Origin of the sequence: Liquorilactobacillus satsumensis DSM 16230 = JCM 12392, from assembly GCF_001435195.1 — a bacterium.
GTDB classification, from domain to species: Bacteria; Bacillota; Bacilli; order Lactobacillales; family Lactobacillaceae; genus Liquorilactobacillus; species Liquorilactobacillus satsumensis.
Map to the genome: position 1 here is coordinate 1 of NZ_AZFQ01000049.1, position 57,671 is coordinate 57,671.

The 57,671-nt window shown below is 40.9% G+C and carries 45 protein-coding genes (1 of these 45 running past the window's edge); 13 read left to right on the forward strand and 32 right to left on the reverse strand.

Features of this window, described 5'->3' with window-relative positions:
- Positions 1-153 precede the first annotated feature (153 nt).
- The 6 genes from FD50_RS07865 to FD50_RS07890 all read right to left on the reverse strand — a co-directional run bounded on the left by FD50_RS07865 (position 154) and on the right by FD50_RS07890 (position 6,694).
- Positions 154-645, reverse strand: coding sequence for a QueT transporter family protein (locus tag FD50_RS07865; protein WP_054756978.1), 492 nt, complete (start codon positions 643-645; stop codon positions 154-156).
- Between the two features lie 159 nt (positions 646-804).
- On the reverse strand, positions 805-3,357 hold the full coding sequence (locus FD50_RS07870) for a GH25 family lysozyme (protein WP_056961044.1): 2,553 nt from the start codon (positions 3,355-3,357) through the stop codon (positions 805-807).
- Positions 3,358-3,560: 203 nt separating this feature from the next.
- Positions 3,561-4,550, reverse strand: coding sequence for an aldo/keto reductase (locus FD50_RS07875; protein ID WP_056961045.1), 990 nt, complete (start codon positions 4,548-4,550; stop codon positions 3,561-3,563).
- Between the two features lie 73 nt (positions 4,551-4,623).
- Complete coding sequence (locus FD50_RS07880; protein WP_056961046.1) at positions 4,624-5,451, reverse strand: Cof-type HAD-IIB family hydrolase; 828 nt, start codon at positions 5,449-5,451, stop codon at positions 4,624-4,626.
- Between the two features lie 19 nt (positions 5,452-5,470).
- Positions 5,471-6,193: a TerC family protein gene (locus tag FD50_RS07885; RefSeq protein WP_056961047.1), complete on the reverse strand. Its 723-nt coding sequence runs from the start codon at positions 6,191-6,193 to the stop codon at positions 5,471-5,473.
- A gap of 87 nt (positions 6,194-6,280) precedes the next feature.
- Positions 6,281-6,694: a helix-turn-helix domain-containing protein gene (locus FD50_RS07890; RefSeq protein ID WP_056961048.1), complete on the reverse strand. Its 414-nt coding sequence runs from the start codon at positions 6,692-6,694 to the stop codon at positions 6,281-6,283.
- 117 nt (positions 6,695-6,811) lie between these two features.
- Between FD50_RS07890 and FD50_RS07895 the strand changes: the two genes are divergently transcribed.
- Entirely contained in the window at positions 6,812-7,642 is an 831-nt protein-coding gene (locus FD50_RS07895; RefSeq protein ID WP_056961049.1) for an alpha/beta hydrolase, read from the forward strand.
- Here the strand turns inward: FD50_RS07895 and addA are convergent.
- The 10 genes from addA to dhaS all read right to left on the reverse strand — a co-directional run bounded on the left by addA (position 7,639) and on the right by dhaS (position 23,917).
- Positions 7,639-11,367: a helicase-exonuclease AddAB subunit AddA gene (gene addA, locus FD50_RS07900; protein ID WP_056961050.1), complete on the reverse strand. Its 3,729-nt coding sequence runs from the start codon at positions 11,365-11,367 to the stop codon at positions 7,639-7,641. The two genes, FD50_RS07895 and addA, sit on opposite strands and share 4 nt — an antisense overlap.
- On the reverse strand, positions 11,354-14,935 hold the full coding sequence (locus FD50_RS07905; protein ID WP_056961051.1) for a PD-(D/E)XK nuclease family protein: 3,582 nt from the start codon (positions 14,933-14,935) through the stop codon (positions 11,354-11,356). Before FD50_RS07905 ends, addA begins: the two co-directional genes overlap by 14 nt.
- Before the next feature lie 65 nt (positions 14,936-15,000).
- Positions 15,001-16,317, reverse strand: coding sequence for a C1 family peptidase (locus FD50_RS07910; RefSeq protein WP_056961052.1), 1,317 nt, complete (start codon positions 16,315-16,317; stop codon positions 15,001-15,003).
- A 46-nt stretch (positions 16,318-16,363) separates the two neighbouring features.
- Positions 16,364-17,026 carry a carbonic anhydrase family protein gene (locus FD50_RS07915; protein ID WP_056961053.1) on the reverse strand — a complete coding sequence of 221 codons (663 nt, stop codon included), beginning with the start codon at positions 17,024-17,026 and terminating at the stop codon, positions 16,364-16,366.
- Between the two features lie 471 nt (positions 17,027-17,497).
- Positions 17,498-18,469: a ribose-phosphate diphosphokinase gene (locus FD50_RS07920; RefSeq protein WP_056961054.1), complete on the reverse strand. Its 972-nt coding sequence runs from the start codon at positions 18,467-18,469 to the stop codon at positions 17,498-17,500.
- Between the two features lie 89 nt (positions 18,470-18,558).
- A complete protein-coding gene (locus FD50_RS07925) occupies positions 18,559-19,806 on the reverse strand; it encodes a glutamate-5-semialdehyde dehydrogenase (RefSeq protein WP_056961055.1) in 1,248 nt (415 codons plus the stop codon).
- Positions 19,807-19,827: 21 nt separating this feature from the next.
- A complete protein-coding gene (proB, locus tag FD50_RS07930; RefSeq protein WP_056961056.1) occupies positions 19,828-20,625 on the reverse strand; it encodes a glutamate 5-kinase in 798 nt (265 codons plus the stop codon).
- A gap of 95 nt (positions 20,626-20,720) precedes the next feature.
- Positions 20,721-22,097 (reverse strand): hemolysin family protein, encoded by a 1,377-nt coding sequence (locus FD50_RS07935; RefSeq protein WP_056961057.1) that lies wholly within the window; start codon positions 22,095-22,097, stop codon positions 20,721-20,723.
- A gap of 190 nt (positions 22,098-22,287) precedes the next feature.
- Positions 22,288-23,112 (reverse strand): homoserine O-acetyltransferase/O-succinyltransferase family protein, encoded by an 825-nt coding sequence (locus FD50_RS07940; RefSeq protein WP_082610485.1) that lies wholly within the window; start codon positions 23,110-23,112, stop codon positions 22,288-22,290.
- Positions 23,113-23,356: 244 nt separating this feature from the next.
- On the reverse strand, positions 23,357-23,917 hold the full coding sequence (dhaS, locus tag FD50_RS07945) for a dihydroxyacetone kinase transcriptional activator DhaS (RefSeq protein ID WP_054756965.1): 561 nt from the start codon (positions 23,915-23,917) through the stop codon (positions 23,357-23,359).
- Positions 23,918-24,233: 316 nt separating this feature from the next.
- Here dhaS and FD50_RS07950 point away from each other — a divergent pair, with 316 nt between their 5' ends.
- Positions 24,234-25,409 carry a glycerol dehydrogenase gene (locus tag FD50_RS07950; protein ID WP_056961058.1) on the forward strand — a complete coding sequence of 392 codons (1,176 nt, stop codon included), beginning with the start codon at positions 24,234-24,236 and terminating at the stop codon, positions 25,407-25,409.
- A 223-nt stretch (positions 25,410-25,632) separates the two neighbouring features.
- Here FD50_RS07950 and mmuM read toward each other — a convergent pair whose 3' ends face one another.
- Positions 25,633-26,589: a homocysteine S-methyltransferase gene (gene mmuM, locus FD50_RS07955; RefSeq protein ID WP_056961059.1), complete on the reverse strand. Its 957-nt coding sequence runs from the start codon at positions 26,587-26,589 to the stop codon at positions 25,633-25,635.
- A gap of 133 nt (positions 26,590-26,722) precedes the next feature.
- On the opposite strand from mmuM, the gene FD50_RS07960 reads away from it, so the two are divergent.
- Both FD50_RS07960 and FD50_RS07965 read left to right on the forward strand, forming a co-directional pair.
- The gene (locus FD50_RS07960; protein ID WP_056961060.1) at positions 26,723-28,156 is read left to right on the forward strand and encodes an amino acid permease; all 1,434 of its coding nucleotides are present in this window, start codon (positions 26,723-26,725) and stop codon (positions 28,154-28,156) included.
- 191 nt (positions 28,157-28,347) lie between these two features.
- Entirely contained in the window at positions 28,348-28,968 is a 621-nt protein-coding gene (locus FD50_RS07965; protein ID WP_056961061.1) for a LexA family protein, read from the forward strand.
- A gap of 116 nt (positions 28,969-29,084) precedes the next feature.
- Here FD50_RS07965 and FD50_RS07970 read toward each other — a convergent pair whose 3' ends face one another.
- From FD50_RS07970 to mscL, 9 genes are all read right to left on the reverse strand, one after another.
- Positions 29,085-29,564 carry a hypothetical protein gene (locus FD50_RS07970; protein WP_054756956.1) on the reverse strand — a complete coding sequence of 160 codons (480 nt, stop codon included), beginning with the start codon at positions 29,562-29,564 and terminating at the stop codon, positions 29,085-29,087.
- A gap of 38 nt (positions 29,565-29,602) precedes the next feature.
- Positions 29,603-31,021, reverse strand: a complete 1,419-nt coding sequence (locus tag FD50_RS07975) for a C69 family dipeptidase (RefSeq protein ID WP_056961062.1) — start codon at positions 31,019-31,021, stop codon at positions 29,603-29,605.
- Positions 31,022-31,089: 68 nt separating this feature from the next.
- On the reverse strand, positions 31,090-31,722 hold the full coding sequence (locus tag FD50_RS07980; protein WP_056961063.1) for an NAD-dependent epimerase/dehydratase family protein: 633 nt from the start codon (positions 31,720-31,722) through the stop codon (positions 31,090-31,092).
- A 152-nt stretch (positions 31,723-31,874) separates the two neighbouring features.
- Positions 31,875-33,611 (reverse strand): pyruvate oxidase, encoded by a 1,737-nt coding sequence (locus FD50_RS07985; protein ID WP_056961064.1) that lies wholly within the window; start codon positions 33,609-33,611, stop codon positions 31,875-31,877.
- A 296-nt stretch (positions 33,612-33,907) separates the two neighbouring features.
- Positions 33,908-34,543, reverse strand: coding sequence for a L,D-transpeptidase (locus FD50_RS07990; protein ID WP_056961065.1), 636 nt, complete (start codon positions 34,541-34,543; stop codon positions 33,908-33,910).
- Positions 34,544-34,555: 12 nt separating this feature from the next.
- Positions 34,556-36,103, reverse strand: a complete 1,548-nt coding sequence (locus tag FD50_RS07995; protein WP_056961066.1) for an ABC-F family ATP-binding cassette domain-containing protein — start codon at positions 36,101-36,103, stop codon at positions 34,556-34,558.
- 134 nt (positions 36,104-36,237) lie between these two features.
- On the reverse strand, positions 36,238-36,378 hold the full coding sequence (locus tag FD50_RS12845) for a hypothetical protein (protein ID WP_164478094.1): 141 nt from the start codon (positions 36,376-36,378) through the stop codon (positions 36,238-36,240).
- A gap of 76 nt (positions 36,379-36,454) precedes the next feature.
- Positions 36,455-37,357 (reverse strand): helix-turn-helix domain-containing protein, encoded by a 903-nt coding sequence (locus tag FD50_RS08000; protein ID WP_056961067.1) that lies wholly within the window; start codon positions 37,355-37,357, stop codon positions 36,455-36,457.
- 858 nt (positions 37,358-38,215) lie between these two features.
- Complete coding sequence (gene mscL / locus FD50_RS08005; protein WP_056961068.1) at positions 38,216-38,578, reverse strand: large-conductance mechanosensitive channel protein MscL; 363 nt, start codon at positions 38,576-38,578, stop codon at positions 38,216-38,218.
- A gap of 177 nt (positions 38,579-38,755) precedes the next feature.
- On the opposite strand from mscL, the gene FD50_RS08010 reads away from it, so the two are divergent.
- A complete protein-coding gene (locus FD50_RS08010; RefSeq protein ID WP_056961069.1) occupies positions 38,756-41,404 on the forward strand; it encodes a cation-translocating P-type ATPase in 2,649 nt (882 codons plus the stop codon).
- Positions 41,405-41,823: 419 nt separating this feature from the next.
- Here FD50_RS08010 and FD50_RS08015 read toward each other — a convergent pair whose 3' ends face one another.
- Together FD50_RS08015 and FD50_RS08020 are read right to left on the reverse strand one after the other, a co-directional pair.
- Positions 41,824-42,750: an aldo/keto reductase gene (locus FD50_RS08015; RefSeq protein ID WP_056961070.1), complete on the reverse strand. Its 927-nt coding sequence runs from the start codon at positions 42,748-42,750 to the stop codon at positions 41,824-41,826.
- Between the two features lie 73 nt (positions 42,751-42,823).
- Positions 42,824-43,705 carry a diacylglycerol/lipid kinase family protein gene (locus tag FD50_RS08020; RefSeq protein ID WP_056961071.1) on the reverse strand — a complete coding sequence of 294 codons (882 nt, stop codon included), beginning with the start codon at positions 43,703-43,705 and terminating at the stop codon, positions 42,824-42,826.
- 245 nt (positions 43,706-43,950) lie between these two features.
- Between FD50_RS08020 and FD50_RS08025 the strand changes: the two genes are divergently transcribed.
- The 3 genes from FD50_RS08025 (at position 43,951) to FD50_RS08035 (ending at position 48,137) form a co-directional block, all read left to right on the forward strand.
- Positions 43,951-45,534, forward strand: a complete 1,584-nt coding sequence (locus FD50_RS08025) for an Nramp family divalent metal transporter (RefSeq protein ID WP_156653519.1) — start codon at positions 43,951-43,953, stop codon at positions 45,532-45,534.
- 41 nt (positions 45,535-45,575) lie between these two features.
- Positions 45,576-46,004 carry a universal stress protein gene (locus tag FD50_RS08030; RefSeq protein ID WP_056961073.1) on the forward strand — a complete coding sequence of 143 codons (429 nt, stop codon included), beginning with the start codon at positions 45,576-45,578 and terminating at the stop codon, positions 46,002-46,004.
- A gap of 147 nt (positions 46,005-46,151) precedes the next feature.
- A complete protein-coding gene (locus FD50_RS08035) occupies positions 46,152-48,137 on the forward strand; it encodes an ABC transporter ATP-binding protein/permease (protein ID WP_056961074.1) in 1,986 nt (661 codons plus the stop codon).
- A 390-nt stretch (positions 48,138-48,527) separates the two neighbouring features.
- Here FD50_RS08035 and FD50_RS08040 read toward each other — a convergent pair whose 3' ends face one another.
- The 4 genes from FD50_RS08040 to FD50_RS08060 all read right to left on the reverse strand — a co-directional run bounded on the left by FD50_RS08040 (position 48,528) and on the right by FD50_RS08060 (position 52,945).
- Positions 48,528-48,773: a GlsB/YeaQ/YmgE family stress response membrane protein gene (locus FD50_RS08040; RefSeq protein ID WP_056961075.1), complete on the reverse strand. Its 246-nt coding sequence runs from the start codon at positions 48,771-48,773 to the stop codon at positions 48,528-48,530.
- Between the two features lie 94 nt (positions 48,774-48,867).
- On the reverse strand, positions 48,868-49,077 hold the full coding sequence (locus tag FD50_RS08045) for a CsbD family protein (RefSeq protein WP_054758046.1): 210 nt from the start codon (positions 49,075-49,077) through the stop codon (positions 48,868-48,870).
- A gap of 121 nt (positions 49,078-49,198) precedes the next feature.
- Positions 49,199-49,873, reverse strand: a complete 675-nt coding sequence (locus tag FD50_RS08050; RefSeq protein WP_054758045.1) for a class A sortase — start codon at positions 49,871-49,873, stop codon at positions 49,199-49,201.
- Between the two features lie 366 nt (positions 49,874-50,239).
- A complete protein-coding gene (locus tag FD50_RS08060) occupies positions 50,240-52,945 on the reverse strand; it encodes an HAD-IC family P-type ATPase (RefSeq protein ID WP_056961094.1) in 2,706 nt (901 codons plus the stop codon).
- 293 nt (positions 52,946-53,238) lie between these two features.
- Between FD50_RS08060 and FD50_RS08065 the strand changes: the two genes are divergently transcribed.
- The 5 genes in view from FD50_RS08065 to FD50_RS08085 are tightly spaced (at most 33 nt apart) and all read left to right on the forward strand, a layout consistent with a single transcriptional unit that may run on beyond the window.
- Positions 53,239-54,360, forward strand: coding sequence for an ABC transporter ATP-binding protein (locus tag FD50_RS08065; RefSeq protein WP_056961077.1), 1,122 nt, complete (start codon positions 53,239-53,241; stop codon positions 54,358-54,360).
- Positions 54,317-55,276, forward strand: coding sequence for a carbohydrate ABC transporter permease (locus FD50_RS08070; protein ID WP_082610488.1), 960 nt, complete (start codon positions 54,317-54,319; stop codon positions 55,274-55,276). Before FD50_RS08065 ends, FD50_RS08070 begins: the two co-directional genes overlap by 44 nt.
- Positions 55,276-56,106: a carbohydrate ABC transporter permease gene (locus FD50_RS08075; protein WP_054758044.1), complete on the forward strand. Its 831-nt coding sequence runs from the start codon at positions 55,276-55,278 to the stop codon at positions 56,104-56,106. Before FD50_RS08070 ends, FD50_RS08075 begins: the two co-directional genes overlap by 1 nt.
- Complete coding sequence (locus FD50_RS08080; protein WP_056961078.1) at positions 56,106-57,452, forward strand: ABC transporter substrate-binding protein; 1,347 nt, start codon at positions 56,106-56,108, stop codon at positions 57,450-57,452. Before FD50_RS08075 ends, FD50_RS08080 begins: the two co-directional genes overlap by 1 nt.
- Before the next feature lie 33 nt (positions 57,453-57,485).
- On the forward strand, positions 57,486-57,671 hold the 5' end (the start) of the coding sequence (locus FD50_RS08085; RefSeq protein ID WP_054758043.1) for a glycerophosphodiester phosphodiesterase family protein. The gene runs 516 nt beyond the window's last position; the window shows 186 of its 702 coding nt (coding positions 1-186); the start codon lies at positions 57,486-57,488; its stop codon lies off the right edge, out of view.

The following is a 57,671-nucleotide window of genomic DNA, read 5'->3' on the forward strand; positions in this document are numbered from 1 at the left end:
TTTGCTATGAGTAATTCGAAGTTAGACGGAACATTTTGACTTATGGAACACGTTTACCCGGAATAAAAGAGGGGCTGTGACAAAATTTAACTTTTGTCACAGCCCCTAATTGTTCTTTCTCAATTATTTCACAGGAAAATTTTGTTTACATGCCTATTTTTCAAGATCAATTCTCTTACTAATGGCCCAAATAATTAACGCACCGGCAAGTACTGAAATAAACTCTCCAATTCCAACAGTCAAATACGTAGCCCAAAATGGTGCTTTACTGATGAAATAAAGCTCAAGTGCAACACTCCAAGAAGAAAAAGCACAAACTAATACGCTAATTGCTAATCTTCCAATACGGGAGTTTACATACCGACTAAGCAGATAACTAATACCTGTCATCATTAAAGTTCCCAAAGAACCAAAAATTACGTCCATTGCGCCTAGGCTTGACCACAGATTAGCAATCACACATCCAATTGTCAGTGCCCAAATATAGCGTTTGTTAAAAACGGCTAGGTTGTTCAGCATCTCCGATAACCGCAGCTGAATCGGACCATAGCTCCAAGAAGAAAAAGCAACTGTTAAAACAACATAAAGTGCCGCAACCAATCCGGACTTAACCAAACCGGCTGTTTTTTGATGAGTATTCTCCAAGTTGAAGACCTCTTTCTAGTTTTTTATTATGGTGGGATTTTCGCGAACCACCATTACACATCGCATTTGATTATATCAGATCCTAGAAAGAAGTGCGACACACTTGGAAAGCAATCCACACTACACCGCATTTTAACTTTGGTTCAATTGAGCTTAATGCTAATTACTTTTACTCAAAAGTGCTCCATTAAATGCATCAAACGTATAAGTTACGCCTTGGAGCTTCAGTTGACCATACTGCATCTGACCATTTTCATTGTAATAAACTGTTTTATGTTGATCAGCAATGTAAAAGAAGCCCGTCTGCATAGCACCATTATAGGTGTTAAAGTAATACCAGTGCCCGTTAATTTTTTGTTGCCCATATTGCATCTGACCATTTGAATTATAATAAACGGTCTTTTGCTGTGCTGGAATCTGCTGGAAACCCGTCTGCATGGCGCCATTGTAAGTATCAAAGTTATACCAGTGTCCATTAATCAGTTGCTGCCCATACTGCATCTGACCACCATTACCGTAATAAACTATTTTTTGTTGATCTGGTAAGTATTGCAGACCGAACTTTTGTGACCCAGTATAGGTATCAAAATAATACCAATGACCGTTAATTTTTTGTTGCCCATATTGCATCTGACCATTGCTTGCATAATAAACTAACTTATTTTGCGCCGCGAGGTATTGCCATCCCGTCTGCATGGCACCATTATAAGTATCGAAATAATACCACTTGCCGTTAATTTTTTGCTGGCCATACTGCATTTGACCATTGTCATTGTAATAGACTGTCTTGTTTTGCTCCGGAATCTTTTGGAAGCCAGTCTGCATGGCACCATCGTAAGTGTCAAAGTAGTACCACTTACCGTTGATGCGTTGCTGACCATACTGCATTTGACCATCTGAGTTATAGTAAACCGTCTTTTTTTGTGCTGCAATGTACTGGAAACCAGTCTGCATGGCACCATCATAAGTATCAAAGTAGTACCATTTTCCATTGATGCGTTGCTGACCGTATTGCATTTGACCGTTTGCGCTGTAGTAAACGGTTTTCTTTTGTGCTGGAATAAATTGGATCCCCGTTTTCATTGCACCATTGCTGGGATCAAAATAATACCATTGATTGTTAATCTTTTGCTGACCGTATTCCATGTTCCCTTGACTGTCATAATAGACAACCTTATTTTGAGCCGCAATAGTTACAAATGAGTTCTTGGCCTGCGCACCAGTTGTAGGATCAAAGTAGGTCCACTTGCCATTAATCAGCTGCTGGCCATAAACCATTCTTCCTTGGCTATCGTAATAAACGACCTTATTTTGCGCCGCAATCCACTTATATCCTGTTGCAGCTTTCCCGGTAGTCTCATCGTAATAGTACCAATGCCCATTAACTTCCTTTTGGCCGCTCAACTTGACCTGGTTGCCTGAAAGAATCGCCGCACCGGCGCTGTTATTTAAAAATCCGCTATATGAAATAGTCGCATCTAGATAACCATTATAGCCCGCAAGCTTAGTCTGTGAGCTATCTTGCCACGCACCATAAGACGTGTTCCTCAAATCACTTGCCTCAGGATGATATACATACTGTGCAATCCAGGTATGGTCTTTACCGACTGTCTCTGAAACTTCACTTAATTCAGGATATTCAAGACTCGCGTAAACACCATGATTAGTATAGCCAGCCTTGCTTAAAATATTCCAAAATGACTGCAATGATGTCCCTACACCTGCGTACTTAGTGGTGTCTTTTTCCATATCTGCAATAATCAACGTTAAATCTGAAAAGTTGTTGGCCGTCAAAACACTCTTTAAATAATCGGCTTCGGCCACCGCCTGAGCTGTAGAAGAAAAACGTGCAAAATGATAGACATCGACATTCAACCCTGCATTCACAGCTGCTTTAATCTGTTTAATTGCATAGGGGTTAGTGTAGTCATTGCCCTCAGTCAACTTAACAATTACTGTTGTGACACCTTTTTCTTTCAGTGTATTAAAGTTGGCTTGAGACATTTCACTTTGCCACGATGAAACATCAACCGCATCTACTCGTGGACGACTGGAATCTCCAATATTCCAACTATCAATCTCATTATCAGCAGCTAAAACTTTTAGTTTAGCGGACGTCGCTGCCTGATCCTTACTGGTTGTGTCACTAGTCTCAGTTGAAGTACTTTTATTTGTTACAGTATTAGCAGGCGTTTTCTGAGCAGCAGTCTGTTCAGTTGACGAAGAAGCTGCCACTTCGCTTTTAACAGCTGCAGGCGTTTTTTCAGCTGAACTGGAGACTGCAGGTGTATTATCTTGGACAGCTGTTGCTGAACTCGAGCTAGCGCTGGTTTTTTGCGTTACATCTGCAGCAGTCGTTTCACTTTGAGTTTGAGCTTCAACTTTAACCGCACTCGTTGTCGCTGTTGTTCCAGTTGCTGTTGTCTTGGAAGCAGCACTCGTGTCAGCGGTACTGCTACTACTGCTGCTTGTGCTATTACTTGCGCTGCTTTGGTCTGCTTGCGCACTTGTTGTCGCTTCGGCAGTTGAGCTGCTGCTGTTTGAACTTTGTGTGACGGTCGCAGCCGGTGCTGTTTGATCTGCTTGCACTGGTTGGGCGAACAATGCACCTGAAGTAAGTGCTAATGCAGTTACCCCCGAAACAACATAGCTTTTCTTACTTTTACGTGCCTTTTGTTCCCGCAGTAAGCGCTTCATCTGTTTAACTTTCAATTCTCTTCTCCCCTACCCTGTAATTTTTGAACTTTCCCTCTAGCTTGAAAGAATACCCTATAATAACTATCGGAATTTTTTTCTGTTTTTTAAGACTAAAAAAACGCCGAGTTGGATTCCCCCGACGTAATTTTAACAAAAATCAGTATAATATTTAAGCGCTTTTTAATTTTTTTATCAAGATTACACTATTTTTTTTAGAATTACTGCAAAATTTCTGTTAATTGCTGTAATTCCGCTTTCGAAAATGCTAAATTCTTAACAGCGCCTAAATCATCCTCTAGATGTTTAAGACTTGTTGTCCCAATAATCACACTCGCTACAACCTCATTGCGCAACAACCATGCCAGCGCCAATTGGGACAAGTTCTGCCCCCGTGCACTTGCAATCTTATTCAAAGCGTGCAGCTTCTGTTCGACTGCAGCAGTTCCGTTATCAAATACTGCTTGACTCGTACGATGAATCTTGAAGTCTTCAGGAATTCTCTTCAAATAGCGTGCACTTAAAAGTCCTTCAGCCAAAGGACCATACGCAACTAAGCCTTTTTTTGCCTCTTTCAAGGTCGCTAACAAGCCATCCTTTTCAACACTCTGATTTAACATATTATAAGAAACCTGGTTCACGGTAAAAGGAGTCCCTAAGTCTTTAAAGATCTCAACTGCACGTTTAGTTTGGGCACTATCAAAATTCGAAATTCCAATATAGAGCGCCTTGCCTTCACGGACAACCTGGTCAAGTGCCTGTAGCGATTCGAAAAGATCAGTCTGCGGATCAAAACGATGTGCATAGTAAATATCGACATAATCTGTTCCCAAACGTTGCAGGCTATGTTCGACTGACTGTAGAATTGATTTACGTGAGAGAAATTCCCCAAAGGGTCCGGGACCTGTCCGAAACCCTACTTTGGTAGTAATCACCAATTCATCACGATAGGGTTTCAATTCAGCTCGCAGCAAGTTACCCAATAAGGACTCAGCTGACCCCACTTCAGGTGAACCATAACGATCAGCGCAATCAAAGCTAAAGATGCCCCTGTCAAACGCCTGTAAAATTAAGTTCTTGCGCTCATAGTAAGGACTGCTACTGTCAAAATGATGCCATAACCCTAACGAAACAACTGGTAAGACTAATCCAGTATTTCCTACGCGACGTACTGGCAAATTGGAATATCTTTTCTCATTAGCTAAATACATACACTCATTCCCTTTCTGCAATTTTCAATTCAAACCATTTGGCTACTTGATACCCCTTCACTACTTGAAATGCTTAGCTAGTATGTTTTAAAACAAATTTTTCAATCACTTCAGCCACTGCACTATGATTATTGTCGCGTTTGGCAATATAATCAGCCACATCTTTAACAAACTGGCGTCCGTTTTGCACTGACACACCTAACCCTGCTTGCTGAATCATTGCAAGGTCATTGCTATTATCTCCGATTGCAATAATTTCTGCAGGTTTAATGCCTAGGCGTGTCCCCAATGCCAAGCTTGCCTTACCCTTATCAGCAGTCACAGGGTTAAATTCTATATAACGGTCCGAAGAAAAAGTAACGTTCAGCGGGAATGAAAATTGTTCATGCACAACCTGCTCGACTTTTTTTCTTTCTGCTCGCGTAGGAACACTGAAAAGAATCTTTACCAGCCTTTGTCCTCTCAATTGCGAAATATCCGGTTTATCCAGATCGATCCAACCGTTAATTCTACCTGCCAAGTAATCGATTTCATCTTGTTGCATATTCCAAATATAGAGCTTGTCCAAGGTGTAAACATGAACACAGTACTGTGCCTGTACCCCTAACTTGAATAAAGCCTCTACTTGAGCAAAAGGCATCTCATTGACCAGCAAAATGCGATTTTGATAATTTTCTACAACCGCACCGCCATTAAAAGAAATGACGTACGCATCCTTTTTCTGATACAAGCCAAGCTGTTGCAAATTATCCTGAACTGTCAGAAAGTTACGTCCTGTATTGGGGACAAAATAAACCCCTTGTTCAACCGCCGCCTTAATTGCTGCTGTATTTTCTGCAGTAATCTGCTTACTGTCGGTCAATAAAGTCTCGTCCATGTCGCACACTATCATTTTATACATTTCTTACCGCCATTCTTCTCTAATGTCTAAGCCGATTAACAATAAAAGTTACTAAAATTGCTAGAAAAACCACACCTGCAAACAAGGGTGCCGGAATCTCAATTCCAATCATTGGAATCGACAAGAAAAGTTTAAATGCAATCAATGCAATCAACGCATATGCCATAACTTCCAATTCAGGAATAATCTCCATTAACCTGATAATGATTTCGGCAATTCCACGCATACACAAAATTCCAATCATGCCTCCAATTAAAACAATGACCGGGTTGTTAGAGATCGCCAGTGAAGCTAGCACTGAATCGATTGAAAAAACAATATCCATTAACTCAATCGAGATAACTACTGACCAAAATAAAGGTAAAATCCGCTTGCGCCGAACCTTCTTTTTGGCAGCTGCTGGATATGCCATGTGATAGAAATGCATCACCGCCAAATACAGGAGATACCCTGCTCCTAAAACTTTAATCTCCCAGAAGTTGATTAAATACGTGCCAATTCCGATAATTAAAAACCGAAAAACATATGCTCCCCAAAGACCATAAAAAAGAGATTTTTCCTGCTCCTTTTTATTTGGCAACGCTTTGGTTTGAGCTGCCAGAACAATTGCATTATCCACGGAAAGCAGACATTCGATTAGTGCCAAGGACAAGATAACGATCCAGTCACTGCCAGATTCGATCACCGTTGCCCAATTGTGAACGTCAAAAAAAGGCCCGTATAGTTTTGAAATGATACCCAAAAAAGTATCTCCCCTCTAAATCAGTTAGTTAACACTTAAATTTTAGCATACAAAATTTCGTGGTGGAACAGCTTTATTTATGAATTTTCAGTTTAACGGCAAAGTAACATCTTCATCCGTATCCGCAGCTGCGGCTGGCTGCTTTTGGGGATATTTTCCTTGCAAATATCCTTTGATCAATCCATAAATTGCAGCGCGTTCCTTCCCAGATAGCAAATGCCCTTCAAGCACAAGCTGATTATTAAGTGCAAAAACATCCGATAAATCAAGAACTTGCGAATTTCGCCCCACCATAAAATCAAGTGAGACACCAAAAAAACGAGCTAACCGATAAACATCTAAATACGAGGGTGTATTAATTCCACGCTCCCAACTACCGATCTGTGGTCCAGTATTAGGCCGCTGACTTATTTTATCGTCCATCGTGTTCAACTTTGCGGCTAACTCCGCAAGTGTTAACCCGCGGCCAGTCCGTAATGCTTTTAATTGTTCTGGAAACATTTAGGTTCCCCCTTTACTTACATTAATATCTTATATCAATTATCATACTCTGTTTGACTTTTCACACCAAAGAAACAACATGTTATAATGATGGAAAAAAGAAGGATCGATAATTTTATGACAATTAAAGAACTTAAAATTCCACTAAATAATAATACTGTGGCAACTGTGACCGCTTATTTGCGCCCGCAGCTTTACGCGGGACAGACTTTTCCTGGATTAATTATTTGTGCAGGTGGGAGTTTCACACAGCTCTCTGAACGTGAAACAGTCGCAGGCGCACTGGCATACTATGCGCGCGGTTTCAATGTTTTCGCGCTCCACTATTCATTACTCGCAGACTATACCCCGCTTTATCCGCAGCCGCTTTATGAACTCGCCGCCACAATCGCCTATTTACGCAAAAATGCTGCTAAATTCAAGCAGCAACCGCATGCAATTGCAATGCTGGGGCTGTCTGCCGGGGGCCATCTTGTTTCCGCACTTGCCGGAACCTGGGCAACTGTTAAACTTGCTGAAGAAACACAACTAGACAACGAAGCAATTCGACCCAATGCACAGTTGCTCGCTTATCCTGTCACTGACCTTACGAGTGGCTGGCCAAAAGATTTTGCAGAAGTTAAAAAAATCACTCAAACTCCTGAACTAATTAACACCCAAAAATTAGTCAATCAAGCCACCCCGCCAACCTTCATCTGGAATTCACAAACTGATGCAGCCGTAGCACCTTCTAATACGCTTAACTATGTTGCAGCACTTGCCAAAAATAAAATTTCTTTTGAAGCGCATACCTTCTCATCCGGTCTTCATGGAACAGTCTTAGCAAATGAATTGACTGCCAGACCGCAAAAAGGCGCTGCTGATATTGATCCGCATGTTGCCACTTGGTTCGAATTATCACTCCAATGGCTTGCCCAAGTACTCCCAGCCGCAAAAGAACAAGACTAAAGCGCAACTGTCTCACCAGTTGCCAGCAGATAAAGATAACGTTTAGTAACCTTTTGACCCAAGATGCTTTCAAGCGCAAGGGCATAGAGATTGAGCTGGCCGCGATAGCGTTTCACAAGGGCTGCTTTTTTGGTTTCATCACCTGCTTGCAAGAAGTCAGTCTTATAGTCAAAAACCACAATTTCCGTGGGTGTACGCGCATAGCCATCAATAATCCCATGCAGTAAAATAGCATCTTTGGTAGCCGTTACTGGAAATAATTGTTCTGCTGAAATTAGGGCTGCAAACGGGACTTCTCGCTTTACTACCGTCTGCGGTTGCAAAAGCAGTTGCCCTAATGTTGTAGTAAAGAAATGCTGGACATTTTGCAAATTTACTTTCTGTGCAACGCTTTTGGTAATATTTCCTTGCGTGACCAGTTGTCTAAGTAGCTTTTTCAGCTCTGCTGCAGTCGGAGCATGTTCAAGCGCGACCCGGCGCAAGAGTTCATGGGTCGCTGTCCCTACCTGGGCACTCGTTACAGTCTCTTTTTGCTCCATGAATTCAGGAAGTGCAAACTCACGTTGGACAATTCTGTGACCACGTGTAGGTGTCTGCAACGCCCCAAAATCGTCCAAGTGCTGCAACTGGTCTTCATCTGGATCACCAAACAGCTGTTTAATATCAGAAACAGATTGGTAGGCGGTTGTTCTGGTCAATTCGAGCTGGGGATAATTATACTCTAACAGCTGCTTAGCCTTTTCAAAGGTCGCATTTGCTTGTGCAGAAAGGACCGGTTCCTGTTTTTGGGCTAATTTTTTAAACCAATCATGGTCAGCTGCTTGACTAGTCGATTGCAGCTCATCTGCCGCAACAAAGCTAATTTTAAAGCGGGCTGTATTCTTTTCTAAAGCCGGGACTGCTTTTTGGGTAAGACTAAACTGCTCTAGGCTCTGCTGGCGGCGAATCAAACACATCCCAATCCAATCCATAAAACTCTTTGCACCTTGACGTAAACTGCTATTCAAAGTCACAGTACTACTCTGAAAAGCTTTTTGCCACTTTGAAAGTGCTTCATCCCGGCTTTGATATGCTCCCACAAGGTAAAGCTGCTGTTCAGCGCGCGTCAAAGCCACATATAGCAACCGCATCTGTTCAGCTGCATTCTTTCTTTGCTGTCGTTCGTTGATTACCAGTTTGGGCAAAGTTTCCACCTTAACGCGTTCTGTGGGAGAAAGCCACGTAATGCCAATCCCCTCAGTATCATCAAGCAGGTAATCTTCACGCAAAGCCCGTTCGTTGAATTGGTGCGTTGTATCAAGTAAAAAAACAACTGGGAATTCAAGCCCCTTACTGCCATGAATTGTCATCACTTGCACCGCATTTTGTGTAACTTTCGAATTTGCTGCTGCAAGGTCCTTTTCTCTTTTTTGCAGTTTATCAATAAAGCGAATAAATTGAAAAAGTCCCCTAAAACTCATCTTTTCATATGCACTCGCCCGTTCATAAAGTGCATGCAAATTTGCCTGTCGTTGCGCGCCCCCAGGCATGCCGCCTACATAATCCAAAAATCCTGTGTCATCGTAGATTTTCCAAATCAAATCAGCCAGTTGATTCTGGTGTGCAAGCTTTCTTAACTCTGTCAGCATCTCCAAAAAACGGCTAATTTTTTCATAAACTGCATGCCCAAAGGGACCTTCTTTTTGCGGATCAAAATTAAGCCAAAAATGTTTAACTGCCTGATAATAATCACCGGTTTTTTCGTTAATTCGCAGGTAGGCTAACGCATTTTCTTTCAAACCAACGATTGGCGAGCGTAAAACACTTACTAATGGGATATCTTGATATGGATTATCAATGATCTTTAAGAAGGAAAGCATGATTTGAATTTCAGTTGTTTGAAAATAATTTTGTGCATCCTTAACATCAATCGGAATTCCAGCCTGCTGAAATTCACTCATAATTAATAAGTTATTATTACGCGTTGGTACTAGGAGCACAATATCGCTATATTGCATCAATCGTTCCTGACCCTGTTGCCGATCATAGATTGTTCTTTTTTGTGCTAACAGCTGTTTAATCTGCTGTGCTGTCAGCCTTATTTGCCCAGCCGCGGCACTCTCGGCCACAAAATGCTCGTCAAACGGCTCTAGCTCGTGGGTCGTCGTCTTCTCCTGAGTTCCTGATTCGTACAGTAAGATCTGCGTGGTCGTATTGAGTTCAGGGTAATAGGTTGCCCCATAGCGTAATTGTGCATTCTGATCGTAATCCAACCCACCGACCTGTTTGTCCATCAACTGCATAAAAATCAGGTTAGTAAATGCTGTTACATCTTTGACTGAACGGAAATTTTCTGCCAGCACAATTCGTTTTCCCTGACTATCATCATGAGCATACGCATGATATTTTTGCAAAAAGAGCGCTGGATCTGCCAACCGGAAGCCATAAATTGACTGTTTAACATCGCCCACCATGAACAGATTTCCTTTATCCGACTTAGTTAACAACTGCAGCAAGGTCTCTTGCAGCTGATTAGTATCTTGGTATTCATCAACTAGGATTTCTGAGAATTTTTGCTGTAAATCTGCACGTACTTGGCGTGCTTCTTGTGTATTAGTCTGTAAAATCTTTAGTGCCAGATGCTCAAGATCATTGAAATCCAACAAATGTCGCTGCTTCTTTTCAGCTGCAAAGGCGCGCGCAAATGTGTGCACTACCTGACCTAGTTTAGCAATCAATTTTTTAGAATCGAGCAAGATTGCCTTAAGCTGTTCTTCTTCTAATAAAAAGTAACGCTCGCTAAGTTCACTAACGATATTTTTAGCATGTTGACGCTGCGCCAACACTTCATCTTTAGCGGCTTTTTGAACTGGCTCTAGCTTTCTTAGAACGGGTGCCCGCTTAAAAGTAAACCCTTGGAAAGCAGCGCGTAATGTATTCCACGAACTCGTTGTTAATTGAGACTGTAACTGTCCCAGCTGTTTTTGATCTGCTTCTAAAATTTCCGTGAATTTTGGCAAAGCCGCTTGTGTGACAATTTCCTGAGCAGTTTGCAGCTCTGCTACGGCCTGTTCCAATTGTTCTTTGAACACCGGCAGCAGCTTTTTTTGATACAGCTCTCCAGTTGTTAGTGCTCCTTCAGTCTGATAATCAACCGCTAATTGTTTCAGCCATTTAGACGGAGCCGCTTTGGCATTGGAAAAATCAAAGGTGCGAAAAACCAATGCAGTCAGCCCTTCATCACTACGGTCATTGGAAAAGTTCTGCGTTAGCTGTTCGAAGACAGGATCATTTTGGCTATAGAATTCCTCACGAACTGTGTCCCAAACATCCTCACGCAATAACTCACGTTCTGTTTCATCACTTAGCAAACGAAAAACAGGATCAAGCCCAATTAGATAATAGTAACTCTGAATCAAGTGCAGACAAAAAGCATGCAACGTACTAATATTAGCTGTGTTCAGTTTTGTCAGTTGTGTGACAAACCACTGTTTCTTTGCACTTGAAGCAGTGGCAATCTCTTTTTGAAGTGCTCCTTGAATGCGCTCACGCATCTCAACCGCTGCAGCATCCGTAAACGTTACAATCAGCATCCGATCAATCTCAATCCCGGTTTGAAGATGATGCAAGACCCGCTCCACCAGCACCCGTGTTTTACCTGAACCCGCTGAAGCTGAGACAAGAATGTTCGCACCCTTTTCCTGAATAGCGCTTTTTTGTGCAGGAGTAAAATTAATCTTTGCCATTTGTTCGTCCCTCTCTTTCTGCCTTCAATGCCCTTAGAATTTCCTGAGGTGTTGCTGTTGGGAGCAGCCGATAATTATTTTCCGGTAACATTGCATCGAATTGAAAAATTGATTTAAAAGGCGAATATTGCAGTGCTGTCCGTTTGTCAGGCCATTGAACAGGATTGAGTGCATTTTCCCCGGCAAAAATCCGTGCAGCTGCATGCTGAATCAAGGTTTCATTATGCTGCAACAAAAGCAGCAGCTCATCCATTGTTACCAACTGATGTCGCTGGCTGCTACTGGAGTTAAAGGCCCCCTGCTTGTTTTTCTTGAATGGATATATTTTAGAATGACCGCTGTTATCCCCATCCAAGTCTTGGTCTAATTGCTCCAAAAGTTCCGGCTGTGCTACAAGTAACCCATCATACTTATTCGCTTTTAGCCAAGCATCTGCTTGCGATTGTTTAAGCAACTGCTTCATTTGCAATTTAGGATTATACAGATGCATATAAAGTGCACCTGCGGGTTTAACATTCTGATCAGCTGCAATTAAATCAAGATTTTTCAATAAAGCATCGAGGTAGGTCAACATCTGCAGCGAAACCCCATAGAACGCATCCCGAAAATCAAATTTATGTGTACTCGACTTGTAATCAACGATTCCCAAATATAAGCCGTCTTTTGTCTTGATTTGATCAATTCGGTCTATCTTCCCACGCACGTTGACTTTCCGTGCATGCGGTAAGTCAAATTGCAACGCCCTTAAACCCTCTTCAGAACCCACGTGTCCAAATAAAACTTCAGTTTGCTGTGGCCTCATTTGACTACGCGTACTTTGTTGGCGCAGCGCCCAACTAATCTGACGCACTGTCTTTTCTAATTGGCGGCTTAAATACTGCATGCGCTTTGAACTATTAAGAATCTGAAATTGCGGCAACTTTAACATCTGTTCTACAATTCCTTTAAGCTGTGTGTTCAATTCTGTTGCCGAAAGTTCTGCTAGATCAAGCTTCTTTTGATTTACTGCTTTAACTAGCGAATCGAGTGCTAAGTGAAAAAATTCGCCTGTATTGGCCGGTGACAACTCAAAAACATCACGTTCTTGCAGCTTTAATCCATACTTTAAGAAATATGCATACTCATTGGCATAAAATTCTTCCAACTTCGAAATTGAGGTGTTAATCGTCTTTCCATATAACAATTCAACCGTCTCTGGCCGCAATTTTTCGGGAACATTGCGATAATCCAAGCTGGCAAACAATTTTTTGGTCAACAGTGCACTCTGTGTGTCTGTACTTAAAAATTGATATAATTTCTGCCAAAAAGCCGGAAGAAGCTGCTGCTCTTCTTTGGCTTGGCGGCTAATATCCAATAGATAAGAGAGCGTTGTCCGTTTAGTTCCAACGTATTGCTTTAAGATTGCACTGTCTTGTTCGCTGAGCTGCGGCGGTGCTCCTAAGTGTTCATAGGATAATGCAAAATACTGCCGCAATCTTTCAAGATAGGGTGATGGTTTTAATGCACCACTACCATCGCTACTAAGCGGATAAGAAATAAAAAGCACATCGGAACTGCTCATAAACGCCAGATATGCCAAAAAAGGTTCGGCTGCTAATTGCTGTTCAGCTTCCTCATTTAAAAATTGGTCTGCTGCAAGTACCGGTGCTAGAAAAAGCCGTTCATCATCAGATAGAACTGTAGTTGCACTAACTCGGTCCGGCATAACCGTATCGGTCGCTCCAATCAGAAAGGTCACCTTCCGATCATTCATTTGAACCATTCCTGTTTCAGAAACAATTACCTGATCCAAGGTCGAAGGAACTTGCCGATATTCAGCACCTTCAAAACCGCTTTGAAGCAATTCACTGAAAAGTTCAATCTCAAATTTGCGGTCTCCCAAAGTCACTACATACTCATCCAAAAGCTGGCAAAAAGTATTCCAGGTCTCTTCTGGACGGGCTGCTTCTGTCAGATTACCGGCTGCCAGTTCCTGGTCACGCCACTCATAAAGCCGCTTCACTATCCCGTTTTCCACTAGGAAATTGCACAAAATAGCAGCTCCTTGGCGTCCTGTTTCAGCTGCTGCCATTTTTTTAAAAAACGGCGGTAAAATTTTCTTAATAAAATGGCGAATGCAATTTACTTTTTTAGTCTGTTCTTCTTCAAATTCTGTCCGAATTCCAGTATCAGCGGTAGAGAACCGATAGTACTCCCAATCATCTGCTTGCAACCAGCGTTTGCCTTCATAACCAAATTTTAAAATCAAATTCTCAGTTACATCAAGATAATCACGAAAATTGTTGATTGAAAGTTCCTTACCGTCTTCTTGCGGCAATAATAATTCAGTTTTTAACAACCGCATCATATCATCATAGCGATAATAACGCCGTTGTACCGCAAATAAGGCACTAATAAATTCTACCAGCGGATGATCGCGCATCTGTTTTTGAAGATCAATAAAAAATGGGATCTCAAACTGTTTGAAAACTGGACCAATTACATCCTGATACAAATCTAAATGGCGCGTTATCACTACAAAATCGTGATAGTGATACCCCTTAAAGGCAACCATTTGGCGCAAACGTGTGGCAACTGCAGCAACCTCATGATAGCGATCAGTAGCCGCACAAAAATGCAGACCAGTTGTGACAGTTTCTTTCTTCTCTTTTCTGGGAGTCATCCGACTCGAATCAATCCAGTAGTCTTCCAGTTCACGCAGGGTAGCATTCTCAATTCTCCTTGTGCCCGCAAACTTATCCGTTAACAACGGAATCTTTTCCTTGTGAGCAAACTGTACTAATTTAAAATACAGTAACCCAGAGCGCCGAAATAACTCATAGGGCGCAGGGGGTTGTTCTACATAGGGACGATCGAGTACAAGTGAGACCAAAACCGCTCCTGCTTTTTTGGTCAAAGTCGTCACCAACCGCAACTCGCTCGCAGTAAATTGCGTAAAGCCATAAATAAAGAAGTAACTGTGCTGCAAGTCCATCTCACCCAAGGTCCGTGCTAGTTCTTCCAAGATAGCTGCATTATCTAAGTATTTTCCCATAGTCTGTTGTGTATAGTCTGCATATATTAAAGCAAGGTCGTGGAGCTTGGCTTGCAGTTCTGCTTTAGTTTGCGACTCAAACGCAAATTGGGCAACATCTTCTCCGGTGATACACCCTCTTTGGAACTCTTCTAGTTGTGTTCTTAATTGACTTACAAAGCCTAGCTGAGCCTGTTCGCTTTTAAAGATGGTCAATTCATGCTGGTGGCGTTGGAGAATATCTTGAATAATCATATTCAAGCCAGCTTCCGAAATCCGCGGAGTTTGATAAAAAGGAGTCTCTTTAAGAAAGTACCAAGCCAAACGTGAAAACGAGAAAACTTGGACAGCATTTTCAGCAAACAATGTTGTTTGCTCTTTTTGCAAAGCCTGAAGTTGTCGCAACACCTTGACCTCGGAAGCAAATTTGATATGATTAGGCACCAAAAAGTAGAATTTCCCTTGTGGATCCTTTTTTCTTAAAGCAACTAACTGTGTGAACAACTCTTTTTGATGATTGAGCGATGCTTTCCCTAAAATAAAACCTAAACTCATCTACCAAAGCCCCCCGTTTCATTTAAACTTTGGCTTAGAACATGGCTATTTTTTAAAAACCAGCTTTAAGCCAACGAATCCCATGGTGCAAGCTCAATTTTCTTTTGTTGCAGTAACCGGCGCTGTGCGTCTTTGAGGTATTTTTGATTAACAATGACTTCATAGACATAATCGTCAAACCACTGAGCACTCATTACAAAATATCCCTGATCACCAATTTTTTCACCCCAGCTATTTTCAACCTTCCATTTAGTTGGGTGCCCCGCGATAACATCAACTCCGACAAGTGTCATTGCATGTGAAACGTGCGCTTCACCGGTCTGCAAACGCTGCGCTTTGGTCAGTTGAAGTCCAACATCAAACAAGGCTGAACGTTCATGGAAAGCAGGTGCCAGAATTCCTTGAGTCCGTTCAAGATCCTTGGTCACATCATTTCCAAACCAGACAGACTGTCCAGCTTTAAGCTGAGCGATCGCAGCTTCTTTCAACACTGCGAGTTCAGTATTAACAAACGCGATCTTTTGTCCGTTAAAAATGTAATCTTGACTTGGCAAACTGTAAACCTGCCCCAATTCATGATCTGGAGCATTTGTTAAACAAACATAATCATTGAAGTCCCATGCAACGTATTTTGCAAAAAAGCGCTGTGGAGTTAAAGCTTGATCAAGGTGATACTTGTGCTCATCGTCGCGATATTCAAAATCAAAAACAGTGGGCGGTTCACCGAAGGCATAGACCAACATCCGGTAAACCTCTTCCAAAAATTGTTCTTTTGCAGCCACAATTTCCTGCTGCGCAGCTTGCGCATTAACCAACTCCCGTAGTTTCAACCCGTCTTTACGTAACTTGAGGCTCAGGACGTCACTGATTTCAGCTGTTTTTTCGCTATTATACGTTTCAGGCATCACGTCTTGAGGAACCACACCATACTTCTCAATTAAAGCCGCCGCATTTGCCCACTGTCCGCCATCATCATCAGGTCCGGCAAATAAATGTTGCACAATCCGCGAAGCTAGCGGTTGGGCCGCAGTTGCCAGCACCTCTTCATAAAAATGATTAGCTTTTTCTAACCGATCGTAGAAGGAATTATAATTTTGTGAAAATTGGAAATCCTTAATCTGATATTGCTCAGCAAATTGATGCCGCAATGTGTTTAAGGTTGAAAAAAGCCAGCAACGGCCGCTTTTCTTTTGATTAGTAACTTTACCAGTGGGTAGTTCAATTGAGAAAACACGCGTCAAATCCTGCTTAGCAGCAATATTTTCACTTGCAGCGTTCACCCCGTTTTGCTGAACTGCACGGGCTACCACTGCATTAACCTTGCGCCCCTTTAATGCTGTTCGAAACCTCTCTAAGTTGGCTTGCGTAATATCTTTTTTCATTTAAAAACCTCTTTCTTCTTTGAATTAATTAATGCAAAATATAATCTTAGCGCTCCGGCTGTATCTGATAACGCACGATTGGACGTTCATTAACCTTTTGCACTCTACGCGCATTATCACTGGCAAAATCTGTCCGCAAGGTCTCCAGCTGTGTTGGCGAAACTGTCAGTGGTTCTTCGAAAACCCACCATTCAACTCCGCGAAGCAACGGCGGTGTAGTTAAAGAACCCAGATAACGATAAACCTTTTGTGTCCTTCCGGCGGTTAATGCACGCATATTTAAGCGCTCCGCAAAGACCGTTTCCTCATTTTCATTTAAAGTAAAATGCTGATAAAATGGGGCAAGCTGTTCATTAAAAGTTCCCGTTTCAACTAAAAAAGCCAAGACTGACAACTGGCCAATTGCGTTTTGTTGCACGAAATGCAACTCCATAGAAGCAGTCTTGCCATTTACAAGGTGCTCAGCCGGGAAATGAAAATGGAGTTGCTGAAACTCAAATGTTCGACCCGCAATCATGGTTTGTCCCACTCCGTTATATTGCAAATTATTTCCCTTGCCAACCACCGTTTTAAATTTATAATCTGTGGAAAAATTGATAACCTGCGCTGTTTGTTGTCGTTTTGTTGCCTGCAGTGCAGATAATTCAAGTGGTGATTGCCACTGTGAAAGATGATCTGGCCAATTGTCTTGCTCTTTATAATCTAACATAAATTCTCTTTCCCTTCTGCTTAAAATATTCCTATTAACTTATTCGCACAGGACTGAGAAAAAAGTAAATTTTGCTCAGATCCTTCATTAAAAACTGCGGATAAACGTGTTCCATCAGCCAAAGCTTTTCGTCTAACTTAACATTACTCAGCACAAAAGATTCCCGTTGAGTAATTTCACATTAGTACTCAAATTTGATCAGCGTATGTCACACTCTAAGCTCCAGTATAAGTTAATTGAAATACTTCAAGGTAGCAAAAAGGCCTAGCGTTGAAAAGGAAATAAGGCAGCAAGAATTAGAATCTTGTCAGCGTGCAAATTTTAAGCTTAATCAGAGTTACCGCTCTCTAGCATAAAACATTTTGCAAGCCGGACATTACAAAAAATAGCGACTTTTCCCAGAAGGGAATACAGTCGCTGTCTTTGCTCGAACCATCGAAACTCTAAAGTTCCGAGTTCTGGTTTCTAAAATTAAAGTTTGTTTTTATTGAATAATGAGTCTACAGACTTGTTGTTGTAGATTAAACTGATCGCCTTGGCAAAAGTCCGTGAAACAGAAAGAACATGCAATTTTGCAAATTGTTTTTCCGCTGGAATTTCAATCGTATCAGTTACAACCACCTCTGTGTAAGCAGAATTTTGCAGTTCTGCGACCGCATCATTTGAGAAGATGGGGTGAGTAGCACATGCATATACTTCCCGTGCTCCTGCAGCCTTTAATGCTGCGGCTGCATCCGCCATCTTGCCACCAGTATCAATCAAGTCATCAAAGACAATGCAGCGGCGATCAGCAACATCACCAATCACCGTCATCTTTTCGTTAGCTGCTGCACGCTTAGCATCGCGTTTATCAACGATTGCAATTGGAGCCTTCAGCAAGGTTGCTAAATTACGGGCTGCCTTAACCCCATTATGATCGGGGGCAACAATTACTACGTCATTAGTAATTCCCTTTTCAATAAAGTAACGTGCTTGCACAAAGATCGCCAGCAAATGGTCAACAGGAATATTGAAAAAGCCCTGAAGCTGTCCTGCATGCAGATCCATTGTAATAACTCGATCAGCACCTGCCAGCTGAATAAAATTAGCGATCAATTTAGCAGTAATTGGTTCACGGGCACGGGCTTTACGATCAGCACGTGCATAACCATAGTATGGCAACACTACATTAATAGTACCTGCACTTGAGCGCCGCAGGGCATCGATCATGATCATCAATTCCATAAAATTCTCATTCACCGGATCAGAAACTGATTGAATGATAAAAACATCCGCCCCGCGAACACTTTCATTAATACTAATCTGAATCTCACCATCACTGAAATGTTTGACTGACGCTGCACACAATTCAACATTTAATTCCCGTGCAATCTTGTCTGCTAATTTCCTATTTGAATTCAGCGCAAACAACTTCAGCCTGCCCTGCCCATTTTTTTCGCCCATGACTGCCTCCAATTATTGTCTTTTTAACCATTATAATAAAAAATAGCCGATAATTCTATCGTTTGCACGCTACAAAATGCAAAATCAGCTTATTTTCTAATCTGCCCATTTCCACGAATTGTATACTTCGTCGTAGTAAGTGCTTGCAGACCCATCGGACCACGTGCATGGAGTTTTTGCGTCGAAATTCCAATCTCGGCGCCGAAACCAAATTCAAAACCGTCGGTGAAACGAGTTGAAGCATTCACATAAACTGCTGCCGCATCAACCTGTGCCAAAAACTGCTGGCTTCTTTCATAGTCATTTGTAATAATTGCTTCTGAATGTTTAGTGCCATATTTATTAATATGTGCAACGGCTTCGGCAAAAGAAGGCACTACTTTGATCCCCAGAATATAATCATTGTACTCCGTATACCAATCCTGTTCAGTCGCCGGTTTAACCTTTGCTCCCAGAATTGCTTGGACCTCTTTATCACCACGCAATTCAACGTGTTGTTCCCATAAAAGCTTGGCAATCTCTGGCAGATATGCGGCAGCAACATCTTGATGAATTAACAACTTCTCAGCGGCATTGCAAACCGAAGGACGTTGACATTTAGCGTTAATAATAATTTTTTCCGCCATTTCTAAATCAGCGGTCTTATCAACATAAAGGTGACAATTGCCTGCACCAGTTTCAATTACTGGAACCTTTGCATTTTTAACAACCGCCTGAATCAAGCGGGCGCTGCCACGTGGAATCAGTACATCCAAATATTCAGTAAGCTGCATTAATTGCTGCGCATCTTCATGCGATGTATCTTTAACTACCTGCACCGCCGCAACGTCAACCTGTGCTTGCTGCAAGACCGCCTGTAAGATTTCCACCAACTTAAGATTAGTGCGGAATGCTTCCTTGCCTCCGCGTAAAATAACTGCATTGCCAGACTTAAAACACAAAGCAGCCGCATCCACCGTGACGTTGGGACGTGCTTCATAAATAATTCCAATCACTCCCAGCGGAACACGCTGTTGTGCAATTTGTAACCCGGCAGCATTCACCCAACCACCAGCGAGATTGCCTAGCGGGTCTGGAAGCTGCGCAACTTTCTCCAACCCTTGTGCCATCTGTTCAATTCTCTCTTCTGTAAGCGTCAAGCGATCCACAAAGGCCTGTGCTAAACCAGCCGCTTGCTTTAAATCAACTTTATTTTCAGCAATAATTTCAGCAGCATGCTTGCGCAGACTTGCAGCCATTGCTACCAAAAGCGCATTTTTTTTCTTAGTCTCCAATTGCGCTAATTGAAATGCTGCTTGTTGCGCTTGCTTACCCAGCATTGTCAAATCATAGGTCATTTCTGTTGCCTCCTTGTCTGTTTATTCTGTTCCCTTAAATAAAGTTCCAAGAGCGGTTCCATCAAGCAATTTAAAAATAATTGATGGATTTTCACCATTCGCAAGTAACATTGCCTTTTTAGCCTTTAACATGATCTCGGCAGCTTTTAACTTGGTAATCATTCCGCCAGTCCCCAACTTTGTTCCGCGACCACCTGCCCGCTTGAAGGTTTCCTCGCTAATTTCCGTTACCCGCTCAATCAAGACCGCATCATCGCACTTACGCGGATTCTTATCATAAAAGCCATCAATATCTGAAAGCATAATCAGCAAATCAGCATCAATTGCACGCGCTACAATCGCAGACAACTGATCATTATCACCAAACCTTGTATGATGATCCAGTTCGTCAACTGCGACCGCATCGTTTTCATTAACAATCGGAATAATATTTAACCGCAACAGATTTTCAAAAGTATTCAGCACATTTTGCCGACTGATTGGATAATCAACTACATCATGCGTTAAAAGAATCTGTCCAATCTTTTGACCATAGACTGAAAAGCGCTGCTGATAAACCGTCATTAGCTGTGTCTGTCCCACCGAAGCAACTGCTTGTTGTTCTGGAATAGACGCAGGTCGTTCGTGCAAGCGTAACAGTCCTAATCCCACGCCAATTGCCCCTGACGAAACTAACACAATCTCCTTGCCTTCGTTCACGAGACCGCTTAACGTGTAGCAAAGCTGATCAATTGCTTGTAAATTCAATTTTCCATTGTCATGTGTCAGGGTACTCGTGCCCACCTTAATGACAATTCGTTTTGCATCCATTTGCTGCATCTACCCAGTCACTTCTCCTTTAAAATATCCAAAGCTATATTGCAATAATAATATAGCAGTCCTGCCTAATTGTCTATTTAAATAAGCAGAACAATTTACTTCTGTCCGTTAATTTCTGCAGGTTTATCTTGTGGTGCATTTTGTTCATCCGGACTGGCAGCATGCCGTCTAACTTCAAGCCAGTCAATATAATTATGGTTAAGGTCGACTACCTTCAAGTCAAACTGCCCAATCGTAATCACATCATCGCGTTTAACTTTATAATTTTCTAATAGATACCCCGCGATTGTAACACTTTCGGATTCATCAAAATTCTTGTTTTTAGTTCTAAAAAAGCGCTCGAAATCATACAAGGTTGTCTTCCCTGAAATCTTGTACGAACCATCCGCATTTTTTAAAATATATTCACTTGAGACATTGTCGATTTCATCTTTAACAACTCCAAAAAGTTCTTCGTAAATATCTTTATCCGTCACAATTCCGCTGGTTCCGCCATATTCATCCAAGACCACGACAATCGGAGTTTGTTTTTGAATCATCTGCTGTAATAGTCCTTGAATTGGAGTAACTTCCGGTACTGTTATAATTGTACGTAAAAGCTTGCTGACCAAAATTCGATCGTCAACTTGAGCTTGTCTAATCAAGTCATAAATATAGACATAACCCAATATTTTATCCTTATCATTATTCGCCACGACTGGGAAACGACTAAAGCCTTGACGCAAGTAGTAGTTAATCACAGTCTTAACAGAATCAGTAATATCTACAACTTCCAGACTAGTCCGATCCACCATAATGTCTTTGGCAATTTTATCGTTAAAATCAAACGCCCTTTGCATGTAAAGCAGATCGTTTTTATCAAGCATACCACCTGTCACAGCATTTCGTGAAAGCCGGAGAATCTCAGCTTGGGTTAGTACATCGTTACTTTCACTTGCAGGCCGCAATCCAAATAAATGAATAATCGCTGCGGCAGAAACGTTTAACAGCCAAACAAAAGGATAAAACAGAATATGAAAATAATGCAGCGGCGTCACGACCAACATCATCATTTTCATCGGCATATCAATACTTAGGTTTTTAGGCACAATTTCCGTTAGCACGACTTCTAAATATGTGAGCAACATCACCCCGAGAATGGCCCCAATTGCGTGTAGACCAGTCTCGCTGATGGGTGCAATTCGTAGTGCATCAACGATTAGAATTTCGATCGTTCCTTCACCAATCCACCCTAAAATAATTCCTGCTAAAGTCACACCAACTTGGGTGGTCGATAAGTATTCATTTAAATTTTGAACCATTTTCAATGCTGTTTGTAACTTCCGTCGGTTGCCCTTGCCTGCCTCAAGCGCACTTTCCAATGCACTTTTTCTAGTTTGAACGAGCGCAAATTCTGTAGCAACGAAAAAAGCTGCAAAATAAAAAACAACCACCATGATGAGCAAGTTAATTGCCAACTGGCCACTTGTCAAAATCCATTCCCCATTTCAATTCTTACTTCTTACCATTATAATATCATTTTTTAAGTACTGTGAACGTACTAACCATCAATTGTTGTCCTTTAACTGCCGCATTGGTAAAACAGTTTGCAAAAACAACAAAGACTGTGCCAAAACGCGTGTTCTGACGCAGTCTCCTATTTTGATAACAACGCTCAATTTTTCAATACCCTACTCTATACTTGCCTTTTTCCACTAACTTTAGCCAATTTGCAAAGAAGACTGTCTGGGTTTGTTTCCAAGAAAACCGTTCATCTTGCATTTTTTCAGGATCTGCATAGTAGTTCTCCGGTTTAGCCAAAGAGGTAACTTTTTCTGGGTATGCCTGCACTTCTCGCTGGTATTCTTTTGTTAAAGCATCTTTACCATATTCAAGATGTGCAAACAAAAAAAGTTGTGGCTTTTCGCGTGCCTCTACCAAAAAAAGCTTTTGATCCGTCGTCAATGCATCAATTTGAAGTGCCGGAACAGCGCTAATCTCTGCTTGGTTGAGCTCTGCATAACGCGCATGCGGAGCCTTAAACCCAGTTGTTAAGCCATGCAGTGCAGGAGTAGGCTGTAAAATTTGATGCTTGTAAATTCCAAAGATCTTTTGTGGCAATTGCTGTTTTCCCACTCCATAAAAATAATTTGCAGCCGCCATTGCACCCCAGCAAACATAGAGCTGCGGGATTGCTGCACCTTCCAAAAAGGAAAAAAGCCGCTTTAATTCTGGCCAATACGTTACATCCTCAAACGCCAACTTTTCAAGCGGTGCTCCAGTAATAATAAAAGCATCCATCATGGCAACACGCTTGCGTGAAAGCGGCTCAGCAGTCTGCAATAAAAATGCAGGAACACTCCTATTTTGGTAATGCATAACCGGATAAAAATAGGTAATTTGGACTGCTTGTCCAGCGGCCCCTAAAACACGTTCAAAACGTCTTTTAGTATCTTCCTTGTCATGCATGATGTTTAAAATCCCAATCTTCAATAATCCACGTTCCACCGTTCTTCTCCTCACATTTTCTAATTTTGCGAGCCGGAAAAAGCCTTTTATCAATTTTCTAATTCTAACGCACCCAGAAAGAAAGTTCTAGTATAATTAATTAACAAAGTTCAGGTGTCCACTTTTAAAACTAAAGTTGTTCAACACTAATTAAAAAAGCGAGCTCTACTAATTAATTTTAGTAGCTCGCTTTTTTAATTTCAGAGTAGCCCCTACCGAGATGCCAGCTCTATAAATTTCAAGGTCAAATTTTAATACGCAGTTGTCGGTTAGCCTTGTTAAACAAAGCAATTGTTAAATTCAAAGATTCAATTGCCTCATTCGTCAAGAATTCATAATCTAATGGGTGATTAACCAGCAAGTTATGTGTCGCCAAATGGCCGATCCCTAATGATAAGACATCGATTAATGCTTGATTTTCAGTTTTATCTTTACGCGGGCCACTCTTAGCCCAGCTCAACACAAGTAAACTCAAATGCTGCGCTAATGCATTCGTCATATCAAATTCATGTTGTTCTCTAATACATTTTGTATAAAAATTTCGGTTTGCGTTTAATTCAAAAAAAGTTAGTTTAATGATGTCTTCCCATGGTAGATAATTGATGTTACTGTCAATTAACTCAGATAAGCTTTCGTGTACAAACCAGCTCAACAGATCATACTTATCAAGAAAATAATCATAAAAAGTTTGACGTCTTACTTTTGCTTTGTGCATAACAAGTGTAACCGAAAGATGCTCAAAATCCTGTTCATTGACTAGTCCCTGAAAAGAAGAAGCAATTCTTTTTTTAAGAATATCTGACATTTTTCACCCTCACAAATTCACTGGTGATCCGATCCTGTCCGCCTTTCTCTCCGTGTAAATTATAACATAGTAAAGTCTTAATGAACTCGCTTTAACTTTGAATTAGCAATCTGTTTTTATTTAGTATTATTTGTGAGCATTGTCCTCAAAAAAGAATACCCACAAGTATTTTAAAATAAACCATCTTCGTTTGTAAGGGACAAATTTTCAAAAATGCACGTTGCTTAAAGTAACCGCTTACTACACAATGTAATTGTAGTTGGTAAACGCTGTTTTTAGTGTTAACTGGTCCACAATAATACAAGGAGGATTCGTCATGACAAATAGTGCAGAATTCAATTGGTTTGGTAGTCCAGATCATTACGTTCAAGGGAAAAATATTTTGCTTAATAGTGCGGATATTCTCAGGCCCTATGGAAAAAAGTTTTTATTATTAGCCGATAAAAGCGTTTACGCAGCCGCCGGTCAAAAATTCCAAGAATATCTAACTCACAATCAATTTACTGTTGATTATGTTGAATTTAATGGTGAGTCATCCCTTACAGAAATTGAACGGGTGACAAAGATCGCTCAAGAAAAGGGTAGCGATGTCATTATTGGTCTAGGCGGTGGAAAAACGCTTGACACCTCAAAAGGGATTGCTAATAAACTAAACATCGCAAACATTATCTGCCCGTCTGCTGCATCCTGTGATGCTTCTTGCATCAAGCTTTCAATCATCTATACAGAAAACCATGAATTTGTTAAGTACCTCTTTTATGCGCATCATCCAGTACTTATTATGGCAGATACTCAAGTGATCGCCCAAGCTCCTACCCGAACTTTGTTAGCAGGAATTGGCGATGCTTTTTCGACTTACTATGAAGGCTTAGAAGTTGCTAAAAGTCATGGTCATACTCTCGCAGGCGGTCACCCTACAGATGCAGGTCTGGCAGTTGCTAAACAATGTGCCGATACATTATGGAAATATGCCTATCAAGCTCTCGAAGCGGCTGAACATAACACCGTTACCCATGCCTTAGAAAAAGTCATTGAAGCTAACATTCTTTTGTCTGGGTTAGGAGCTGAAGGAGCTGGACTTGCAGCTGCGCATTCAATTTATGATGGTTTTAGCGTACTAAAAGGTGATCCCGCTAAATTTCGTCATGGTGAAGAAGTTGCTCTAGGCGTGATGATTCAATTGATGCTGGTTGGAACACCCCAAAAAGAATTGGATAAGTTCATCGAGTTCCTCCTAACATGCGGTTTCCCATTAACCAAAAAAGACTTCCATCTTGATCAGGTTAGCCAAGAAGATCTTGAAGCATTTGCCGAAAAAGCAACTGACAAGGGTGAAACAATCGAAAATATGTCATTCAAGGTTACACCTGCAATGATTCTAGAAGCACTTGCGGGAGCAGATGCAGCGGTCACTCATTATAAGAAGACTCATACCGTACATCCCGTTTTTGTTGACAATGTTTTTGAAAAACAGGTTGGCATGCTGGTTTAATTTCACAGCAAAAGTCATACCCACTTTAGTGTTTTAGTGACCTGAATCTCTTCTAATCAAGTCACTAAAGATTAATACTTGAAACCTCCTGTTCTAAAATTGAGCGAGCTCAGCGAAAAATAAAACGTTTTTCGCTGAGCTCGCTCTTATTTTGCCAGTTAATTAATGACAGGTTAGAGTTTCTTGAATCAGCCATATTATATATAAATATAGCTCTTCACTTTTAAGTTAGTTTAGTCGCCTGAATTGCAGCCGCAATCTGCCTAATATCTGCTGGGGTTGTACGGCAACAGCCCCCGATAATCTTGGCGCCCGCATCAATCCACGTGGGCACCAGCTCTGAAAAAGTCGCAGCTTGGGGATTAGTTACCCATGTTTTCGTTTGCGGCTCATAAAGATCACCATTATTGGGGTATACAATAATCGGTTTTGTGGTCACTTGCGCAATTGTTTTAATCGCGTCCGCAATCTTGGTCATCGTGGTGCAATTGACACCAATTGCACTTATTTGTGGCTCTTTCGCAAAAAAGGCGGCTGCCTGAGCCAAAGAAGTTCCATCACAAAGGTGTGTTGCATCTTTAATGCTAAAGCTCAGCCACGCTGAATATCTACTGAATTCCGTATGTAGTAACGCCACTAAGGCCTTAGCTTCTTCGAATTGCGGTAGCGTTTCAAAAGCAAACAGATCTACACCGGCATCCGCCAATAACTGCATTCTTGAACGATGAAAATCTTGAAAAGCTTTCTGCGTCAACTTGTACGCTCCTGTATACTCACTACCATCGGCCAAGTAAGCCCCATAAGGTCCTACACTACCCGCAAGCAAAAGTTGTTGCATAGCTTTTCCTTCCAATGCTGTCTGGGCCAGAAATTCCTCGCGAGCCGCCTTAGCAAGCTCGACAGCAGTAAGAATCATCTTCTGACTTTGCGCTAGACTAAAACCAGCCCTTTTAAAAGCAGTAACATTTGCCTGATATGTATCTGTAATTGCAATTGTTGCGCCAGCTGCAAAGTATTTCAGATGCACCTGTTTGATTTTTTCAGGTGCATTAATCAATGCAGTTGCTGACCATAATTCGTTATTAGTTGCAACTCCTAATTTTTCTAATTCAGTTGCCATTGCCCCATCTAAAGCTAAAACTCCCTGTTTAGCTAATTCCTGCTTAATTGGATCGCTCATCTTTTTCCTCCTGCATCCGACTTGTATCTTTTAAAAAATTGGTGCATTCTTATAATAATGTATTTTCACCTGTAATTTTAATTATCTTAACTCATTATTAATGAAAATAAAACACTGAAGGGAAAACATTTTCATGGAAGAAGAAACAACCAAGCTGCAAAGAAAAATGGAGGCCCGCCACTTGCTGATGATCTCTTTGGGAGGCGTAATTGGCACTGGCCTCTTCTTAAGTTCAGGGTACACCATTCACGAAGCCGGTCCAGTCGGTACTATCTTGGCATATCTCGTCGGTGCCGTAATTGTATATCTCGTAATGCTATGTTTAGGCGAATTATCTGTCGCGATGCCGCAAACGGGCTCATTTCACGTTTATGCGGACAAGTTTATTGGCCCAGGAACAGGATTTACTGTTGCCATTCTCTATTGGTTAACTTGGACCGTCGCACTTGGGTCAGAATTTACCGCTGCCGGGCTGATTATGCACGATTGGTTTAAAGATTCACCCACTTGGCTTTGGAGTGTGCTTTTTATGCTCATTATTTTTATGTCGAATGCTCTTTCTGTACGTTTTTTCGCCGAAACTGAATTCTTCTTCTCAAGTATAAAGGTTGTTGCCATTATTCTTTTTATCCTTTTAGGTACACTTGCAATTTTTGGCATTATTCCGCTCAAAGGCTACTCAAGCGCTCCATTATTTCACAACCTCTTTAAAGACGGGTGGTTTCCAACCGGTTTTAAAGGCGTCTTTACTACCATGTTGACTGTTAATTATGCTTTTTCAGGAACAGAGCTCATTGGAGTTACCGCGGGGGAAACTAAAGATCCTGCCAAAAATATCCCTAAAGCCATTCATACCACTTTAATTCGCCTTTGCCTGTTCTTCATCGGAAGTATTATTGTCATGTCTGCCTTAATTCCTTGGAAAGAAGCAGGAGTTACTGAAAGTCCCTTTGTTTTAGTCCTGAATAGTCTGGGATTTCCTTTTGCTGGAGCCATTATGAATTTTGTCGTTCTAACTGCAATTTTGTCGGCAGCTAATTCCGGGCTATACGCCTCAACCAGAATGCTATGGTCATTAGCAAATGAACATATGATCCCGCAAAAATACGCGCGCACTAATAAACGGGGTATCCCAATGATTGCCTTAACCCTCAGTATGCTGGGCGGGCTGTTAGCACTCCTCTCAAGTGTGATCGCCGCCTCAACTGTCTACTTAGTCTTGGTCTCAGTTGCTGGACTGGCAGTTGTGTTCGTCTGGATGGCAATTGCTTATGCTGAAATTCAGTTCCGTAAAAATTGGCTGGCTAGTGGGCACACTGTCACAGAGCTTAAATTTAAAACTCCTTGGTATCCTGTGGTTCCTTGGTTAGCCTTTAGCTTAAGCTTGCTGTCTTGTGTTTTAATTGTCTTTGACCCCACACAGCGACCCGCTTTATTTTACATGATTCCCTTTGTAATTCTTTGCTATGTTGTTTACTATACGAAAGAAAAAATAAAGCTAAACCTGCAAAAAAAGGAGTCGGCGCAAACCGGCATAGAAGAAACATCACGAAATGATTCAAAATAAACTAAAATTTGTTCTCAAACGGTTGTAGCTTACCACGTCAAACTTGAGACTAGCTCATTAATCTGACTCAGGTAAAAAGGCACTCCTCTCAGGGGTGTTCTTTTTTGTCGCCTAACAAGACTTCAAATACCATTGTTCTTTATAGAGAACAATGGTATACTAAATTTACTATTATGAAGGAGTCCTGATTCATGAAATCAAATGCCGCGATTGTCAAACAAATGCGTGAACTTGCACAACAACAAAATATTTCAATCAGTGAACTAGCACGGCGAGTAGCAATGGCAAAATCTGCAGTTTCAAAATATTTCAATGAAACGCGGGCTTTTCCTTTAAATCGACTTGAAAGCTTTGCCAAAGCACTAGGTACCACCTCTGAACATTTACTTGGAGTTGAAGTGCCGGCTAACATGACACCCGTTTATGGAGTCGTTAAAATTCCCGTAATCGGCGTGATTGCTTGCGGAGATCCGATCACTGCCGAAGAAAATATTGAAGGTTATGTTGAAGAACCTAAAGAAACATTACCGGCAGGACAACTTTTTTATTTACGTGCAAAAGGAGATTCAATGTCGCCTACTATTCCGGATGGTTCCAACGTCTTAATTCGACAGCAACCTGAAGTTGAAGATGGTGAAATTGCAGCTGTTTTATTAACTAATGAAAATGAGGCAACTTTAAAAAGAATCAAACATACCGGCAAACTCATTTTGTTATTGCCCGATAATCCCAAATACGATCCGCTGGTTTCTTCTCCAGAAAACCCCATCAAAATATTGGGCAAAGCAATCCGCTTTGTGTCAGAACTATAAACTGGCACCCAATTACACATAAAAAATAAGACTGACTCAAAATTTCCATTTTGGTCCGTCTCATTTTATTTACCTGCATGTGACTTAATGTGGTAAGCATCAAAACTCAGCGGTAATTATTCTTTTGTGTCCAAGTTATTCTTTACATTTTCTTCGATCAGTGCAAGCTCACGCAAAATATTTGCTGTAACCTTCTGTTCTGCAACTGTGTCATCTAAAAAAGCTGTCGTTGTTCCAAACGAGTCGATGCGCAGTCCTGAAGCATTCACATTGGCAGAGACTACTATTAGATTAGTAATTTCCTCAACTTCATCATCCAACTCAAAAAAATTATCAACACTCTTAGTATTTGCAAAGGGTAAATTGATAATGCCGCTTTCAAGCATTAACGAAGCTTGTTCTGTTCCAAGCGAAACTGGTTGTTCAACTTGGACAGTCTTGCCAGCACTCACAGCCTTTTTAAATGCCGCGAACAATGGTTGCAACTGTTTTGCCGCAAATTCCGTTGCACTCTTGCACGCAATTGCTGGTAGCACCTCTTTTTGAAAATCTCCATCTTCAATCTGCTTAATAAATTCTGCGACCTTAATCTTCATCTTCGTCTCACATCCAAACTTTCAAAATAAGCTTTTTACTAAAGATTCTTATCCATATTAAAAGTTAGCCGCGATAATGTCAAACCTTGTGTGACCAATTCGCCAATCAACTTCATTGTCAACGCTCGCATTTTAGCCACAAGTTCGTAATTACTCTGTGTTAAAGCGGCGGTAACTTCGCTTTCAGTATCCACTGCAGCGACTTTTTGATCTGCAGCCGCAATCATTTGATGCTGTAATCGCCGACATTCTTTTAGATAATCTAAGTCAGTCTGAACAAAGTGAGAATAGTGTGCTTCCACTAACATTGACAACGTACGATACATCCAATATGCACTCTTAATGTCGTATTTAAGCGGTGTTTGACTCCAGCTAGGCGCAGTGTCATTTGCATTTGTGTAAAACGGTACATAGGGACTAAATGAAGGAATTCCAAAACAAATCCACATCAGAGCGGCATTTTTAGCAGGAACAGCATTCCGCAGCTGCAAAATGTGTGAATTTTGTGTCCGGTTAAGCGCAATCGGTCGGAATTTAAGGCGATCCTCTACACTGCCATGACCAAGAGGATCATATTTAGTCTCGTTATAATGTGAACTGAGAATATATTCAAGATCCTCAACCGCTATCAAATGCTCAGCGTAGCAGATAAACGGTAACTCACTAGACATTGGAGCTTGTGGCGTACTTGGATTCAAATAACGCTGCCCGTACCAAACACGCGGTGTATTATAGTGACGGTCTTTTTCTGTATCAGTTCCAAATATACGCCGGAAGTTCCAGCCAGACTTATCTGGGTTAAGGTGATGAGCCGCTACGAATTCCTGAATTCCTGCTGACCACAAATAATTTTGCGGATCATCAAAATCAATTTGCTGCTGAGCCACTTGATTTGCAGCAATCGCATAGGCATTATCCGGAATTCGGGTTGCTGCCCAGTGATGCCCTGTCACAATCTCCATGTACCAGACTTCATCCCGATCAGCAAACAAAACCCCATTGCCTTCTGGTGAACCGTACTTTTTAATTAGCTCTCCCAAATAACGCACACCTTGGCGGGCTGAATCAATGTACGGAGCAACCATTGTCTGCAGGCTGTCTTCTGCCAAGCCATTCGGCACAAAGGGGTCATATGCGAGGGCACGTTCATTGCCATAAACGCTTTCAGTTGCAGACATAGCTACATTTTTTTCATTAATTGAACTTTCATCAAATACACCGTTATGTTCAACATCCGCGTTTGGCGTAGCCGTTAAGCGATAGCTGTTTGCCGGCAAAGGAGCTTTAAATCCATTTTGATTAGAGACTAGCACCCGCCCTGCACTACTGCTCGCCGGTCGCATGACAAACCGCTGCGGCGTCAAAGGCAAGAAAGTATCATCGTTTCGTGCAATCATCGTCGAACCATCAATTGTTGCTTCATTCCCCACTAAAATAGTGGTACATGCTTTTTCCATTACTACTCCTCCTAAAAAATAACACTCTTGATTATAAAGCTATCTCCGCTTTCAAAAAAGCATGCTTATTAATTTCTTTTAGTTAACTTGCTTTCATGTCTTAATAAGACTGCTTTAATTTCTTGGGCAAATTCCCACCGTTTAAGCGGTCGTAACTGCTGTGTTATTCGCGGCAGAAGTTTCCGAGCAGCTGGTGTCCGCAAAATACTTCCAGACAGATTCACCAGTGGCCGCTCAGGCGCATAGATCAAACCTGGATAAACAAAAAATGCACGCGCCCCTAAACGTTTTTTAGATTGCCTTTCAAGTTCCCTTTTAGCCCGCAGATAATTATGCAACAATTTGGGTGCAGCATTTGCCGAAACAAATAGCCATTTAGTTGTAGGTGCTTCAAACTGTAAAAATTCAAGAACCTTAGTCACGGGCCTAATTGTCTTTTGTTGATAATCATTATAATTACGTGCAAATAATACTCCAATTAGGTCGATCACCCAATCAGCGTCTTTTAACGGCTGTTGCCAAGCTGGTTCAGCAACTGTCAAATTAGCTTTAACCCACTGGACTTGCGGCCAGCGCCGCCACAAGGTCTCATTACCGCCAGAACGTGAAATACTGACAACTTCAAAACGACTGTCTTGCAGAAGTTCTGCGATCACTCCCTGGCCAACAAAGCCTGAACCTCCGAGTAATACTATTTTCATCTGTCGCCCTCCCTATGTAAAACTATAGCACATTGATCCAAAGATCAAACTATGCAAGCCTGCGTAAGCAAAAACTATCAACAACTAAAAAAGCCCTGCTACAACCCAGTTTTTTAAGTCTAGGTTTTTAGCAGGTACTTTGCAAATTTTTTTTAGAAGAATTGCCGCAAAATGTCCTTTAATGGTGGCAATTCTGGAATTTTCCAGTAATTTTCCAAGTATTCTTGGCCAAATTTCATATAACCCTTAGCTTCATCCATCACGATTTTGCCTGGAAGTGGAGCATCGTCTTTAACATAAGCATTGATTAAAATTGGTTTGTCCTTAATTGTATAAGCTTGATCAAGCGCTGCCTTAAATTCATCATTTGATTTGACAGTAATTCCGACCCCGCCGCATGCCTCAGCAAATTTAGCGTAATCCACATCAGCTAGATCAATCTGATAATTTAATTGGCCTGCAGATTGTTGCTCATATTCAATAAAAGCCAACTTTTGGTTATTAATCACAATACAGATAATTGGCAACTTATACTTGACAGCTGTCACAAAGTCTTGCATTACCATCGCAAAAGCTCCATCACCATTGAGCGTCAGAACCCTGCGCTTTGGATAAGCTAGCTGCCCTGCAATTGCACCTGGAAGCCCACAGCCCATCGTACCAAGCCATGATGAAATTGCAAATTTTTGGCTCTCCTTAACATGCAGAAAACGGGCTGCCCATGAAGTTGAAGTCCCTACATCGATCGAATATACAATGTCATCTGGTGCTGTCTCATCAATGTAAGCAACCATACTTTCTGGAGAGGCCGGTGCTGTATTTAATTTGCGTTTTCCAGCCATCCACTTGTTCCAGTTAGACATACTCTTTTGACAAGCCGCTAAAAAGTTTTTATCTGCATGCAAACTTCCTTGTGCATTGAGAGCTGCAATTACTTTAGCAGTATCGCCTTGAATTGCAACGTCTACTCCATAGCGCTTTCCCAAATTTTCGGCCTTTAGATCAACTTGAATACACTTAGCTTGCCCCTTAGCCGGCAAATATGGCAAATATGGATAATTTGTGCCAAGAAGTAGCAATAAGTCTGCGTTGTGCATCGCTTCATAAGCAGGTTTTGTACCTAATTTACCCACCTGTCCCAAAGAATTAGGATGATCATCTGCAATTGTACCTTTAGCTGGTAAGGTTTCAATAAATGGCAAATTATTTTTTTCTACAAATTCCCTAATTTGGCTGCCTGCCTGTTTAGCTCCGACACCTAACAAAACAATTGGCTTCTGAGCCGCTTTAAGTAGCTGAGCTGCCTGCTCTACCTGTTGTTTTGCGACTTCCGGTGTAGCCAACGCAAAAGCACGCGCAGAAGACTTATATTCTCCCTGCATCTTTTGCTCAGGAATATCATCAGGAATCGTTAAGACAGCGACCCCTTTATTCTCATAGGCACTTCTAACAGCTTCATCCACTACTTCAGGTAAGTTATCAACTGCAGAAATTGTCCGGTTAAAGACAGCTACATCATCAAATAACTTAGCGGTATTCACTTCTTGAAAGTAGCCCTCATTTAATGAAGCAGACGTTACCTGTCCTAATAAAGCCAAAACTGGTACATGATCCATCTTAGCATCGTATAAACCGTTCAATAGATGAATTGCACCTGGTCCACCAATTGAAAGACACACGCCCAATTTTCCAGTGTACTTAGCCTCTGCTGCCGCGGCTAATGCCGCCACCTCTTCGTGGCGCACCTGTGTAAACTTTATTTTTTTCTGCTGCCGGCGCAATGCATCAACAGTTGTATCAATGGAATCACCTGGTAGACCATAAACATTCTGAACTCCCCAGTCAACTAAAACATCAACCAGCAGGTCCGATCCTTTAGTATTTGCCATAAAAAACACTCCCTAAACTATATAATAATAGCTCATCAAAATCCGGGCTCACTTTTCATTCTACTGCAAAAAGATTTTGCACAACAGTTTTTTGCTTTAAAATTTCAAGGAACCTAGGCAACAGATTCAGCCTGCACAGGTTGCACCCTACCAGCAGTCCAAAATCAGTAATTTTGACTTATGGAACACGTTTATCCGGAATAAAAGAGGGGCTGTGACAAATTTAACTTTTGTCACAGCCCCCCTGATGCTTATTTTAATTACCACAAACTCACTGCCACAGACTGAAAAAGCAGTTATTCAATCACTAATTTTGTTCCTGCAGCAATATTTTCATAAAACCATTTAGCATCTTTAACGGATAGTCTGATACTGCCGTTAGTATCTTCTTTTTGCCCCAAATTTTGGGCTTGATCTGTTCGGTACTTGCCCTTTTCATCGGTCGGAACGGTGTGAATCATGTTCTTTCCATCACCCTTCCATGACACCCAGTATTTGGCACCTTCATTTATGGTAGGCGAATAGAAGAATGCTCCTCTTTTAGACTCAACCTTAAAAGTCCCTTTAGGAAACTTCTTTTTATTATTAGAATATCCTTCTGCGTTAGTTCCAGCAGAAATATACATTTTATAGACGGTCTTCTTACCAGACATTATGTACATTCTCTGACGCTTAAGTGAAACTTTCACCCACATCTTTGGTAGAAATTTAGCGTCTGGATAATCCTTTTTTTCAGATGATTTACGCCAGTTAATCGGATAGCGCATCTCTGGATCAGTACTTTTTTTCTTTAAAGTTGCTTCCTTTTTAGCCTGTTTAGCAATCTTAACTTGATTTTCTTTTTCTGCATGGCGCACATAAACCACACTTCCGGCAGCAATGCACACAAGTACCAGTGCGACAGCCCACGCAAATATTTTCTTCTTATTCATCTGACCCATCCTTTAATTTTTATTAAGTCTGACGCTTTCAACATCAAAGATTCGGTCGACCCAGCCTTCATAAAAGGGTTCTTCATGGGAAACAAGTAACACATTCCCAGGAAAAGCAATTAACGCATCACGAAGCGCATTTTTGGTCTGTTCATCCAAGTGATTAGTCGGCTCATCCATAATCAGAAAATTACTTGGTTTAAGTTCCAGGATACACAACTTTACTTTTGTTTGTTCTCCACCACTTAACAAGCGCATCGGCTTCATGATGTTGGCTGGGCTCAAGCCTGCTCTTGCAAGCCGCTGACGCACGGTCTTGGCTTCCAAGCGCGGATAGACATCCTGCACAATTCCCAAAGGAGTCTGGTCCGGATTTTGCCACTCTAAATCTTGGGTAAAATAGTTCACTTCAGCGGCATCTACAAATTTAGCACTGCCTCCAAAAGTCGGAATTAAACCTAAGATTGATTTGATCAAGGTCGACTTTCCAACACCGTTAAATCCTTTGAGTACCACTTTTTCGCCGTGACTAAGCGAAAAAGTCACCGGTTCCAGCAAGGGCGCCTGATATCCGACTGATAGTCCTTCAACAACCAAGGTTGCCGAGGAAAGCAGCTCAATGTACGGAAATTTAAAATGCGCCTGCAAGGCATCACTAGGAGGATCAACACGTTCAAGTTTGTCCAGTCTTTTTTGCCGAGACTTAGCCATTGTAGAACGCGAACCGGCTTTATTTTTCCTAATATAAGCCTCATCTTTTTCAATTTGGCGTTGCTGTTTTTCGTATGCTTTCAATTGCACTTCTTTTTTTTGCTCTTTTTGCTTGACTGCTGCACTGAAACTGCCGGTATACTTAGTAATTTTCCCGAATGCTACATCAATAATTGTATTTGTAATTTGCTCTAAAAAATTATAATCATGCGAAATAACCATGAAGCTCCCAGAAAAATCTCTCAAATACCCAATCAACCATTCGATGTGCTCGGTATCAAGGTAATTAGTCGGCTCATCCAGCAAAAGAACATCAGGTTCCTCAAGGAGCAGTTTAGCCAGAATAATCTTAGAACGCTGTCCTCCACTACATTGATCAACTTGCCGTTCTTTGCCGATTGCGTCAATTCCTAATCCGGTCATCACTTGTGCAATCCGGGTTTCTATCTCGTAAAAACTGCCAGCCTCTAATTGCTCCTGGTAACGTCCCGCCTTTTCCAACAGCTCATCATTCATCGTCTTTGCATATTCTTCATAGCATTTAGCCTGAGCTGCACTAATTCGGTACAAATTTGCAAACGCAGATTTTAAAAAGGCAAACACTGTCAGTTCGTGTGCGTTTTGTGCATACTGATCCAAGTAACCAATTTTGACACCTTTTTGCCATTTAATACTGCCTTCATCAGGCAATTCTTGGCCAGTAATGATTTTAATCAGTGTACTTTTTCCTGCTCCATTTTGGCCAATTACGCCCATATGATCTTCTTTATTAAGTCTAAAAGCTGCATTCTGATACAGCTGTTTATCAGCAAATGAATGTGCCAGACCATCAACTTCTAAAATACTCATTATTCTCCATCCTCTTACCGGGTGATTATATCATACTCTCTTCAACAAATAATAATTTATTCCAACAAAAAAGCCAACATTAAACGTCACTGACGCCTCATGTTGGCAGATAATTTTTAAGGATAAAAAAGCTGCTATTTTGCTGCTTTTTCCAACTCTGCACGACTCTTCAAAAACTCCAAAACATTTTGATGTTGTGCACGACGTTTCTTAATATTTTTCTGATTTACAGGGCGGCGATCATTTGCAACCCCAACATGTGTGTTCTGTGACATTTGTGTAGTTTCCTCCCTTCATTTATTGCGTATCACTTTATGTTAAACTGTAATACAATTTTTTTCAAGTTCCATTTTATGCTTTCCGTCGCCGCCGTGATTTAGCCTTCTGCAAGTTGACACTCAATAATTCCTGCAAAATCGCTACATGTTGGCGATAAAGATCATCCAATCCCAACTTTTGGTAAAGTGAGAAGGTATCAGAGATAATCTTTAGCCCCTGCTCATAATCACCATCATTAATGATTTTGAGTCCCTCAAAGAAAGTTTTGTTACTCAAAGCGCTAACATTGCTTGAATCAACTTTAATTTTATTTAAGAGATTATAGTAGTAAGCTACGTGTTCTTTTTTGTTAGCCTTCATGAAGAGTAAGATTGCGTTGCACAGCGTTTTAATTTTCAGGTTTTCAAGCGTGATGTCTTGAACTTCTGCTTCAGTATCCCAATCATGATTTTGTAACAACTTTTCTGTTGAGGAACTATCAAACATAAAGATTGCATCCGAAAATAGCGAATATTCATAATAGCCCCATTTGTGACTTCTTGACAAATAGTGCATGATTTCCTTGCGCTCGCTCAAAGTACTTTCACTTGTTTTGCCTAATGTTTTCTTCATCACATCAGCAATCACCGCCAGATTATGAAGACGTAAAAGATGTGATGCGTTGTACTCTTTTTCAATCTTTTTCTCGATGGCCTTGATCTCTGTAAGATTTCCCTGGGCGAAAGCCTGTTTCAAATCATTACGACAACTGCGATAATGGTCGTCTTTTTTTATAAACTTCCCAAAAAGCTTCATAAATTCATCGGCACCGACATTTAATCTATCCAATATATGTAAGAAAGTATCCGCGGTTGTCTCCACCAGTCCGCTTTCATATTTATAATACATTGAGCGTGACAGTAAATCGTCATAAATTGTTTTCGCTTTAATTCCTTTTGCAGTTCGAATGTTTTTAACTAGCTCTCCTGTTTTCATCTTTCCGCCCCTTTTAATATTTTATTGCACAAGTGTTTAATATATAACAGTTGTTCAAAAAATGGTCATTCTATTATATATCAGTGAAATTTGGTCTTAATACTATGCACAATCTATTTTTACGCTATTCATTGCAATAATAAAGCTTTGTGAAATATAAAATGATTTTTACAAATAATTGTTTTCCCCTTTTTTTAATACTTGGCATCCAATAAAATAATAAATTGGAAACTTTATTGTCTTCCCCAGTACCCGGTGTTACAAGTTTATGATACCAGATTATTCTCTAAAAGTAACCATTATTTCAGATTTTCCCAGCTGAATTTACCTCAATTTCCAAATAACGTTCTGCTTTTTTATATCGGTCACTCTGTTTTCAAATTTAACTTTTATTTTCAGATAAAAGTAGGAAAAAAGTGGAAAACCGCATTCTGTTGTTAAATGCACAGTTGCTCAGCAAAGTAGCAGACAAAGCCTTCACTTTATGCATTAATAACCGTGAATTGGGAGTCAAACCCTTTTTTAAACAAATTTAATGGAAGAATGAAGAAAAATGGATTGCAATAAAATTAAAAAAACAGCTTAATAAAGATTACACTTACGCACTTAAACTAAAAAAGCCATGCCAAAACTTATCAGTTTTGTCACAGCCCCTCTTTTATTCCGGATAAAAGTGTGCCATAAGTCAAAATTCTCCGTCTAACTTCGAATTACTCATAGCAAAGTACTCGCTATGTTCGTAATTTCGAGTTAGCACTCAAAATTTTCCCGACCTATGTCACACTCTCCTTCATACATACAAACACCGAGTCATTTAAATTTATTCATATCGGATTGAACATAGCTTAAAACTTTCTGCTAATTTTGCTTTTTCAATAAGTCACGAATTTCTTCTAATAGTTGAACTTCAGGTGTAATTTTAACCACCTTTTTCTTATTGACTAATTTATTAACAGCTTTAACCAATAAAAAGATCACAAATGCAATAATCAAGAAGTTAATGACTGCGTTGATGAAACTTCCAAATCTGAAAGTTGCACTTCCAATTTTTAAGACCCAGTCAGAAAAATCAATGCCACCAATAAATAACCCGATTAACGGATTAATCAGGTAATTTACCAAGGCCTTCACAATTGAGGTAAATGCACCGCCGATAATAACACCAACTGCTAAGTCCATCACACTGCCACGCGAAATAAACTCTTTAAACTCTTTAATCAACTCAAACACCCCTATGTAATTAATTAGTTTTAATGTAGCAATAATTAGTAAAACATTCAACTAAACGGCCTTATAAAACAACTATTTGTCTCTTAGGTAGGTTTCTGAGTATTAAACTTCCTAAAAAGATTACCATATGCTACATTTAAGCTAGTATAAAGAAAGGATTGTCATCCAATGAAACAAACATATCACCAGCTTTCTTCCACAAAAACACTTGAGCAGCTGCAAACCGCTAAAACTGGTCTAACACCAGGTGCAGTTGACGAACGTTTGCAAAAGTATGGTCAAAATGTCTTGCGCGAACAAAAAGGAACAACGCTATTGCAGAAGTTCTTGAGTCAGTTCAAAGACTTGATGATTATTATTTTGATGGTGGCTGCTGTAATTGCCTTCTTTGCCGGTGATGCCTCGGACGCAGTTATTATCTTTTTAGTAGTGATCTTAAACGCAGTCTTCGGCGTTTTTCAAGAAGCGAAAGCTGAAAATGCGATTAATGCTCTCAAAGAAATGACGACCCCCTCTTCTCGTGTGCGCCGTGACGGGCAAGTCCAAACTGTAAAAAGCTCAGAACTCGTTCCAGGAGATATTGTTTTGCTTGAAGCAGGAGACATTGTTCCAGCCGATTTGCGGCTCCTTAAAACTGCCTCACTACAAATCGAAGAAGCGGCATTAACGGGCGAATCTGTCCCGGTCGATAAAAGTGAAGCACCGCTTGCTCAATCCAAGCTTCCTCTTGGAGACCGTAAAAACCTTGGTTATATGAATACCAACGTCACCTATGGAACTGGTGAAGGTGTTGTGATTGCCACTGGTATGGAAACTGAGGTTGGACATATTGCGACGATGCTTAACAGCGTTGATAAATCAATTACACCTCTACAAAAAAATATTATTCATCTTAGTAAAATCCTGAGTATCCTTGTTTTGCTGATTGCCGTCTTAGTTTTTGCAATTGGGATTCTCGTTGGCCGTTCCTCAGTGCTTGAGATGCTGCTAACGTCAATTTCTTTGGCTGTTGCTGCTATTCCTGAAGGATTGCCCGCCATTGTGACAATCACATTGGCATTAGGAACGCAGACAATGGCTAAACGCAATGCCTTGATCCGAAAGCTGCCCGCCGTTGAAACACTGGGAACAACAGAAATTATCGCTTCTGATAAAACTGGCACATTGACACAAAATAAAATGACGGTCGAAAAAATCTACCTCCCTGATGCCTTGCAGGATGCCGCACAAGCCTCATTAACGCTTCAGGATCGTTTGACTCAAATCATGATACTTGCAAATGATAGTCAAAAGACACCAACCGGTCTGGTCGGTGATCCCACAGAAACTGCCCTAATTCAGTATTATCTCAACAAAAAATTAGAGCTTGTGTCACTGGAAAAAGATTATCCACGCGTTGCCTCAATTCCATTTGATTCAAAGCGAAAACTAATGTCCGCACTTGTTAAGAATAACCAACAAAACTATGTGATGACAAAGGGCGCAATTGATGAGCTGCTCAAAAGAACAAATCGAATTGAAGATCACGGTCGTATCCGGAAAATAACTTCTCAGGACCGAGCGCGTATTATGGAAGTCAACCACCAACTTGCGCTGCAGGCTCTACGTGTCTTGGGGTTTGCTTATTCCCCAGTTGAAGCTATGCCAGCTTCCTTGAATTCAGAAAACCTTGAGAAAGATTTAATCTTTGTCGGCATGGTCGGCATGATTGATCCTGAGCGTCCTGAAGCTAAAAATGCCGTGACTGAAGCACGGGCAGCTGGAATTCGCCCTTTGATGATTACTGGAGACCATAAAGATACCGCAACGGCAATTGCTAAACGCTTAGGGATCTTAAAAAGCACGGACGAAGACGCCGTAATCACGGGCAGTGAACTTGACCAGCTTTCCACTCAAGACTTGAACCAAAAAATTGCCCAATACTCCGTTTTTGCGCGTGTTGCACCTGAGCATAAAGTCAGAATCGTTAAAGCTTGGCAAAATAGAGGAAAGATTGTGGCGATGACGGGGGACGGTGTCAATGATGCACCTGCACTTAAAACAGCAGACATTGGTGTTGGTATGGGAATCACTGGGACAGAAGTTTCTAAAAATGCCAGTGACATTGTACTTGCAGACGACAATTTTGCAACGATTATTGTAGCAGTTAAAGAAGGACGGAAAGTCTTTGCTAACATTCAAAAGGCAATTCAGTACTTGTTATCCGCTAACCTCGGCGAAGTTTTAACCCTTTTCTTTATGACAATGCTGGCATGGGATATCTTCGCCCCGGCACAAATTTTATGGATTAACCTTGTCACAGATACATTTCCTGCAATCGCGCTGGGAATCGAACGTGCCGAAGCGACTATCATGCAACGCAGACCGCGTGGTAAGCAATCAAACTTCTTCAGCGATGGCGTTATGTCGAGTATCCTTTATCAAGGAATCTTAGAGGGTGCGCTAACTTTAGGAGTTTACTGGTTTGCACTTCAATTCCCATTTCACCATTCTTACACATTGATTCACGCTGATGCTCTGACAATGGCATTTGCAACGCTTGGTTTAATTCAACTATTCCACGCATTCAATTCCAAGTCATTGCACGGCTCAATCTTCAGAAAAGATTTGTTTAACAATAAAATGTTTAACTGGTCGATTCTGATTTCAGGTATATTATTGTTTGCTACTATCCTAGTTCCAGCCTTTAATGCAACCTTTAAAGTTACTCCGTTAGCACCACAGCAATGGTTGCTTGTCTTCATCGGTGGCACATTAATGCTCGTGATCGTCGAAGTTGTTAAGCTGGTGCAGCGTAAGTTACTCTATAAAAAATAAAAAAGACTACAAAAGCTTTGGAATGTTAGGCTTGAATTGCAAAATAAAGAGGGACTGTGACAAAAGTTAACTTTTGTCGCAGTCTCTCTTTTATTCTGGATAAACGTGTTCCATAAGTCAAAATTCTCCGTCTAACTTCGAATTACTCATAGCAAAGTACTCGCTATGTTCGTAATTTCGAGTTAGCACTCAAAATTTTCCCGACTTATGTCACACTCTTTTTCTAGTTATTCTGCATAAACGTGTTCCATAAGTCAAAATTCTCCGTCTAACTTCGAATTACTCATAGCAAAGTACTCGCTATGTTCGTAATTTCGAGTTAGCACTCTAATTTTCCCGACTTATGTCACACTCTCTTTTGTTTTACTTATATAAACTAAACTATTGCAGCTAGATGACCAGCCGTTTTGTCTTTGATCTCAAAATTCCCTGAAAAGTTTGTCAATCTGTGTATACTCTGCCGGTGTTAGTTCAACATTTAGCGCACCAACATTATTTTGAACTTGTTCAGGTTTACGTGCCCCAGGAATCACAACACTTAACGCTGGGTTTTGTAAATACCATGCCAAAATGACTTGTGCAACTGTCGCTGCATGCTTTTGAGCCAATTCTTTAACCTGTACAAGTGCCGCGATAATCTGCCTGAATTGCGCTGGTGTGAAGCGCTCAAACTTATCCCGATCTGTAGCTTGATACTTCCCCGTCAACAGTCCAGAGGCAAGCGGATAATAAGGCACAAATGAAATCTGCTGCTCCTTTAAATATGGGAAAAGTTCCTTTTCAGCTGTACGCTGTACTAAGCTATAGTTATCTTCAACAAGATCCACTTCACCATTTTTATTAGCTTCTTTTAGCTGTGCTAGCGAAAAGTTTGAAACCCCAATCGCTCTAATCTTGCCTTCTTTTTTCAAGGCTGCAAGTGCAGCCACAGCTTCATCTTTAGGCGTTGTTTTATCAGGAAAATGGATGAAAAAAATATCAATGTAATCTGTGTGAAGTCTTTTTAGTGCTTGTTCAACTGCATTCTTTAAAAATTCAGGCTCATTATTGGGCTGATAATCTTTACGAACATCTTGGGCGGCCTTAGTTGCTAAAATTACTTGCGCACGATCGTACTCTTGCAACACTTCTCCGATAATTTCTTCCGAGCGGCCTAGACCGTACATAAAAGCAGTATCCAACAGCGAAATGCCTTCATCCAATGCCGTCTTAATAACCGCCTTCCCATCAGTATCTTTAAGTCCCTTAAAAAGATTGTGGCCCCCTACCTTGTTGGTTCCAAGACCAAGCTTAGGTGCAATTAAAACATCTGTTTTACCGATTTTAACGCTTTGACTTTGATTCATTTTTATTCCTCCTTTTGCCTCAAATTCTTTTTTAATTATAAAACAGTTTATCCGAAACAGACTGCGATTCTGCTCACTTAACGTAGATTGTCATAAAATGCGGTAACCAGCTGATTTTTGCCGGTAACTGTGGCCCCTCGTCCCCATCGATTCTGACTGAGACTGCTTGCTTTGCAACTGGTTTGATGATCACCTCTTTGATATCAAAAGAGGTCAGGGTACTTGAGCGCCGTAAGTTGCCTGTTAGCGCAAAAAAGCCATAATTCAATAATTTATTAATTTTCATATTATTAAGCATCGTAACATGCAGTCCAGCAGATGTTTTCCCCAAATACTGATAACCGCCTACATAATTGGAAGTTGTCATTAGACAGACCCAAACCTTTGCACGTAAAGAAAATGTTTGATTAAAAAATAACAATTCAGCGGATTGCCTTTTTCCAAGGTGCTTAAGTGCACTCCAACCATAGACTGCCAAGCCGAACTTTTGTTTTTGCCTTTGCTGAACATCATTTGAAAGCTCAGCAAGGCTCCCAAAAAGTAATGAACTAACAATCGCTGTGCCATTGCATTCACCAATATCAACCCGGCGTTGATTTCCCCGTAAAATAAGGTCAATGGCCGCCCTTGGTTCAAGTGGAATTTGCCATTTTTGTGCAAAATTGTTAACCGTTCCCGCTGGAATCAGCCCGACAGGAACTTGGGCGTGAGCATGTACAAGAGCCGTAGCAACAATGTTCAACGTCCCATCGCCTCCAATACAGACGATCTTTGCCAACTGCTTTTGTCGCAGCATCTCCTGCAAACCTACAATTGCTTCTGCTCTAGTTTTTGTGTTTAATTCAATAATCTGTGCGCCTTTTTGTTCCAGTTTTTGCTGCATCTCGACCGCAATCTGCTGTGCTTGACCATCGCCAGCATTCGAATTGAAAAAAAGCAAAGTTTTTTTCTCCATTTTTTTCCCACCTGTCATCGTTAATTTTATTTCCTATTTTCCTTAAATTCTAATTAAGTTATAGTTTTTAGCTGCTCTTTAACTTTAACATAAGTACGCCTTGTAACTATGGAAACTGTTTCAAACCCCACCAGAATTAATATTCCTTTTTTATTTTCTAAGGTGCGCCTAAAAATTGTTTTCAATAGATTAAATTTGGTGTACAATGTGGATAGCTCAGAGATCTTTGAAAGGTGGTATTAAAAGTGAGCAGAAAGAAAAACAAACAAAACCGGCATAAATTAATCGAATATGCCAATGGGCCTTCATTGGAGGAAATTAACGGCACCGTCACAGTCCCACGGGGAAAGGGCTTTTGGAAAACACTTTTCGCATATTCTGGACCTGGTGCTTTAGTCGCCGTTGGTTATATGGACCCAGGGAATTGGTCAACATCCATTACTGGTGGACAGAATTTCCAGTATCTTTTAATGTCCGTCATCTTGATTTCAAGTTTGATCGCGATGCTGCTGCAATACATGGCTGCCAAACTTGGTATCGTGAGCCAGATGGATCTTGCACAAGCCATTCGTGCACGCACAAGCAAGGGATTAGGCATTGTTTTATGGCTGTTAACTGAATTAGCCATTATGGCAACTGATATTGCCGAAGTTATTGGTGCCGCAATTGCACTTTATCTCTTATTTCATATTCCCTTGGTGATTGCCGTTTTCATAACCGTTTTTGATGTCTTGTTATTGCTCTTATTAACTAAAATTGGTTTTAGAAAAATTGAAGCCATTGTGGTCTGCTTAATTTTGGTTATTCTTTTTATCTTCATCTATCAAGTAGCACTTTCAAATCCAGATTGGGCAAGTATGTTCAAAGGTTTTATTCCAACTGGAAAAACAATTGCCAGCTCACCTAGCGTGGGAGGGCAAACTCCTTTAACCGGCGCATTAGGAATTATCGGTGCGACTGTAATGCCGCATAATCTGTATCTGCACTCTGCAATCTCGCAAACCCGTAAAATTGATCATAGCGATGAAGAAGATGTCGCTCGCGCAGTCCGCTTTACAGCTTGGGATTCAAACATTCAGCTGACAGCTGCCTTCATCGTAAATTCTTTATTGCTAATCATGGGGGTTGCTGTTTTCAAAACCGGCGCCGTCAAGGATCCCTCCTTCTTCGGTTTGTTCCATGCACTTTCCGATACTTCGATGCTTAGTAATGGTATTTTGATTGAGGTTGCCCGTTCAGGAGTTCTTTCCACCTTGTTTGCGGTGGCATTGCTTGCTTCTGGTCAAAATTCAACTATTACAGGAACCTTAACTGGTCAAGTTATTATGGAGGGCTTTGTCCATCTAAGAATGCCGCTTTGGTTACGTCGTTTAGTCACCCGCTTAATTTCTGTTGTCCCTGTTTTGATCTGTGTCATCTTGACGAGTGGAAAAAGCGACATTGAAGAACATACTGCCCTTAATACGTTGATGAACAATTCGCAAGTTTTCCTAGCCTTTGCGTTGCCATTTTCAATGCTGCCACTTTTGATGATGACCGACAGTCGAGCTGAGATGGGCGAACGCTTCAAAAATACATTGCTTATTAAAACCTTAGGCTGGATTTCCGTAATTGGACTGACTTATCTCAATATGACGGGGTTACCCGGACAAATCCAAGACTTTTTCGGTTCTAATGCTTCTAAGACTGAAATTGCACTGGCAAATGACATTGCCTATTTCTTAATCTTCTGTGTCCTTGCGTTACTGATCTGGACAGTCATTGACCTGTACCGCGGCAACAAACGTTTTGCTGCCGGTAAGACGGCTAAGCCCTTAGAGGATGAATAATTAGTTTGCAAATGATTTGAGCGAATGGAGATGTTGTACCATTGAAAAATCTTAAAAAAATTCTAGTTGGTGTTGATGATTCTGCAGATGCGCTGTTAGCTTTTGATTATGCTATTCAACGTGCCAAAGAAGAACATGCTGAACTCATCATTACCTCTGTTCTGGAAAGCAATGAGCTAAGTGTTTATCAAGCAATGGATAAAGATTACATTCATGGCGAACGTTCAGAATTAGAAGAGCACATTTTAGATTATCGAAAACAGGCCTTGGAAGCCGGCGTCAGTGCTGTACGAACTATAATTGCTGAAGGAAATGCCGGTGAAGCGATCGTAAAAGATGTTATTCCTAATGTGAACCCCGACTTATTAATCATCGGCTCTGCATCTAAAAAAGGAATTCGGCGTCACTTTGGCAGTCAGGCTGCATACATGGCAAAGTACGCTCCCATCTCTGTCTTAGTCGTAAGATAAAACAGCGTGCTCATTTTAAAAGAAAAAAAGATTATGCAATTGCGAATATTATTTCGTCTAGAAATTGTGTAATCTTTTTTTTAATAAACAGCCTTTCACTATGTTAGAATCAAGTGTAATAACTTTAAAAAAGGGAGTTAAAATTTTATGAGCTTACTGAAACTCAGTAACATTCACAAGTCTTACTTTCTGGGGAAAGAAGAAAGCAAGGTTTTAAATGGAATTGATCTTGAGTTTAATTCTGGAGAATTTGTTTCAATCCTAGGAGAATCCGGTGGCGGGAAGTCAACCTTGATGAATATTATTGGCGGACTTGACCGTGAATTTTCTGGGGAGTTACTTCTCAATAATGAAAAACTTGATCACCGAAAAGAAAAACAGCTAGATAACTACCGGCGAGGAACTATTGGTTATATCTATCAGTCATATAATCTTATCACCCACCTGACTGTTCTTGAAAACGTCATGGTGTCCCTTGATATGACGTCCCTTTCGCACACCGAGAGAGTCGCACGAGCTAAGCAATTGCTTGAGCAGGTTGGTCTGGGTGAACATTTAAAGAAACATCCTAATCAGCTTTCTGGTGGTCAAAAACAGCGTGTTGCAATTGCACGTGCACTCGCAAGTGACCCAGAAATTATTTTAGCTGATGAACCTACAGGAGCTTTAGATTCCAAGAATACACAAGAAGTTCTGGCAATTTTGAAAAAGATTGCTGCTGATGGCAAACTTGTTATTGCGGTGACGCACTCACAGGAAGTTGCAAATCACGGTACGCGAATTATCCATCTTGTTGACGGTCAGATTGATAGTGACGTTCGTTTAGGGGAACCTGATAGCCAAGACAAAACACCTGCAAAAATTGAGGCCCGCCCTTTACGTGCAGGTGCAAGTTACCTTTCTGCTTTTAAACACCTGCTGTATAATTTCAAACAGAATTCATTGATTATTATTGGAACGGCTATCGGCATCTTTGCGGTACTGCTCTTTTCAGGATTAGGTAATGGAATTAATTCATATATCCAAAATCAAGTCAATTCATTAGTAAATCCTCGATCAATGACTGTTTTAAGCAACCCTTCAGGCAAAAAGCTTTCAAATACAGAAGCACAGCAATCTATGCAAGAGTTCAGCCAAGATCCAACCAAATTTTTTATCTCGGATCAACAACTCACCCAGATAAAGAAAACCAAAGGCACCGCTTCAATTGAGCCAGGTTATCAGTTAGGGACCTACTCACTGAACTATCAAGGGAAAAATAGCAACTCGTCAGGAATCCAGAGCTACACTAAGGCATTTGCTGATAATAACCTAAAAAATGGTAATTGGCCTAAAAGCAACGAAATTGTAATTTCCAAACAACAAGCTGTGACACTTTTAGGGAACAACAACTATCGTTCACTAATAGGTAAAAAGATCGGGGTTGTCATCAACTGGCTTTCCGCCCAAGATACACCCGTTCAAGTAAAAACTGACCTGACTGTTTCAGGAATTACTGGTTCCAGCAGTGCCAGTGGGCAAGTTACCTTGCTTAATTACAGCAGTCTGCGTTCCTTGCTCAAAGATGCTGGGGCAAGAACCGAACCGAACTTTATTTCTGTCAACGCAAAAAATCTTGATAATGTAAACTCAGTTGCAAATAGTATTCGTAATCAAAAAATTAATGGCAAGCATGCCTTTGCAGTTATGACTGTGGGTGATTTGCTTAAAACCATTAACACCTATGTAAGTCTTGCATCAACGGTCTTGGCGGCAATCGCTGGTATCTCGCTTATCGTTTCAGTCCTCATGATTGTTGTTACAATGTACATGTCTGTAGCAGAGCGCACAAAAGAAATTGGAATCCTGCGTGCACTTGGAGAACGACGTAAGGATATTAGACGGCTCTTCACTGCAGAATCCTTAATGATTGGTTTCTTTTCAGCAATCTTTGCGCTCATAATTGCATGGCTTGCCAGTGCAGCACTTAATCACGCGCTCTATGGCTTAATCAAATTTAACATTGTGCAGATCAACTTAAGCAACGTTATCTTCGCGATCTTAGTTTCACTGTTTATTTCGTTAATTGCGGCTCTCTTGCCTGCTCGGAAAGCTTCGCGTTTGAACCCGATCGAGGCTCTGTCTGCAGAATAAAATAAACTGTTAAGTAATTCAGATAGGCAGCAATGTGCGTAATCAATGCTGTTTTTAAAGAACTTTCACGTTAATGCATTACAAAAAAGAGAGTGTGACATAAGTCGGGAAAATTTGAGTACTAACTCGAAATTACGAACATAGCGAGTATTTTGCTAGGAGTAATTCGAAGTTAGACGGAGAATTTTGACTTATGGAACACGTTTATCCGGAGTAAAAGAGGGGCTATGACAAAATTTAACTTTTGTCACAGCCCTTTTTTGTATGGATAACCATGTTTCAACAGTCAAGATTTTCAGTCTAACTCAAATTTTGACAATTTATGTCACCCGTTTTAATTTTTTTAATAATTATTATTTATCCAGCTTCGCATAACTTCTGCTGCTTCCGCTATTTTCCACGCGAAAGGATGAAAGACACAAGCCATACCAGAATCACAGCTCCAATTATTGAAGGAATGATTGCCATTCCGGCTAATTGTGGTCCCCATGAACCAAGGATCGCTTCCCCGATTGCGGATCCTACTAAACCAGCTATAATGTTACTGATCCAGCCCATTGACTTGCCTTTACTTGTGATTGCCCCTGCAATCGCACCTATAATTGCACCTATAATCAAGACCCATAACCAATGCATACTCTAATCCCCCTAATTTCATAAAATAAACTGGCAATCTTCAAAAACGCAGATTGCTCAGTTTTAAAATTGACACATTTCAGTCAAAATAACCTTACTTTTTATCGATCTTTTTCTTTAGATCGTCGACGGTTTCTTTGACTGTGTCCTTAGCCTCTTCAAGTTTATCCTTAGCTTTGCCAAGAATTCCCTGTGCTTTTCCTTGGGCCTCACGTGTCTTGTCTCCAGTTGCCTTGCCCTCAACTTCTTTAGCTTTACCAGCAACCTGATCCTTTGTTCCCTCGACCTTGTTTTTTAAGCTCATCTTTGCATCTCCCTTCACTAATCACCTATTCAGGACATCAAGCAGGATGTTCAAAAAAGTGAGCTAATTTCCTACAACTTTAGTTTAACAAAGCACAATATTTTAAGCAATTTTTCTGCTTTTAACTTTCAAACTCCTTCAAGTTATCTTTTGTAGCCGGTTGTACTTGTTCCAACTTGCCTTGCACCATTATTCGGTTAGTTTCACCAGTGGTTGCGGTCAAACACGTCACGAGTGTCACCAGTTGCTGCTTTGGCACATCATCAATCCAGCTAACTTGATACTTATCAATCACTCTGCGCTCAACAATCCGATAACGATAAACTTTTTTGCCGTCAGTCAGCAAAATCTCCATCCCTACTTTAGCTTTTGCGAGTGGAGAAAATAAAATATCAGGGTTGCTCATATGATGTCCTGCTAATGCGTAGTTTCCTGTTCCCATTTTTTCAGCTGGTTTCATTGTCCCAGCACCACGCAGCAAGTTTTCATTATTGATGCCATAAAAGATTGGTAAACGCATTCCAATTTGTGGAATAGCAATTTTACCGATCATGCCTCCTTGAGTTTGAGCTGCTTTACTTAAGGTCGAAAGATCTGCCGCTTTAACACTTTTAAAATCAAAGTTTCCTTTCTTACGCATTTTTTTACTAATACTTTGTGGCTTTTTTTTAAGTTGACTAGTTGCTATTTCGCGAATAACAAAAGTTTTAATCTGCTCGTTAAAAATCAAAGCAATTCCAACCAGCAGCAAGCTGACTGCCAGTGCCCTTAACAATATTTTTTTATATTTTTTCAAGTTACTTCCCCGCCCATCATAGACTTCCTACTCTTACCAGTATTGTCGCACAAAAAAATATTTTTAACAAAAAAAGAGAGGGACAAAGAGCGTTTAGTTGGCTGTCTTTTGGTGCACATTTCAGCACTAGCTGTTTGGAAACAAAGAACACCAAAAAACAGGGCGCGCTTTTTGCCCCAAATCCACAACATTATCCGAATTTCCCTAAAAGCTCTTATGCTACTTGCCAACTGTTCTCAGAATCTGTTGCTAAGTAGTCGATCTTTGCATCTTAGGACTGCTAGAAAGAACACATAAAAAAGCCGCAACACTTAACTTGTTCAGTCTCAGTGCTGCGCTCTTTTTTATGATATTTTTATTACCAGACTACTTGCCCTTCAATTCTTTTCTTGCAAGAAAAGAATCATATAAGCGACTTTTTGAAAACTTAATCAGTTCCGTTACCAGTAGAATTGTAAACCCAATTCCGGCCGGCAATAACCAACCATAAAGAAAATCAATTGGTCCTGTGTGGAAAACTGCTTGCATAAAGGGAAGATAAATAATCCCTGCTTGCAATACAAGCAACAGTGCAATGATATAAAATGCCATCTTGTTTTGGAAAAAGTACTTTGAAAAAACAGGATGGTTATTCCGTAAATTGAAGAGATAGAAAATCTTACCAAAGATAATAATATTAAGCGTCATCGTACTCCCCATTACAGTGGACATTCCTTGATTCGTCAAGATTTCATAAGCAATCATCCCCATACTTGAGATCAAGACGGAAACATAAGCGATCTCGAAAACATCTGCTTTTGTCAGAATCCCACTGTTAATTGAGCGCGGTCCGCGAGCCATGATCCCGGTCTCTGCCGGTTCAAAGATAAACGCAAATTGAATCGTCAAAGCAGACACCATATTAATCCACAACAATTGTGTTGGATACAGCGGCATTGTTTGGTCCAACAGGATACTGAAAACAACTATTAGTCCTTCAGCAAAACTAGTTGGCAGCAAAAACCTAATCGTTTTTTTAATGTTGTCAAAAACATGCCGTCCTTCTTTAACTGCTGCAAGAATCGTCGTAAAGTTATCATCGGCTAATACCATATCGGCAGAACCCTTAGCAACATCAGTACCCTTAATTCCCATCGCAACCCCAATTTCTGCTTGCTTCAAGGCGGGAGCGTCATTAACACCGTCTCCGGTCATTGAAACAACATGGCCTCTTTGCTGCTGTGCTTTTACGATTTTCAGCTTATCACTCGGAGTCGTTCGGGCAAATACTGTATAACGATCAATTTGCTCTGCAAGTTCAGCTGCTGTCAATTTTTCGAGTTCCGGTCCCGTAATTGCTTTAAGATTTTCGCCCATCTCAAGCTTTTCAGCAATTGCTAGTGCTGTGTTAGGATCATCTCCGGTAATCATCTTGACTTTAATTCCAGCATAACGCAATTGTTTAATAGCATCTTTTACCTCACTGCGGGGAGGATCAATAATTCCCACCAAGCCCACAAGTTCGAAATTTTTCCCAATGTTTTCCGGAATCACTGCGGTACTATCAACCGCAACTTTCTGATAACCTAAGGCAACAACTCGTTTACCTTGTTTTGAAAGTTTTTCGATTTTGGTTTTCCAATAATCCTTATCTGGTGAAGCTCCTGCCTTTTCCATCAATTGCAGCAAAGTTTGCGGGGCACCTTTAACAAAAAGCAGTTTTTCCCCGTTTTGTGCTAGCAACCGGGCAGAGTAGCGAAAAGCAGAATCAAAAGGTAAAGAATCGACTTCATTGACCTCGGGTTCCTGACCGGTTAATTTATGGTACAACCCTGTTAAAGCTCCATCCGTTGGTTCTCCCGTCAAAATCCACTTGTTATTTTCTTGATGGAAACTTGCATCTGAGGTCTGACCTGCAATTTCAACTAACCATTTGATTGCAGGGAGCTGTTGCCACTGAACTTTTTCTCCGGCCGCATTTGTAATTTCTCCAGCCGCATCATAGCCCACTCCTGTAACTTGATATTCTCCTTCTGGTGTGAAAATATCTGTCACGGTCATCTCGTTTTTAGTTAAAGTCCCCGTTTTATCCGTATTCACGATGTCAACTGCTCCTAAAGTTTCAACAGCTGGTAAGGTTTTGACGATCGCATTTTTTTGTGTTAGTTTGCGAGTTCCCATTGCTAAAACAACTGAGACACTTGCTGGCATTCCTTCTGGCATCGAACCTACAATCAAAGTGATAATTGAGATTAGCAGTGTTGGTAAACTGTAGATTTCAAGGTAAAAACCGAGTGCAAAAAGTAAGACTGCTAAGGCAACAATTGCCAGTGACAACGTAAGCCCTAATCGATTTAGATTATGCATCAATGGTGTAGGTCTGGTTTTAACGGTCGCCACATCTCTTTGAATCTGTCCGATCTGCGTATCCATCCCGGTCGCAACCACAACACCCATTCCAGTCCCACTTGTAACCGCAGTCGATGCAAATGCCATATTCGCTCGTTCGGCAAGCGGAACATTCTTGCCTGAGAGTGGTTCTTCAATCTTAGTTAATGGTTCCGATTCCCCTGTCAGATTTGCTTCTTGAATTTTCAAGTTATCTGCAGAAACCAGCCTCAAGTCCGCAGGAACCGCATCTCCTGCTTCTAAACTGACTAGATCTCCTGGAACAATTTGCTGCGCCGCTAATAGTTCTCTGCGACCCGAGCGCACTACATAACTGCGTGAAACCAGCAGTTCTTTAATTTTATCAAGTGCATTATCAGCAGAAATCTCTTGGAAGAAGCCGATGAAGGCATTCACAATAATCACAGCACTGATCACAATTGCATCCGGGTAGTGTTTCAGTATCAATGTCACACAGGCAGTAAGCGCCAAAATGTAAATAATACTATTGTTGAACTGCTTAAAAAACAAGATCCAATTAGAACGTTTTTGAATAAGCAACTCATTTTTACCATAACGGGTCAGCCTTTGCTGCGCTTCTTTTGCAGACAAACCCCTTTCAAGGTCCGTCTCAAACGCACGTGCTAGCTCTTGATCCGTCTTTTCCCAAAACAACGATTGCCTCTGGCCATCATTTTCACCCATGTGTTCGTGCGGTCCAGGTTTCTTCTCTTCCTGCATTCTTGTAATCATCCTTTCAATTCTTGCCTGAATATCACCAGCCGGTTGAAACACCAATTTCAACCGCGGCCTTTGTTTTTGATAATTTAATTATAGCGTATCTCTACATAACTTGAAAATTTTAGGTCGCTGATTTTCAAAATCTACTAAAATAAATAGACTAAAAGTTTACTCAATCCTTACATGGTGCATACAAACGCGTTACACTTCACGGCTATACTGAACGTGTATTTAACATAAAATTAGGGAGTGAGCAGATGGGTATTGAACTAGCTAGTCTTTCAAAGAGTTATGATGGTCAAAACTGGACATTAAAAAACATTAACGTCCAAATCAAATCAGGTGAATTTTTCACGATTGTTGGTCCTTCCGGTTGTGGAAAAAGTACTTTGTTAAGAATGATTGCCGGCCTCATCTCGATTTCTGATGGAACACTCAAAATCGATGATCAAGACGTCACTAACCTTCCTCCACAAGAACGCTCATTATCAATGGTTTTTCAAAATTATGCTTTGTTTCCCTTTCTAGATGTCAAATCAAATGTTGCTTTTGGCTTAAAAGCGCGAAAAATGCCTGCAGCTCAACTTGAACAACGTGTAGCGCACGCACTTGAACTTGTTGGTCTAAGTGAGCTAAAAGCACGTAAACCGCGCGAATTATCTGGTGGTCAACGCCAACGAGTCGCATTAGCCCGTGCAATTGCAAGTGACACAAAAATATGCCTGATGGATGAACCACTTTCGAACCTTGATGCACAGTTGCGCAGTAAAATGCGTTCAGAAATTCGTGAGTTGCAACAAAATCTTGGTATTACACTGATCTATGTGACCCATGATCAAGTCGAAGCAATGACAATGGCAGATAGAATTATGGTTCTACATGCACATGAGGTTCAACAGATCGGAACGCCTTCAGAGATTTACCAACATCCCGCAAACTCTTTTGTGGCACAATTTTTTGGCACTCCCCGAATGAACCTTCTAAGCGTACATTATTCAACAAAGAATCAACGTCATCTGCAAGTGGATCCGTTGCTTGATTATGTTTTGCCAATGGATATTGAAGAAGGAGACTACTTTGTTGGTGTTCGTCCTAATGCACTTGAGATCCACGCGACTGCGCAAGCTTCAAATGCCGCAATCAAGAACATTGAATACTTAGGTACACAGTCAATTATTCACGCATTATTGGATAACCAAGAAGAAGTTCGCATCACTACTGCCCAAAACAACACTTTCAGTCTTGGCGAACGGATTCAGATTCGTGCCACTGCTGCCTACTTTGTTTTTGATAATACGGGCAGGGCAATCTTTTTCAATAAGGGGGATGGCGAAGATGGACGCACCAATTACAAACAAACAGTCACAAACGCATTATAAGCCCAAAGGTAATAAGAAGCCTTTAACTGTTGGACTTTCGTACAAGAAAGAACTACGCGAACGTTTATATGCACTTGTTTTTTTAGGTCCTTCTTTACTCATCTTAACAATCTTTGTTTTTTTCCCAATGCTGCGCACCTTGTATCTCAGCTTTTTCTTAACCAATAGTGTTGGTAAGCCGACTGTGTTTATTGGACTCCAGAATTATTTCAGTTTATTAACTTCCACAGCTTACCTTCATAGTCTACAGGCAACTTTCATCTACGTCATTGCAGTTTCTTGTTTAACGCTCGTTTTAGGACTGCTGCTCGCACAAACAGCTTCCCAAAAAATTCGCGGGATTAGCTTTTTCCGAACTGTTTTCTCTGGAACCATGGGAGTCTCCGTTTCAGTTGCTGCCATTTTCTGGCTTTTCATGTTTAATCCTTCTGTGGGTCTTTTAGACCAACTTGCCAATCTTTTCCATCTACCCGTCATCAACTGGTTGACCCAGCCCGGGTGGGCCATGACAGCAGTCGTCATTTCGACAGTTTGGATGAATCTTGGCTTTACCTTTTTGATTTTCTTCGGAGCATTGCAATCTGTGCCCACTACCTTCTATGAAGCTGCACAAATTGAAGGAGTCTCAAAAAGATACCAGTTCTTTCACATTACACTTCCGATGATTTCACCGACACTTTTCTTTGTTTCCATTATTACTTTAATTGAATCGTTCAAAAGCTTCGGCTTAATCGATCTAATGACAGCCGGCGGTCCAGATAACGCAACCAATTTGCTTGTTTATCGTATCTATCAAGATGCTTTTTTGAGCGGTAATTACGGCCTGGCAAGCACTGAATCAGTTATTCTTGCATTGATGATTGCCTTTTTTACCTTCATCCAGTTTAAAGTCTTGGAAAAGAGAGTGAACTATTGATGAATAAAAATATTACCGGTCCTAATTTTCAGCGGCTAGGTCAACTTTTTGTCCTGATTTTATTGGCACTTTTCATTTTAATTCCGTTTCTACTTGGCTTTTGGACCAGCCTCTTACCAACAGCAGATATTTCCAAGGGTTCATTATGGAGTAGTCACATTTCATTAGACAACTACTACACCGCGATTACGCAAACTCCAATTATTCGATATCTATTCAACAGCCTTGTGATCTCATTTTTCACAATGGCTGCGCAACTGCTTTTTTGTTCAATGAGTGCCTATGCCTTTGTCTTCCTTGAATTCAAAGGGCGAAACACCCTTTTCTACGTGTTCTTAGCCACAATGATGCTGCCATTTGAAGCAGAGGTCATCCCAAACTTTGTGACAGTTCGTAATATGGGACTTTTGAATCACTATGCAGTTATGATTATTCCCTTCCTCACTTCAGCTTTCGGAACATTTATGCTACGGCAATCATTTTTACAAATTCCTGGTGAATTGAAAGAAGCATCAGAGATCGAAGGGCTGTCACACTGGCGTTTTTACGCTAGTGTAGTTATGCCTTATTCCCGGATCAGCCTTTTCACCCTTGCTGCTTACAGTTTCCTAGCCAGTTGGAACCAGTATCTCTGGCCAATGTTGACCACCTTTAGTGATGACTTTAGACCTGTCCAAGACGGTTTGCGCCAACTACAATCACAAGAATCATTCAATAACTGGGGGATGATCCAAGCAAGTGCTGCTATTGTAGTTATTCCAACTTTAATTGTGCTTTTCATTGGACAGCATTACTTTAAATCCGGTTTGAATGAAGGTGCTGTTAAATAATGAAAAAAATAAAGAATTTCCGCTACCGCCACTTGTTACTGCTTTTTTCCTTGTGTGCTGTCATCTTGTCAGCGTTAACCGGCTGCACTTCTGCTAAAGCTGATAGCCGAATTCAAATCACTTTCTGGCATGAAATGACCGGCCCGGCGCAAGTTCAATTAACAAAATTTGTCAAGGAATTTAACCAGTCACAGCATAAGTATACGGTTGTTCCGCAGTTCGAAGGCAATTATAATGAAGCTGTGCAAAAGATTTTGAATACACATGGCACAAGTGCTTCTCCTGCTGTTTTTCAATCAATGGACATTTCTACCAGCCAAATTTATAGTAGTGGTTATACAACCCCAGTGCAGAAATTTATCACGGCGGATAATTATGATGTTAGTAAAATCTCGGCTGTTGCACGTGCCTTTTACTCTAAAAACGGGCAACAACTTTCAATGCCGTTTAACACTTCACAACCGGTTTTGTACTATAATGCTACGCTCTTAAAAAAATATGGGATTACACCCCCACCGGTTGATCCTAGTTATAGTGACATTACACGCGTTGCACAACAGCTCTATGAACGCTCTGGCAAAAAAGTTAAGGGACTAAGTGTTGAAATCTACGGCTGGCTTTTTGAACAATTTTTAGCTAACGCCGGAGAATCACTCGCTAACAATCAAGATGGACATGCTGGAACGCCTACCGCAGTTAACTTTACCGGAACAGCAGCCACCACAACCATGAAATGGATCCAAGAAAACATTAAACATGGTTCATTCATGAATTATGGTTCGGGTACAAGTGCATCTGCTAATGAAATGGCTGGTTTTCTTTCTGGTAAATTGGGGATGTTCCTCCAATCATCAGCTGATATTAGCCAGTTAACAGCGGGGATGAAAGATCAACTTGGGATCACCTACTATCCTCATCCAGATGGGCAAAAATCAAATGGCGTTTCCATTGGTGGTGCCTCTCTTTGGATCTCAAATGACAAATCGACCACCGTTCAACGCGGCGCGTGGGAATTTATCAAATATCTGATGAAGTCCCAAAACCAAGCAGCTTGGCAGGCAGCAACCGGCTACTTAGCGCTTAACAAGGATTCACAAAATGAACCTGTCTTGCAAAAACTCTATCAAAAAACTCCTGCAGCAAAAATTCCTAGTCAACAATTAGCACGAACCACCCCTAATAACACGAACTCAGGAATCTTTATGCAAGGTTTGATCCAAGAAAGGACCATCACTCAAACTGCGATGGAGCAAATCTACAATGGTAAAAATGTAACTTCAGCACTGCAAGACGCTGAAAAACAGATGAATAGCTACGTTCAAACTACGAATAAGGCAAATAAATAAGCACAAAATCAATTAATAATGAGGAATGGTAAAATGACAACACAAACTTTAATTTTTGGTCACCGCGGATACCCAGCTAAATTTGCTGAGAACTCACTCGAAGGATTTCGATATGCAGTAGATCACAATATTGATGGTCTCGAATTTGACGTTCATTTAACCAAAGATAGCGTTCCTGTAGTCATTCACGATGAAACGGTTGATCGGACAACTGACGGC

Excerpts from the sequence above, each read along its gene's own strand:
- FD50_RS07995 (WP_056961066.1), bottom strand. The coding sequence starts at position 36,103 with ATGAGTATTTTAGAAGTTGATGGTCTGGCACATTCATTTGCTGATAAA.
- FD50_RS08065 (WP_056961077.1), top strand. The coding sequence starts at position 53,239 with ATGGGTATTGAACTAGCTAGTCTTTCAAAGAGTTATGATGGTCAAAAC.
- FD50_RS08070 (WP_082610488.1), top strand. The coding sequence starts at position 54,317 with ATGGACGCACCAATTACAAACAAACAGTCACAAACGCATTATAAGCCC.
- FD50_RS08020 (WP_056961071.1), bottom strand. The coding sequence starts at position 43,705 with ATGGAGAAAAAAACTTTGCTTTTTTTCAATTCGAATGCTGGCGATGGT.
- FD50_RS07965 (WP_056961061.1), top strand. The coding sequence starts at position 28,348 with ATGAAATCAAATGCCGCGATTGTCAAACAAATGCGTGAACTTGCACAA.
- FD50_RS07960 (WP_056961060.1), top strand. The coding sequence starts at position 26,723 with ATGGAAGAAGAAACAACCAAGCTGCAAAGAAAAATGGAGGCCCGCCAC.
- FD50_RS07925 (WP_056961055.1), bottom strand. The coding sequence starts at position 19,806 with ATGACCTATGATTTGACAATGCTGGGTAAGCAAGCGCAACAAGCAGCA.
- FD50_RS08010 (WP_056961069.1), top strand. The coding sequence starts at position 38,756 with ATGAAACAAACATATCACCAGCTTTCTTCCACAAAAACACTTGAGCAG.
- FD50_RS07905 (WP_056961051.1), bottom strand. The coding sequence starts at position 14,935 with ATGAGTTTAGGTTTTATTTTAGGGAAAGCATCGCTCAATCATCAAAAA.
- FD50_RS08080 (WP_056961078.1), top strand. The coding sequence starts at position 56,106 with ATGAAAAAAATAAAGAATTTCCGCTACCGCCACTTGTTACTGCTTTTT.
- FD50_RS07950 (WP_056961058.1), top strand. The coding sequence starts at position 24,234 with ATGACAAATAGTGCAGAATTCAATTGGTTTGGTAGTCCAGATCATTAC.
- mmuM (WP_056961059.1), bottom strand. The coding sequence starts at position 26,589 with ATGAGCGATCCAATTAAGCAGGAATTAGCTAAACAGGGAGTTTTAGCT.
- FD50_RS07980 (WP_056961063.1), bottom strand. The coding sequence starts at position 31,722 with ATGAAAATAGTATTACTCGGAGGTTCAGGCTTTGTTGGCCAGGGAGTG.
- FD50_RS12845 (WP_164478094.1), bottom strand. The coding sequence starts at position 36,378 with ATGTCACAGAACACACATGTTGGGGTTGCAAATGATCGCCGCCCTGTA.
- FD50_RS08045 (WP_054758046.1), bottom strand. The coding sequence starts at position 49,077 with ATGAGCTTAAAAAACAAGGTCGAGGGAACAAAGGATCAGGTTGCTGGT.
- FD50_RS07910 (WP_056961052.1), bottom strand. The coding sequence starts at position 16,317 with ATGAAAAAAGATATTACGCAAGCCAACTTAGAGAGGTTTCGAACAGCA.
- FD50_RS08040 (WP_056961075.1), bottom strand. The coding sequence starts at position 48,773 with ATGCATTGGTTATGGGTCTTGATTATAGGTGCAATTATAGGTGCGATT.
- addA (WP_056961050.1), bottom strand. The coding sequence starts at position 11,367 with ATGGCAAAGATTAATTTTACTCCTGCACAAAAAAGCGCTATTCAGGAA.
- FD50_RS08000 (WP_056961067.1), bottom strand. The coding sequence starts at position 37,357 with ATGAAAACAGGAGAGCTAGTTAAAAACATTCGAACTGCAAAAGGAATT.
- FD50_RS07895 (WP_056961049.1), top strand. The coding sequence starts at position 6,812 with ATGACAATTAAAGAACTTAAAATTCCACTAAATAATAATACTGTGGCA.
- FD50_RS07875 (WP_056961045.1), bottom strand. The coding sequence starts at position 4,550 with ATGTATTTAGCTAATGAGAAAAGATATTCCAATTTGCCAGTACGTCGC.
- FD50_RS08060 (WP_056961094.1), bottom strand. The coding sequence starts at position 52,945 with ATGGGTGAAAATGATGGCCAGAGGCAATCGTTGTTTTGGGAAAAGACG.
- FD50_RS07970 (WP_054756956.1), bottom strand. The coding sequence starts at position 29,564 with ATGAAGATTAAGGTCGCAGAATTTATTAAGCAGATTGAAGATGGAGAT.
- FD50_RS07920 (WP_056961054.1), bottom strand. The coding sequence starts at position 18,469 with ATGGGCGAAAAAAATGGGCAGGGCAGGCTGAAGTTGTTTGCGCTGAAT.
- FD50_RS07880 (WP_056961046.1), bottom strand. The coding sequence starts at position 5,451 with ATGTATAAAATGATAGTGTGCGACATGGACGAGACTTTATTGACCGAC.
- FD50_RS07985 (WP_056961064.1), bottom strand. The coding sequence starts at position 33,611 with ATGGCAAATACTAAAGGATCGGACCTGCTGGTTGATGTTTTAGTTGAC.
- FD50_RS08015 (WP_056961070.1), bottom strand. The coding sequence starts at position 42,750 with ATGAATCAAAGTCAAAGCGTTAAAATCGGTAAAACAGATGTTTTAATT.
- FD50_RS08075 (WP_054758044.1), top strand. The coding sequence starts at position 55,276 with ATGAATAAAAATATTACCGGTCCTAATTTTCAGCGGCTAGGTCAACTT.
- FD50_RS07990 (WP_056961065.1), bottom strand. The coding sequence starts at position 34,543 with ATGAATAAGAAGAAAATATTTGCGTGGGCTGTCGCACTGGTACTTGTG.
- dhaS (WP_054756965.1), bottom strand. The coding sequence starts at position 23,917 with ATGTCAGATATTCTTAAAAAAAGAATTGCTTCTTCTTTTCAGGGACTA.
- FD50_RS07890 (WP_056961048.1), bottom strand. The coding sequence starts at position 6,694 with ATGTTTCCAGAACAATTAAAAGCATTACGGACTGGCCGCGGGTTAACA.
- proB (WP_056961056.1), bottom strand. The coding sequence starts at position 20,625 with ATGCAGCAAATGGATGCAAAACGAATTGTCATTAAGGTGGGCACGAGT.
- FD50_RS07975 (WP_056961062.1), bottom strand. The coding sequence starts at position 31,021 with ATGGAAAAAGCATGTACCACTATTTTAGTGGGGAATGAAGCAACAATT.
- FD50_RS07915 (WP_056961053.1), bottom strand. The coding sequence starts at position 17,026 with ATGTTAGATTATAAAGAGCAAGACAATTGGCCAGATCATCTTTCACAG.
- FD50_RS08035 (WP_056961074.1), top strand. The coding sequence starts at position 46,152 with ATGAGCTTACTGAAACTCAGTAACATTCACAAGTCTTACTTTCTGGGG.